The organism is Paenibacillus sp. J22FR83 (assembly GCF_059691955.1).
Window position 1 is genome coordinate 1 of sequence record NZ_JCAUAM010000021.1, and the last position, 57,671, is coordinate 57,671.

43 protein-coding genes are annotated in these 57,671 nt (G+C 45.6%); 6 read left to right on the forward strand and 37 right to left on the reverse strand.

The genetic code is table 11. From position 1 onward, the window contains the following. The 12 genes from AC58PV_RS29250 to AC58PV_RS29305 form a co-directional block, all read right to left on the reverse strand. The coding region (locus tag AC58PV_RS29250) for a hypothetical protein (protein ID WP_497436317.1) at positions 1–184 on the reverse strand (184 nt) is incomplete at its 3' end. 206 nt (positions 185–390) lie between these two features. Further along, positions 391–2,112, reverse strand: a complete 1,722-nt coding sequence (gene cysI, locus AC58PV_RS29255) for an assimilatory sulfite reductase (NADPH) hemoprotein subunit (RefSeq protein ID WP_497436319.1) — start codon at positions 2,110–2,112, stop codon at positions 391–393. A gap of 38 nt (positions 2,113–2,150) precedes the next feature. Further along, on the reverse strand, positions 2,151–3,977 hold the full coding sequence (locus AC58PV_RS29260) for an assimilatory sulfite reductase (NADPH) flavoprotein subunit (protein WP_497436320.1): 1,827 nt from the start codon (positions 3,975–3,977) through the stop codon (positions 2,151–2,153). A gap of 208 nt (positions 3,978–4,185) precedes the next feature. After that, positions 4,186–5,028, reverse strand: a complete 843-nt coding sequence (locus AC58PV_RS29265; protein WP_068671015.1) for a carbohydrate ABC transporter permease — start codon at positions 5,026–5,028, stop codon at positions 4,186–4,188. A gap of 13 nt (positions 5,029–5,041) precedes the next feature. Further along, positions 5,042–5,920, reverse strand: a complete 879-nt coding sequence (locus tag AC58PV_RS29270) for a carbohydrate ABC transporter permease (RefSeq protein WP_497436322.1) — start codon at positions 5,918–5,920, stop codon at positions 5,042–5,044. A gap of 82 nt (positions 5,921–6,002) precedes the next feature. Further along, positions 6,003–7,340, reverse strand: coding sequence for an ABC transporter substrate-binding protein (locus AC58PV_RS29275; RefSeq protein WP_497436323.1), 1,338 nt, complete (start codon positions 7,338–7,340; stop codon positions 6,003–6,005). Between the two features lie 126 nt (positions 7,341–7,466). Next, positions 7,467–9,056, reverse strand: a complete 1,590-nt coding sequence (locus AC58PV_RS29280) for a response regulator (protein ID WP_497436324.1) — start codon at positions 9,054–9,056, stop codon at positions 7,467–7,469. Positions 9,057–9,059: 3 nt separating this feature from the next. Continuing rightward, positions 9,060–10,862 carry a sensor histidine kinase gene (locus AC58PV_RS29285; protein WP_497436326.1) on the reverse strand — a complete coding sequence of 601 codons (1,803 nt, stop codon included), beginning with the start codon at positions 10,860–10,862 and terminating at the stop codon, positions 9,060–9,062. A 118-nt stretch (positions 10,863–10,980) separates the two neighbouring features. Continuing rightward, positions 10,981–11,151 carry a sporulation histidine kinase inhibitor Sda gene (gene sda, locus AC58PV_RS29290; RefSeq protein ID WP_497436327.1) on the reverse strand — a complete coding sequence of 57 codons (171 nt, stop codon included), beginning with the start codon at positions 11,149–11,151 and terminating at the stop codon, positions 10,981–10,983. Beyond that, a complete protein-coding gene (locus AC58PV_RS29295; protein WP_497436328.1) occupies positions 11,144–11,311 on the reverse strand; it encodes a hypothetical protein in 168 nt (55 codons plus the stop codon). The genes sda and AC58PV_RS29295 overlap by 8 nt, the downstream gene beginning before the upstream one ends. 550 nt (positions 11,312–11,861) lie before the next feature. Continuing rightward, positions 11,862–12,131, reverse strand: coding sequence for a late competence development ComFB family protein (locus AC58PV_RS29300; RefSeq protein WP_497436329.1), 270 nt, complete (start codon positions 12,129–12,131; stop codon positions 11,862–11,864). 50 nt (positions 12,132–12,181) lie between these two features. Further along, positions 12,182–14,887, reverse strand: coding sequence for an alpha-L-rhamnosidase (locus AC58PV_RS29305; RefSeq protein ID WP_497436330.1), 2,706 nt, complete (start codon positions 14,885–14,887; stop codon positions 12,182–12,184). A 226-nt stretch (positions 14,888–15,113) separates the two neighbouring features. On the opposite strand from AC58PV_RS29305, the gene AC58PV_RS29310 reads away from it, so the two are divergent. Continuing rightward, positions 15,114–15,635 carry a metal-dependent hydrolase gene (locus tag AC58PV_RS29310; RefSeq protein WP_497436332.1) on the forward strand — a complete coding sequence of 174 codons (522 nt, stop codon included), beginning with the start codon at positions 15,114–15,116 and terminating at the stop codon, positions 15,633–15,635. Positions 15,636–15,685: 50 nt separating this feature from the next. Here the strand turns inward: AC58PV_RS29310 and AC58PV_RS29315 are convergent, their stop codons facing one another. Continuing rightward, positions 15,686–17,437, reverse strand: coding sequence for a sensor histidine kinase (locus AC58PV_RS29315; RefSeq protein ID WP_497436333.1), 1,752 nt, complete (start codon positions 17,435–17,437; stop codon positions 15,686–15,688). A 299-nt stretch (positions 17,438–17,736) separates the two neighbouring features. On the opposite strand from AC58PV_RS29315, the gene greA reads away from it, so the two are divergent. Beyond that, on the forward strand, positions 17,737–18,207 hold the full coding sequence (gene greA / locus AC58PV_RS29320; protein WP_497436334.1) for a transcription elongation factor GreA: 471 nt from the start codon (positions 17,737–17,739) through the stop codon (positions 18,205–18,207). Between the two features lie 61 nt (positions 18,208–18,268). On the opposite strand, the gene murI is transcribed toward greA, so the two are convergent. From murI to AC58PV_RS29385, 13 genes are all read right to left on the reverse strand, one after another. Beyond that, on the reverse strand, positions 18,269–19,039 hold the full coding sequence (murI, locus tag AC58PV_RS29325) for a glutamate racemase (protein WP_497436336.1): 771 nt from the start codon (positions 19,037–19,039) through the stop codon (positions 18,269–18,271). 30 nt (positions 19,040–19,069) lie between these two features. Beyond that, the gene (locus tag AC58PV_RS29330) at positions 19,070–19,840 is read right to left on the reverse strand and encodes a Cof-type HAD-IIB family hydrolase (protein ID WP_497436337.1); all 771 of its coding nucleotides are present in this window, start codon (positions 19,838–19,840) and stop codon (positions 19,070–19,072) included. Positions 19,841–19,966: 126 nt separating this feature from the next. After that, complete coding sequence (locus AC58PV_RS29335) at positions 19,967–20,497, reverse strand: ATP-dependent Clp protease proteolytic subunit (RefSeq protein WP_497436338.1); 531 nt, start codon at positions 20,495–20,497, stop codon at positions 19,967–19,969. A gap of 151 nt (positions 20,498–20,648) precedes the next feature. Beyond that, entirely contained in the window at positions 20,649–24,326 is a 3,678-nt protein-coding gene (locus AC58PV_RS29340; protein WP_497436339.1) for a 3-keto-alpha-glucoside-1,2-lyase-like domain-containing protein, read from the reverse strand. A 260-nt stretch (positions 24,327–24,586) separates the two neighbouring features. Further along, entirely contained in the window at positions 24,587–26,356 is a 1,770-nt protein-coding gene (locus AC58PV_RS29345) for an alginate lyase family protein (protein WP_497436341.1), read from the reverse strand. 23 nt (positions 26,357–26,379) lie between these two features. Continuing rightward, a complete protein-coding gene (locus tag AC58PV_RS29350) occupies positions 26,380–27,279 on the reverse strand; it encodes a carbohydrate ABC transporter permease (protein WP_497436342.1) in 900 nt (299 codons plus the stop codon). Positions 27,280–27,293: 14 nt separating this feature from the next. Continuing rightward, positions 27,294–28,193 carry a carbohydrate ABC transporter permease gene (locus AC58PV_RS29355; protein ID WP_436242525.1) on the reverse strand — a complete coding sequence of 300 codons (900 nt, stop codon included), beginning with the start codon at positions 28,191–28,193 and terminating at the stop codon, positions 27,294–27,296. A gap of 89 nt (positions 28,194–28,282) precedes the next feature. Beyond that, positions 28,283–29,707, reverse strand: a complete 1,425-nt coding sequence (locus AC58PV_RS29360; protein WP_497436343.1) for an ABC transporter substrate-binding protein — start codon at positions 29,705–29,707, stop codon at positions 28,283–28,285. Between the two features lie 112 nt (positions 29,708–29,819). Further along, complete coding sequence (locus tag AC58PV_RS29365) at positions 29,820–31,427, reverse strand: response regulator (protein ID WP_497436344.1); 1,608 nt, start codon at positions 31,425–31,427, stop codon at positions 29,820–29,822. A gap of 1 nt (position 31,428) precedes the next feature. After that, the gene (locus tag AC58PV_RS29370) at positions 31,429–33,180 is read right to left on the reverse strand and encodes a sensor histidine kinase (protein WP_497436346.1); all 1,752 of its coding nucleotides are present in this window, start codon (positions 33,178–33,180) and stop codon (positions 31,429–31,431) included. A gap of 278 nt (positions 33,181–33,458) precedes the next feature. Beyond that, positions 33,459–33,773, reverse strand: coding sequence for an MGMT family protein (locus tag AC58PV_RS29375; protein ID WP_497436444.1), 315 nt, complete (start codon positions 33,771–33,773; stop codon positions 33,459–33,461). Continuing rightward, positions 33,770–34,861 carry a lactonase family protein gene (locus AC58PV_RS29380; RefSeq protein WP_497436347.1) on the reverse strand — a complete coding sequence of 364 codons (1,092 nt, stop codon included), beginning with the start codon at positions 34,859–34,861 and terminating at the stop codon, positions 33,770–33,772. Before AC58PV_RS29380 ends, AC58PV_RS29375 begins: the two co-directional genes overlap by 4 nt. Before the next feature lie 255 nt (positions 34,862–35,116). Beyond that, positions 35,117–36,565, reverse strand: a complete 1,449-nt coding sequence (locus AC58PV_RS29385) for a collagen-like triple helix repeat-containing protein (RefSeq protein ID WP_497436348.1) — start codon at positions 36,563–36,565, stop codon at positions 35,117–35,119. Between the two features lie 154 nt (positions 36,566–36,719). On the opposite strand from AC58PV_RS29385, the gene AC58PV_RS29390 reads away from it, so the two are divergent. Next, positions 36,720–37,820 (forward strand): CotH kinase family protein, encoded by a 1,101-nt coding sequence (locus AC58PV_RS29390; RefSeq protein WP_497436349.1) that lies wholly within the window; start codon positions 36,720–36,722, stop codon positions 37,818–37,820. Between the two features lie 57 nt (positions 37,821–37,877). Here the strand turns inward: AC58PV_RS29390 and pruA are convergent, their stop codons facing one another. Both pruA and AC58PV_RS29400 read right to left on the reverse strand, forming a co-directional pair. Further along, the gene (pruA, locus tag AC58PV_RS29395; protein WP_497436351.1) at positions 37,878–39,449 is read right to left on the reverse strand and encodes an L-glutamate gamma-semialdehyde dehydrogenase; all 1,572 of its coding nucleotides are present in this window, start codon (positions 39,447–39,449) and stop codon (positions 37,878–37,880) included. A gap of 49 nt (positions 39,450–39,498) precedes the next feature. After that, positions 39,499–40,413, reverse strand: a complete 915-nt coding sequence (locus tag AC58PV_RS29400) for a proline dehydrogenase family protein (protein WP_497436352.1) — start codon at positions 40,411–40,413, stop codon at positions 39,499–39,501. 231 nt (positions 40,414–40,644) lie between these two features. Here AC58PV_RS29400 and AC58PV_RS29405 point away from each other — a divergent pair, with 231 nt between their 5' ends. Then, entirely contained in the window at positions 40,645–42,372 is a 1,728-nt protein-coding gene (locus tag AC58PV_RS29405; protein WP_497436354.1) for a sigma-54 interaction domain-containing protein, read from the forward strand. A gap of 55 nt (positions 42,373–42,427) precedes the next feature. On the opposite strand, the gene AC58PV_RS29410 is transcribed toward AC58PV_RS29405, so the two are convergent. From AC58PV_RS29410 to rfbH, 9 genes are all read right to left on the reverse strand, one after another. After that, positions 42,428–43,666, reverse strand: coding sequence for a glycosyltransferase family 2 protein (locus AC58PV_RS29410; RefSeq protein ID WP_497436355.1), 1,239 nt, complete (start codon positions 43,664–43,666; stop codon positions 42,428–42,430). A 267-nt stretch (positions 43,667–43,933) separates the two neighbouring features. Next, positions 43,934–45,349, reverse strand: coding sequence for an exosporium glycoprotein BclB-related protein (locus AC58PV_RS29415; protein WP_497436356.1), 1,416 nt, complete (start codon positions 45,347–45,349; stop codon positions 43,934–43,936). A gap of 313 nt (positions 45,350–45,662) precedes the next feature. Beyond that, positions 45,663–47,576: a collagen-like protein gene (locus tag AC58PV_RS29420; protein WP_497436358.1), complete on the reverse strand. Its 1,914-nt coding sequence runs from the start codon at positions 47,574–47,576 to the stop codon at positions 45,663–45,665. 205 nt (positions 47,577–47,781) lie between these two features. Continuing rightward, entirely contained in the window at positions 47,782–48,213 is a 432-nt protein-coding gene (locus AC58PV_RS29425) for a hypothetical protein (protein ID WP_497436359.1), read from the reverse strand. 247 nt (positions 48,214–48,460) lie between these two features. Next, positions 48,461–50,257, reverse strand: a complete 1,797-nt coding sequence (locus AC58PV_RS29430) for a thiamine pyrophosphate-binding protein (protein ID WP_497436360.1) — start codon at positions 50,255–50,257, stop codon at positions 48,461–48,463. A gap of 13 nt (positions 50,258–50,270) precedes the next feature. Then, positions 50,271–51,209 (reverse strand): NAD-dependent epimerase/dehydratase family protein, encoded by a 939-nt coding sequence (locus AC58PV_RS29435; RefSeq protein ID WP_497436362.1) that lies wholly within the window; start codon positions 51,207–51,209, stop codon positions 50,271–50,273. Between the two features lie 15 nt (positions 51,210–51,224). Then, positions 51,225–52,307 (reverse strand): CDP-glucose 4,6-dehydratase, encoded by a 1,083-nt coding sequence (gene rfbG, locus AC58PV_RS29440; RefSeq protein ID WP_497436363.1) that lies wholly within the window; start codon positions 52,305–52,307, stop codon positions 51,225–51,227. 24 nt (positions 52,308–52,331) lie between these two features. After that, entirely contained in the window at positions 52,332–53,102 is a 771-nt protein-coding gene (gene rfbF, locus AC58PV_RS29445; protein ID WP_497436364.1) for a glucose-1-phosphate cytidylyltransferase, read from the reverse strand. Positions 53,103–53,105: 3 nt separating this feature from the next. After that, on the reverse strand, positions 53,106–54,425 hold the full coding sequence (rfbH, locus tag AC58PV_RS29450) for a lipopolysaccharide biosynthesis protein RfbH (protein WP_497436366.1): 1,320 nt from the start codon (positions 54,423–54,425) through the stop codon (positions 53,106–53,108). A gap of 205 nt (positions 54,426–54,630) precedes the next feature. On the opposite strand from rfbH, the gene AC58PV_RS29455 reads away from it, so the two are divergent. Both AC58PV_RS29455 and AC58PV_RS29460 read left to right on the forward strand, forming a co-directional pair. Continuing rightward, a complete protein-coding gene (locus AC58PV_RS29455) occupies positions 54,631–56,094 on the forward strand; it encodes a glycosyltransferase (RefSeq protein ID WP_497436368.1) in 1,464 nt (487 codons plus the stop codon). A gap of 5 nt (positions 56,095–56,099) precedes the next feature. Continuing rightward, complete coding sequence (locus AC58PV_RS29460) at positions 56,100–57,584, forward strand: glycosyltransferase (RefSeq protein ID WP_497436370.1); 1,485 nt, start codon at positions 56,100–56,102, stop codon at positions 57,582–57,584. Positions 57,585–57,671 lie beyond the last annotated feature (87 nt).

The window sequence follows — 57,671 nt, forward strand, 5'->3', positions numbered from 1 at the left end:
CAAAGTATGCAAGCCTAGGAGCGATCTTTTTATCTACACCTACAAACATCGTGGAAGAGCAGAAATATGCTTCAATTCGTAATTGGAAGCGCTTTACTCGACAGCCTGATATTTTCCATCTATTTTTTTTGAGATAATCTTGAATAAAATTGGTGGTATCTCCGCCCACTCCCCACGAACCCATTAGCTACTCCACAACACGGCTCCCACATCATGCACTATTCACACAAACTAAGCATCAACGAGTTACCAAGAAGTGACTCGTGTTACGCTCAATACGAGTCGGTACGCCGAGCGCAACTACAGTTGATATCTCGCTACCATGTACCACTTTCCGCCGCAACAAAAAAAGCAGCTTAAGCCACTATCGACTTAAACTGCTTTTCTATACTATGCGTGGAAATCTTGACCTGAAAGAACTTCTTTCACGTAGCCAGCGCGGATAACGAAGTCACCGAAGTGCTCTTCGCCTTGACGCTCTCTTGCATAGTGCGGAATGATCGTTTGCAGGGAATCCAGAATTTCGGATTCACCAATGTTTTCTTTGTACAATTTATTCAAGCGGTTCCCAGCGAAGCCGCCGCCTAGGTACATGTTGTACTTGCCTGCTGCTTTACCGATGAATGCAAGTTCAGCTAGCATCGGACGTGCGCAACCATTGGGGCAGCCTGTCATCCGAATCGTAATTTCCTGCTCGCGAAGCCCTGCACCTTCCAGAATAGCTTCGACTTTGGTGATCAATGAAGGCAAGTAACGCTCGGATTCCGCCATTGCGAGACCGCAAGTTGGGAAAGCTACACATGCCATCGAATTTCTACGAAGCGCAGAATAGTGAAGACCATCCGTAATGCCGTGCTCTTTGATCAGATCCTCAATTTTCTTCTTCTTCTGAGCGCTCACGTTACCGATCATCAAATTCTGATTCGACGTAAGTCGGAAGTCGCCATTATGGATCTTCGCAATTTCGCGAAGCCCCGTCATCAAACGGTAGTCGCCGTCGTCCATCACGCGGCCATTTTGAATGAACATCGTGAAATTCCATTTCCCGTTGCTATTCTTTACCCAACCATAACGATCTCCGTTGGATTCGAAATGGAACGCTCGTGTTGGCTCAAGATTCCAACCAAGACGTGTTTGCAGTTCGTTAACGAACCACTCAATTCCGCGATCGTCAATTGTGTATTTGAAACGAGCATGTTTACGAACGGAACGATCCCCATAATCACGTTGGATCATAACCGTTTTCTCAGCTAGATCAACCGCTTGCTCTGGCTTGATGAAGCCGATTACTTTAGCAACCTGCGGGTATGTCTTAACATCCCCGTGGGACATCCCCATGCCGCCGCCAACGGATACGTTAAAGCCGACAAGCTTGCCGTCTTCCACTACCGCGATATAACCAAGATCCTGTGAGTAGACGTCTACATCGTTGGAAGGTGGAACTGCGATTCCGATTTTGAACTTACGCGGTAAGTACACGTGACCATAGATAGGTTCTTGCTCTTCCCCATCGCGGCTATCGATCAACTTCTCACCATCAAGCCAAATCTCATGATACGCTCTTGTACGTGGGTCCAAGTGGTTGGAAATGCGGCTCGCCCACTCATACACTTCTCCATGAACCTCGGATTGGTACGGATTTGGGTTACACATCACGTTACGATTCACGTCGCCGCAAGCGGCAAGCGTGCTTAGCATGGATGCGTTCACTTCTTGAATCGTTTTCTTCATGTTCCATTTGATAACACCATGCAATTGGAATGATTGACGTGTCGTTAGACGAATCGTCCCGTTCGCATACTTCTGTGCTACGCGATCCATCATCAACCACTGCTCAGGGGTCACGATTCCGCCCGCAGCACGCACACGCAACATGAACTGGTAAGCAGGCTCAAGCTTCTGCTTAGCACGTTCGTTACGCAAGTCACGGTCGTCTTGCATGTAGCTGCCGTGGAACTTCATCAAGCGGTTGTCATCCTCGGGAATGGAACCTGTGATGCGATCTTCAAGCGTTTCTTCTAAACTTCCGCGCAAATAATTACTGCGGATTTTAATTTGTTCAACATCACTATGCGGCGCACTATTCTTCGATAGCAAATTATTTTCTGACATCTTGAACTTTCTCCTCTCGCGATCGTGGGGACCCCGTATTAATAAACATCCCGTTGATAACGTTTTTGCTGTTGCATGTTAGCCAAGTATTGCACGGCTTCTTCATTATTTAATCCGCCCTCTTGCTCAAGAATCGTGAGCAGCGCAGCATTTACATCGTGTGCCATCTTCTTCTCGTCACCGCAAATATAGACAACAGCGCCTTCTTGCAGCCATTGATAAAGCTCACGGCTCTTCTCTAGCATACGGTTCTGTACGTATACTTTTTGATCTGTATCACGGGAGAAAGCTACGTCTAATTTCGTTAGAACGCCATCTTTCAACCAACGCTGCCATTCCACTTGGTACAAGAAGTCTGTAGCGAAGTGTTGATCACCGTAGAATAACCACGTTTTACCATCTGCACCCGTCTCTTCTCTCTCTGCAAGGAATGAACGGAACGGTGCTACACCTGTACCAGGTCCAATCATAATAATTGGCGTTTCAGGGTTCTCAGGCAGCTTGAAATTCGGGTTGCTCTGAATGTAAACCGGCAAAGCAGCGCCAGATAGTGCACGCTCAGCAAGGTGAACGGAACATACCCCATAACGGTTACGTCCATTCGCTTCGTAGCGAACCGAACGCACAGTGATGTGTACTTCATCCGGTGAAGCTTTGGATGAACTTGCAATCGAGTATAAGCGAGCAGGCAATTTACGAAGTACAGCAACGAATTGAGTAGCAGACACGCCTTGTAAGGAGAAGTCTTGCACCAAATCCAGAAGATCGCGACCTGCAATGTAGGCTTTCAACTCCGCTTCATTACCAGGGGTAACAAGGGCTTGAAGCTTATCGTTTGACGTCAGCTTTGCTACTTGCTCTAGCAGAGGCTTCGTCAAGACAGTAATTTCAAAGTTGCGAAGCAGCGCTTCTTGCAAAGGACGCTCTTCCCCATTTTTGTTTACAGCAACTGGCGTACTTGCATTCCAGTCCATCGCTTGAATCAATTCATTGACAAGACGCGGGTGATTCTCTGGGAATACACCTAAGCTATCGCCTGGCTCGTATTGCAGATTGGAACCTTCTAATGAGATCTCCACGTGGCGCGTTTCACGATCGGAGCCGCGGCCATTCAAGTTCAAGTTCTCAAGCACTTCGGCTTGGAACGGATTCGTTCTGGAGTATTCTGACTCCGCAGAAACCGCAGTTCCCACAGCAGCTGCTGTGCCACCACCAACAGCATTTGCCGAGGAAGCGTTCAACGCTCCAAGTACGCTTGTAACCCAAGCTGCTGCCGGCTCGTCAAAATCAACATCACAATCAACACGTTCAGTTAAGGATTTAGCACCAAGCTCTTGCAAACGCTTATCAAAATCTTTGCCCGTTTGGCAGAAGAACTCATATGACGTATCACCTAAGGAAAGAACGGAATAACGAAGTTCGTCTAACTGAGGTGCTCTTTTACTATGAAGAAACTCGTAGAAAGAGATCGCGTTATCAGGCGCATCGCCTTCACCATGTGTACTTACGATGATGAGCAGGTTTTGAACCTTTTTGAGATTATTCGGTTTAAAATCGCTCATGGAGGAGAGCGTTACTTGGAAGGATTGCTCTTCCAGTTTCTTAGCGAACTTTTTGGCTAACCCATGGGAATTCCCTGTTTGAGAACCAAAAAGCAAGGTAACTTCTTTGGAAATGACAGGTTGACTAGCTACAGCCGTAGGAACGGAAGCAACTGGCGCTGTCGCAGAAGTTGTCGAACCTTGTTGAGCAGTTAAATAACCACTCAGCCAAATGCGTTGTGTATCGGTTAACGTTGGTAGGACACGGTTGAGCAATTCAACTTGCTCTTGGTTAAAAGGACTGTTTAAGACTTGAAGTTCCAACAAAATCCACCTCATCAGCATGTATTGATAAGCTTTGCTATTTTTCGCACTATTTTTACTCTCCATTGAAAATTATCACAGTGCGCACCGTAGGTCAATTAGAATCATCTTATGAGATATATAAGGGGAACTGATATATGGTTTAATTGACACTTTTCATGCAAAAAATGACCCCAAAAAGGGATCATTTTACCATTTACATCCAATATTAACCTTTTACCGCTGACCCTACGGTCATGGCTTTCTCAACTTGTTCACTGAATAAAATATAAACGAGTACTGTTGGCAAACTGGCAATCGTCATCGCCGCCCCCATCGCGCCCCAGTTCGTTGTAAACTGGCCTTGGAAGAATAGTAACCCGAGAGGTAAAGTTTTCAGTGATTCTTTGGTAATTAAAATAAGTGCCATCGTGAATTCATTCCAAGAAGATAAGAAGACGAATATGACCATTGTTGCCATTGCCGGTTTAATGATGGGTAAAATAATGGTATAAAAGGTGCGATAAATGCTAGCCCCATCCATGCAAGCAGATTCTTCAAGCTCGACTGGGATGGAACGGAAGAACCCATAGAACACCATGCTGGAGAACGAAATATTAAAGGCAATATAGGGAACAATGAGTGCACCATACGTATTAGCTAGGTGGAAGTCACGCACCAGAATGGCCAGTGGAATCATGATCACTTGTACAGGAATGAACATCCCGATGACAACATAGATCCTTGCCACTTCCTTGAAGCGCCAATGCATGCGAGCTACCGCATAGGAAAACGTTACAGCGAGAACAATCGTCCCAACAACCGTGCAGGCTGCTACGAGCAAGCTATTGCTAAAGTACTGCGGTACATTAAATTTGGACCAAGCATCGATATAATTTTCAAAGCGAAAATGTGTCGGAATCCCGAAAGGATTCGTGACGAAAATTTCATTATTATTTTTGAGTGAATAGAAAATCATCCACAGTAACGGATACACCGACAACCCCGCATACACCCATAATAGGATGCCTAGAAGCGGATTCTTCTTGCGTAATTTAAGTAAGCCGTTCATTCAACATCCTCCTTTAAAAGGTCATACGTTCACGTGCAATAAGTTTATTAATCGCTAATGTTACAATCAAACATTCAATAACCAGGAACGCTGCTGCCGCGCTGCCATAACCGAATTCGCCAACACGGAACGCAGAACGGTACATCAAGTAGGTCAATGTGTAGGTTGAGTTACCAGGTCCGCCGCCCGTCATGATAAACATGTTAGCAAATGCGTTCAAACCACCTGTAATCGCGAGGACTAGGCAAAATTTATACGTCTCAGCCAGCATCGGGATTGTAATCTTCATATGTGCTTTGAATTTGGAAGCGCCGTCGATACGGGCAGCCTCTAAGTACTGTTCAGGGACAGATTTCACAGCTGCAAGAAGCAGTGCGAACTGGTATCCCATGTACTGCCAAGCATTGACGAACGCGATCGCGAAGATGGCTGTTTTGCTGTTCGTCAGCCAGTCTTGACGGTAAGAGATGCCAAGCGCTTCAAACACCTTGTTAATCAAGCCATACTCACTGTTATACATCGCCAACCACAGCTGACAGACGACAGTAATCGAAAGCACGACCGGAATGAAATATGAAATGCGTAGAATCTTACTCCCCTTGAAACCTTCTGCTACGGCAAAAGCGAGCACAGAACCGATCCCAATTTGCACAATGGCTAGGATGCCTGCAAACACGAGTCCATTGTAGAGGGATGTGTAAAAAATACTGTCTTGAAACAATTGTTTATAGTTATCTAGAAAGATAAACGTACCTTCACTCAGGCCATCCCATTCGAACGTACTGCGATAAAAGGTTTGTAGAATCGGATAAAACACGATCACTGTATACAAAAGGAGAGCCGGCAGCGTGAACAGTATAATCGCCGCTTTATTTCCCAAGAATTTGCGCATGTCATCACTTCCCTTGTAGAGTAGAAGACTCACGCTGGGGTGGAGCATTCCAGGGTGAGTCTCCTTGTCAAAAGAATCCCATTTATTTCGCTGTTACTGCTGCTTTTTCCAAATCTTTTACAAACATGTCAGACGTATAGTTACCCGTCATAAGGTTTTGTGTAGCATCTTCAAGCGCTGCTTTGAACTTCGGATTGGACAAGCCCCAGGAGAAAGCCGTCGTGCTTGTGATTTTCGGAATATCTTTGGAAAGCTGATCCATCATTGGCGGGAATTGCTTCACGATTGGCTTATCAACTTTCGTAGCTACAATCGGGTTGCTGCGGTTCGTGAACTTGTACTCTGCGTATTTCAAGGAGATGAAAGAAGCTACTTTGGCAGCAAGTTCTTTATCTTTCGTGTTAGCGGATACGGCATATCCACCAGGGCCGCCACTGCCGCTGAATGCTGTTTTACCTTTATCGTAGGCAGCTGCATCTGCTGCTGGCAAATACATGTAACCAGCTTTGTCGCCTAGCGCCTTCGTTGCTGCTTCAATTTCCCATTGACCGTTGATGAACATGGCTGCTTTACCTTCATGGTAAAGTGCTGCAGCTTGATCATAGTTCAAGTTCGTTGCACCTTTTGGCAGCATGCCCGCTTTGACAAGCTCGACAATTTTGTCTGCTGCTGTTTTGTACGCGGCATCGGATGCTTTCGCAGTACCTTTATCCAGTTTGTTGATACCAGCTGGTTCTGCGCGTGTTACGAACATGTCATACAGCGCTACGCACGGCCATTTCTCTTTGGCGAAAATGGAAAGCGGTGTAATACCTTTTGCGTTGAATGTTTTAACAGCTGTCATCATTTCATCATATGTTGTTGGCACTTTCACACCATTTTGTTGGAACAAATCTTTGTTGTAGTACAGGAGTGCTACTTCATTACCTGCATACGGGAATGCGTAAGTGTGACCATCATCCGTCACGAGTGTATTCATTGCGCTTGGCTGCATTTTGTCCTTGAAGCCAAACTTCGTTACATACTCATCCAACACCAGGATGTTATTGGATTTTTTGAACGTATCGATAATGTCTAAACCTGCTTGGAAAATATCTGGAAGATTCCCTGTCGCTGCATACGTCTTCAACTTCTGTCCATCATCTTGTGCTTGGATATCCAGCTCTAGCTCGACATTCGGCATTTCCTTTTTCAATTCGGCTACCGCATAGTCATAAGGTGTTTTCGTATCTTCATCTGCATATTGTGCATAAATTCTTAGTTTGACTGGTTTGGCATCCGTCTTAGCCGGTGCTGCTGTTGCTGCAGCCGTTGCCGCTGGTGCTGCGCTCGTTGTTTCCTTCGGTGTTTCTGTCGAACCGCAAGCTGCTAGGCTAGTCGCCGCGAGTAAGCTTACGAGAGTAACTGCCATCTTTTTCATGTGTAGACCTCCCAATAATTCTTGTGCGTTTCTCCTCTTTACATCCTCAGTATAGAGGCAAAAACCCACAGTGATAATGGAATAACTGAGGGCTTCTTGTAAAATCCGCACATTCGTGTGCAGTCGTTATATGCGATTATTTTCATACTCGCTTGGCGAGTAACCAAAGAATTTCTTGAAGCTTTTGCTAAAATAACTAGGGTCATTGACCCCAATCTGCTCAGCTATATCTGCCAGCCGAATGTTACCTTTACCTAATAATTCTTTCGCCTTGTGCATGCGAACATGGGTCACATAATCCGTGACAGTCATGCCGATTTCCTTTTTGAATATGGCCCGCAAGTAACTTGGGTTAATAAACACCTGTTGGGCAATCTGATCCAATTGCAGCTCCGAATTCATATATTGCCCCTCGATGTACTCTTTGGCGGATTGAGCAATCTTCGAAGATCTCGTCTTCCTATGTTTATTCGTATAGTGAATGGCTTTAGCGAAGAGCTCCTTAATCCATGAGGATGTACTCTCGATCGAACCCAACCGCTTAATTTCACTGTAGGGATAAAAAGCTTCGCCAAAACAGTCTTCAATGGGGTGCCCCATCTCTGTAACATAAGACAGGCAAACCGAGATTAACCCCATCGAAATCACATAGGTATACTCCAGTGACAGCCTTTGCTCACGAATGGATTGAAACACTTCTTCCAGCTTATCTTCTACTTTCTCCGTATTATGCATGCGCAAGAGCACAAGGAGCTCCTCGTTGACTTCAGTCGGGTAGAGCGCCTGCTTGCCAGATTCAAGCACGCTAGAGCCATATGCAATGACGCGATCATTCCCTAAAACGAATTTGTTCTGTAAAGCCTCCAGCGCTTCCAGGTACGAGGTGCGAATACCTCCGTAGCCAGACTGACTCCGACCGACACCAATGGTAATTGTAAATTTCAAATACTTTTTGATAAGGAAGATAAGCTTCTCATACCCCTCTAACGCGGGAACCTCGAGTTCCTTTCCTCCTTGGTGCTCGACCAAACAAATAATTCGTCCTTCCGGCCCGTTAAAAATGAGATGATGCCCTGTTTCCTCCAGCGCTTCGTTCAGAATGTTCGTCACGGCATACTTCCATAGTAAACGCTCACTCACTTGGTTCCATTTGACATCCAATTGATCGATCTCAATACAAGCTACGATGAACAAAGAGGAGGTAAATGATTCCCCGAGTTGTTGAAGCTTCTGCGTCGTTTCCTCTGGCGAATGATGATAGTCACTGGTAAGCAAATGGTTCAAATAACTTTCTTTCATCATTTGCTGATTTTCTTTGAGGGTGGATCTCTCTTCTCGCGCTCTTTCGTGCTCCTTCTGCAGCTTTACTAGGGTTAAAATGAGTTCATCCTTGGAAAACGGTTTGAGGATATAGTCCTCCACACCAAGCTTCAATGCCTTGCGCGCATAATCAAATTCGTTATGTCCTGTGATGAGGACAACGCTCGTAGCCGGGTAATGCTCCTTTAACTGTTCAGTCAGCGTCAAACCATCCATGAATGGCATGGTTATATCTACAAGCGCAATGTCAGGTCGATGCAACTGTACTTGCTCGAGGGCTTCAATCCCGTTCTTCGCTTCCGCACACAGTTCAAAGCCATAAGCCTCCCAGTCTAGCGCTGAACGCAAATATTCTCGAAAAATCGATTCATCATCCACAATTAAAATTTTCTGCATACGTCACTCTTCCTCACGTTGAAAAGGCAGCCAGAGCGTAACTTCTGTGCCCTGCCCCTGCTCACTAATAATTTGCAAACCATATTCTTCACCATAATACAATTGGATACGATCATTTACGTTCTTGAAACCATACCCCACAGCCTCTTGTGGCGATTCGGTCTTTTTTACAATAGCTTGGAGCCGGTCTGAATCCATACCCACACCATCATCGGCAACGATGATTTTTATTTTGGAATCAACAATTTCACCTGTTACCTTGAGAAGCCCTAGACTTCCTTTGGTTTTGAGTCCATGATAAATGGCGTTCTCGATAAGGGGCTGAATGGTTAGTTTCGGAATTTGACCGTGGAGCACATCGTTATGAATATCAAATTCATACGTAAACACATCGGAATAGCGGATTCGTTGGATGGCCAAATAGTCTTTCACGTTGCGAATTTCTTCTTCAATTGTGATGGTTTCGCGACCTTTGCTAAGCGCAGCGCGGTAGAAATCGGCAAGGGCTTTCGTAGTCCGCTGTACATCGCGGGTCCGTCCCATTTCGGACAGTGTATAGATGACATCCAACGTATTATAGAGAAAATGCGGCTTAATCTGCGCTTGAATGAGCGCGAGTTCGTATTCCCGCTTCTTCTTTTGCTCCCAATTAATATTGGTCAATAGCTCTTGAATACGCCGGATCATCGCATTAAAACCAGAGGACAACATCCCAATCTCGTCTTCTGAATTCACTTGGAATTCGATATCTAAGCTGCCTTCCTTGACTCGCTTCATATATTTCGTGAGCCCCATAATGGGCTTCGCGATCAGTTGGGAGAGCATTCCCGCGCCAAGTAGGGCGAAGAAGAGACACACAATACCGAGCAGTACGATAAGCAGTGTAATTTTGTGCGTATCTGCTGTCAAGGAAGCAAGCGGCGCCATCGAAATTAATTTCCAGCCAAAGCTAGGTACATCAGAGCTGACAACGAGCGTCTTCTCATATTCGAATGAAATCGGTTCAGACACATGCTTACTTGAAGTGATCCAACGCTTCATCTCGGGATTCGCCACTTCCTGGAGAACATCCTCTGGATGCTGAGATGAGGTAACGACGCCTTCATCGTCTACAATAAAGTAGCTGCCATCTTGGATTGAACCGATTTTCTGATAAATCGCAGATAAGGAACTTTCCTTAATATTGAGTACAAGCAGCCCAAGTTTCTGTCCGGTATAAATATTGACAATCCGCTTGCCAAGCGTCATCACCGTTTCTTGTGAACCATTGGTTAAATAATCCCTGCGTTGCATCGGGAACCAAATGTTATTCCCACTTGATGCATCAATTTGCTTCAACATAGGGCTAGAGGGCAGCCACTCCCGATTCCGCTCCATGAGCACATTCGAACCATAAACGCGATTATTCGTATCAATGAACGCTGCCGACTGCACATCAGGAAAGACGAGCAAAGCAAAGCTCAATTGATTCGTGATCTGCGTATACATCTGCAGGCTGGTTTCTGGTGCAGCCAAGGATTGCGTATCCTCGACAATGACCTTGTTCAGATTGATCGTAAGCATATTCGCGCAGCTCTCGACGTTCGTTAACATGCCTGTGATGCGGGTTATGATCAGGGAGGAGTTGTCCGACACGTTTTTGATCGTTTTCTTGACAATAGCGTTCGTGTACACTTGATTCGAAACGAATCCCAGCACAAACAAGGGTATGAAGATAAGTGGAAAATAAATGAGAATAATTTTATAACGAATACGTTGATTACGGAACCAATGTGCTGTAGGAATCAACTTCTGACGTATATGCATGCGTACCCTCCCTTTAACAAAAACAAAAAATCCCTTACCGTGCAACGTCAGGAATACCCTGTCCGTTACATTGTAAAGGATTCATACCTTTTTTTAAACTCACCAGTTAGCGTGGTCATTAGGTTGTGCTTTCTAAACTATTTTCACGGAATAAACTAATTTGCCTAGCTTGAATTTCTAAAAGTAAAAACACCAGAAACTCCTTGCTCAGCTTCATCCTGCTTGCATTTATATAGGCATCAACAAGCGTGTCATTGGAGATGGCTTTCAAATTATCGCGATCATTCATTGTGCAACAACCAATTCGGGCTTTCTTCTAACATCGACATCATCTTCTTCATCGATTGTTGAATTTGTTCGTCGGAGGGCAAGCAAATATTGCCATAAGATTGTTGTACAACATCCGTTAACACCGAATCAAACATGCCATTAAACTGCTCTGATTTCACAGGAACCCCTCCTAATTTTCATTTATTTGGAAATTCTTACTTCTATCTTAGCTCGAAGTGCGTGAAAAAACAGCGCATTTTTTTTTGCATCTCTTACATCTTTTTTTTCAATATTATGTAATTCCGTTTGCATTCAGGGGGCTGCTGTAAGTCCAAGGAACACATTTCGCTTACGTAACTCCAACGCCCATGTCGCGCATGTGAAGCAATCTTCTCTTCCGTTCCACTAGCTTAGGTCCGATTGCTCCCCCAATACAGGATAGTCCGAATTTGCCCAACTAATCTCACAGTCAGCATCAATTAAGCGTAATTAGTCCTAAAAAACCCAACTAATCCGACTCAAACAGCTCTCACACCAGGAAAATGTGAAAATAGTTCGGCAAAATCGGACTATTCGCCTATTTTCACTTGCCCTCTTCCTATTAATTGGGAAAAATCGGACTAAATGAGATTCAACTGGAATCAGCGACCACTCGCCGCACATCCCCCCTAATCAAAAACGCCGCCACCTCCGTCTGAACGGAGATAGCGGCGTATGGCTATCTTGCTTTTATTCACGATGATGCTGATGATGTTCAACAATGCTCGATGCTTCCATTAAATCTCGCATGACATCTGAGCGCAGCTGCTGATTCGTGAATTCACCTTTTACAAATAGATGCCCCTTCTCACTGGAAGTATAACGTGGCGGCAGCTTGTTCAGTGCGATGGCCAATATATCATCTTGGCACAATGTACAGTCACACTTCAATGCATAGTTCTTCCGGAATTCTTCGAATAACTGCTTAACCACGGTTTCCATAGCGTTGATGACAGCCATCTGTAACTCTCCCTCTTAGAACATCATTACGTCTATTATACTCAATAAACTTAGAATGACAAAGAAAGAGAGTTTGCATGCTGAACTTGGAATTCGTAGAGGCCAGAACCAAGCTCGATCCTTACATCACCATCCACTTCTCGAACACTTAGAATGCCTGGTGTGGCATCCAACTTATGACCATGACATGTCACTGCCGAAAGCGTCGTTCCAGCTAAAAAAGCCTCTCCGCTAGTGTTTGGCGGCAGCTGGAACGTATACTGAATACTCCCGCCATCTTCGATAACCCATTCACTGCGAACCTCACCATAGTTCGTAATGAGAGATGCTTTGGCATACGAGAGTCCAGAATCCGGGCGAGGTCGGAAGCTCATGCGTTTGTATCCAGGCTGCTCATCATCGGAATCCAAGCCTGCCACTTTGCGATATAACCAATCGCCAATTGACCCATACGCATAATGATTATAAGAATTCATTGCATCACTCCAGAACGATCCATCCGGTTTGATGCCATCCCAGTGCTCCCAAATGGTAGTAGCTCCTTGATGAATCGGGTACAGCCAAGAAGGATAGTCCTCTTGCATGACAAGCTTGACAGCCACATCATGATAACCATTCTCTGAAAGAACATGGCAGAGGTACGGTGTGCCGACAAACCCCGTTGTTAGATGGTAATTCTGCTCCTTGACATACTCAGCAAGGGTCGCTGCTAACCGTTCCCTAACACTTCCCTGCACCAGCCCGAACATCAATGGAAGTACGTGAGCAGTTTGCGTATGTCCCGCTAGTCTGCCACTTGGCGTCACGAATTCCGCGGTGAAAGCTTCAAGGATGCGCTCGTAGAGCGATGTGTATGCAACGACATCTGCTTCACGTCCTAGGACTTGGGCTGTTCGGACAAAAAGCGAAGTCGAATAAGCATAGAAGCACGTTGCGATTAAATCTTTGGGCGTTGCCCCGATGTAACTACCCTCTTTGGCGTCCAGTCCGAGCCAATCGCCGAAGTGGAAGCCCGTTTGCCACAAGTATTCATTATCTCCTTGTTGACGGATATAAGTAATCCAACCTTTCATACTGTCATACTGCTCTTCCAGCACACGTCTGTCCCCATAAACCTGATAGAGCGTCCATGGACAAATCACCGCCGCATCTCCCCAAGCAGCAGAAGAATGATCTTTGTCTTTCAGCACATGCGGGATCACGAACGGAACACCGCCATCTGCGCGTTGATCCGCTTTCAAATCTCGCAGCCATTTACTGAAAAAGAGTGCCACATCATAGTTAAAGGCTGCTGTGCGAATGAACACCTGCGCATCCCCTGTCCAGCCGAGTCGCTCATCACGCTGCGGGCAATCCGTTGGCACATCGAGGAAATTCCCCCTCTGCCCCCACACGATATTGCGCTGCAATTGATTCAGAAGTGCATGTGAACATTCGAACGTCCCTTTCGCTGCCATATCCGTGTGGATAACCTGACCTATGAAACACGATGCATCGAATGCCACCTCCTGTGGCCATCCCAATACTTTAACGTACCGGAAACCTTGGAAAGTGAAATGCGGTGCATATGTCTCTTCACCACGTCCACTACATACATAAGTAACCGACTGCTTCGCTGACCGCAAATTACCAATATAGAAATTTCCTTGTGCATCAAGCACTTCGGCATGCAGCAGTTCAATGCGTGTACCCGCAGGCAGTGTTACTTGCATCTGTACTTTTCCGACCATATTTTGACCAAAATCAATAACCGTTTCCCCTGACGGTGTTGCAATGACAGCAACAGGCTTCAGCTGTTCCGTTATCCGCGACGGTTCATTCTCTTGCATAACTAATGTTTCCTTGCCATAGCCCAGTTCAACACTTGAAATCCAATCTTGATCATCATAACTCGGCAGACTCCAACCCGTAAGTTCTAACTCCGCATCGTAGATTTCACCATGATAGATTTCTGACATGCGAACCGGTCCTAGTGAAGCTCGCCAGGAGGAATCACTGATGACGATCTCTTCCGTACCATCTTCATAGACAATATGCATTTGCAGGAGCAATGCCCTTACGCTTCCATACACATTCTGCTGATGACCCCAACCTAGGTTGCCTTTGTACCAACCATTCGCCAACACTGCACCAATGGTATGCTCAGCCCCTGTGTTCAAACTGCTCGTAACATCGTAAGCTTGAACCTGCAAACGCTGCTTGTAGCTGGTCCATCCTGGCGTTAACTCCCAATCCCCGACTCTGCTGCCATCAAGTACAAGCTCATAAACACCGTGACTTGTCGCATATATCGTCGCCTTACGGATTTGCCCGCTTACTTGGAAATTTTTCCGAAGATAGTAGGCTTCTACTGCATCTGGATCTATATGTTGAGGATCAGGTGTTATCCATTGCGCTTGCCAATCCGATGTTCGAAGCTGCCCCATTTCCCAGTAAGCGATTTCACTCCACGACGAGGCCAAACCAGATTGATTCCAAACCATTACGCGGTAGTAATATCGCGTCCGAGGCTGTAATTCTGGCCCAGCATAAGCAACAAGTACAGATTGATCCGAAGCGATACGAGTCGTATCCCAAACCAAGCTCCCTGCCTCAAATTGGCTAGGATGCAAGCTCACTTGAATCTGATAGGCGGATTGCAAAGAAGCGTTATCGTCTGCTTCGAGTTGCCAAGTAAAGCGAGGTTGAGCGGTGTCTAAGCCAACTGGGTTCTCTTGATTCTCACAAAATAAAGTTGAAATTCGAATGGTACTCATGAATTCTCCTCCTAGATACACGGTCAGTCGTGTGAGATGTGTTACCTAAATCTTGCATCTGTACGACTAATTGTAGAATATCCACCACCCCATTTATAAGGTGTATTCGGACATTTATATAGGTGGATTCAGACGATATTACTTTTGTATTGCGATCCCCTTAATTTCCATGTATAAATCGAATAGTATAAAGTTATATGAACTTACAGATAGGAAGGCGCTTATTATGCTACAAAAAACTCACAGTGTCGCTGGAATGATTGCAGCCGAAATCGTACTCATTCAAGGCGACATCTCCTTCTTCACATGGGAGGCCGCAGGTTCTCTCTTACTTGGATGCTTGGCAGGCACCCTAGCCGACGTTGACAAGCCAGGTTCGACCATGGCGAAGGTTCTCTTTCCTTTATCTGCTTTGCTTCACGTTTTGAAAATCAAACATCGAACATTGACGCACTCATTGCTATTCATGGCGCTGCTTGCGATGATTAGCTTACATCTGCCGCCCTTATATTTCTGGGTGTTCATCCTATCGTATGCTTCACATCCTATCATCGACCTTCTGAATGATCGTGGCGTCCAGCTTTTCTGGCCTGTTCCAATCCGAATCCGACTGCTTCCCAAATGGATTGCCATCGACACTGGCTCCGCAAGTGAAACCGTATTTCGTTGGATTTTGCTCGTTATCACTCTTATACTTCCGTTTTGGAATTATGTGTTGCCCTATCTGCCTTATTCACTAACATCATAAGAACGAAAAAAATCGCTAATTTGGGTGACCAAATAGCGATTTTTTCGTAACTACTGCATCGGAATTGATAGCTCAAAGCAAATAAAGCCTTCCTCCAGTTTAACTTCAATCGTTCCACGATAATACTCAACACGTTCCTTCACTACCGGTAGCCCAAGACCTTGATGACCACCTTCTAACTTGGTGCTATAACCGATTGCGAACAAATCCTTCTCATTTTCTAATTTAAAAGATGGATTCACTCGATTCTTCACGGAAATCTTCACATTGTTCGATTCCTTCCAGCCTTTCACAGAAACTTCTCGCTCGTCAACTGGGAATTTGTTCGCTTCATCGAAGGCATTATCAATGAGATTACCGATAATTTTTACGAGATCAACGGATTTCACGCCGAGGGATAACCCATCCAAACCAATAAATTCATAGGTAAAAGACACTTTGGTTCGCATCGCCAGCGTGATCTTCGATTGAATCAATGCAGCAATCGCGGGTTGACCAATTCGAATAATATCATTGACACTATTAATTTCCTCGATCAATTCTTCCATGTAGCGTAATTGGTCATCTTTTTCCCCGTTGGTCAATAATGCATACAAAGTTTGAACATGATTCAGAAAATCATGCCGTTGACTACGAATTGTTGCAAACATGAGGTCTACATTTTGAATATACATCTCTTGTGTGGACTGAACAGCTGTTTCACGCGATTTTGAAATGAACCGGAATACTAGCAAGACCAGAATACAACTGAATACGGTAAACAGGACAATGATTAGTGCGACCCGAATAAGTTGGTCATTCAATGTTTTCTGAATGGATTTGTAGTCCGAAACAATCGTGATCACATAGGGAATTTCTCGCTGAACTTCTGTTTTTCGCTCCTTAATCGGCACATACACAAATGTCTTTAAAATTGGACTGCCCTCGTAGCTTTCAACGGCACTTACGGGTTGCTTGTCCTGAATCGCCCTTTTGAAATTCGCATTATCATTCTCGTGGGTGATATTATGCGTACCGAATAATACAGGACGATCGTAAATGGAAATATACTTTATGCCATTTGGTCTCGTATATTCCTTCGGCTTCGTACCGAATGTGATCCCGTTTAATCCGGAAATTTCTAGAATATCGGGATTGGATGCCAGCGTTTTTTTGACAATCGTATCCGCACCTATAATATCCTTGAACTTCTGAATTTTATCTGCATTAACAAACACACAAATAATATAATTCGTTTCCCCATCATGATAATAGCCAAATTTACTAACATCGCTCGTGCCCGAAGCCGGCACTTCATAAATTCCCGCCCAAAAGTTAGGAAGTTTTTGCCCTTCGGGTATCGTAACATTGTGATTTTTCATCAGTTGGTCAAAAGCGGTAAACCAATACCCGAACGTAATTGTGCTTGTGAGCGTAAGTTCATTGGGATCAGAGGATTTACCAACCATGATATCATCGCCGATGCCACTTCGCTTCATGAGCGAAAATCCATCGACACCTGCTTCCACAGCAAGTGTGCTTAGCTGTGCATTCGTCACCTTCTCGATGTCTGGATCCAGTTTGCCTTTGGCAAATATCGCTGCAGATCGCAATTGTTCCCCAATCAGATCCTCAACAAAGAATGCTCCCGCTTCCGATTGCTCAATCGATGTTCGGATTTGATTCGCTGTCGTTGCCATCTGTTCAGACATAGCCTGTGTTAACAGGGATTTCGCATACCAATAATAGGAGCTATTGTTCGTAATCAATAACAGAATTACAATAATAAAAGTGATATAAATTACTCTTCTGTTTACCCTCATGAAGTTGTCACACTTTCCCATTTTGTATGCTGGACATTACAATCCTGTGCAAAAAAAATTTCCATTGCATGTACGACGAATTGCGCAGAAATCACTCCACGCTATGTTAGTATAGTAGCTGGAGAAATCATTGTCTATTAATTTAAAGGTATTCTCACCTTTATTTGGTAATATTATAAAAATGCGGGAGGAATCTTCAGCCGTCAATTCGTCATCACAAATTCCTGGAGCCGATTACTTTACTTGTCTCAAGGACTTTAGTAGTATAGCTATTATCGAATGAAACGAGGTGCTAGACTTTGTCCAATGATGAAATCATTTTGACCCCTGAGGGTTTACGCAGTTTAGAGCTAGAACTTGAAGATTTGAAAACTGTGAAGCGCAGAGAATTAGCAGAACGTATTAAATTAGCGATTTCATACGGCGATCTGAAGGAAAACAGTGAATATCATTCTGCCAAGAATGACCAGTCTTTTATGGAAACACGCGTTCTTACAATCGAACGAATGCTCAAGAAGGCCAAAGTAGTAACGAATACGAGCACATCCACAGTGCAAGTTGGTTCCACGGTTGTATTGAATGATGTTGAATTTGCTGAGAAAATCGAGTACAAAATCGTTGGTACGCAAGAAGCGGATGTCAACGAAAATAAAATTTCGTATGAAAGTCCACTCGGCATCTCCCTCATGAATAAGTCGGTAGGCGATGTCATTACGGTGAACGCACCTATGGGCATTATAAGCTACGAGTTGCTCGAGATCCGTATCTAATACACGACATGAAGAAAAGCAGTTCGTAACTAGTGACGCTAGTTATGAACTGCTTTCTTATTTAGATGGCTTGCAGGAAGGCAAGCGCCTTTGCCATCTTCTGTATGTAGGTGTCATCTAAGCTGGAGCACATCCATTTCACCTGTCCATTCCCCGTACCTTGCAGCTGATCGCTGTCCTGCAACACTTGCATCAAGTGATTGACAGTCCCTTTGCTTCCATCAACAATTTGAATATGGTCCGGTAAGATTTGAGTTAAAATCCCGCGATAAAAAGGATAATGTGTACAACCGAGGACTACCGTACCGAATGCGCTTAGATCAAATGGAGCTAATTTGGTCCTAAAATAATCGACAATTTGCGGACCATCCAACAGTAGATTTTCACAAAATTGGACCAACTCCGGAAGTGGTACAGAATCCACCATCCCCATATCATCAATACGGGATACGAGCTCTCTGTATTTCGCCTCTTGAAGTGTAAGCTGCGTGGCGAATACGAGCACTCTTTTGCCTGATGAACGATTCATCTCTACCGCTGGCTTCACCGCGGGTTCCATCCCAATAATGGGGATGGGATGAATTCTCCGCAACTCCGTAATCGCAATACTCGTTGCTGTATTACAGGCGATGACAAGCGCCTTAATATCTTCTTGTATAATGGTATCGACGGATTGCTTGACGAAGCCTAGAACCTCAGCTTTCGATTTCACCCCATAGGGAACATGTGCGGTATCTGCCAAATAGACAAAATCTTCCCGAGGCATGCGCTTCATGGCTTCGTTCAGAACTGTGATTCCACCTAGACCTGAATCAAAAAAAGCAATTTTCATCCTATTCACCCTATTTATTAGCGTTCTGTCTTAAAGTAGTCCTGCTGTAACAAGGCCGTTCCGTACGCCTTCTTCATCTACATGAGTCGTCACATGATCAGCGTATGGCAGTAAATCCTTATGCGAATTCCCCATTGCGATGCCGAAGCCGACATAAGAAAGCATTTCCATATCATTCAGACCGTCACCGAATGCTACCGCATCTTCAGGTTTCAATCCAATCAATTCTAGCATCGCGGCAATGCCTTGCGCCTTGGACCCGCCAGCTGGCAGGACATCCATCGCATGTTCGTGCCAACGGATCAGCTTAAACTCCGAATTCAGCCCTTCATACAAATGTTCATCTTGGGCTTCACAGTGCAGGAAAATTTGATAAATATCATTGGATTTCCAGAAATGCGGATCATAACTTGGCAAATCAACTTTCAAAGAGGATACAGAACTATGTACAAAAGGGTGATCTTGCGCATCTGTCGCAAATGTGTGCTGCCCCTCAAATACAAGCGAATGTTGGTGAGTAGCCGCTAGCTCTACTAAAGCCTCGATTGCGCTCTTGGCGATGACACGGTGATACAGAGGTTCTCCTTTGTAAACGGCATAGCCACCATTCAAGCATACATAAGAATCAATACCTAGCAGCTCAGCCAATGGTTTGATGAAATACGGTGCTCGTCCAGTTGCAATAACGGGTTCAATTCCGCTCTCTTTCAGTTGGTGAATCGCTTTAACGGTGCTTGCTGGCACCTGCTTGTCCTCATTAATTAATGTACCATCAATATCAAAAAATACAATTTTGTACACAGTAGGTTCTCCTTTACTTTCGGAAACAGCAGTTGCCGCCCCTTGTCTCTTTCTCTCAATTAAACACCAAATGCCCAGAAAAAACAAAGAAAAAAGAGAATCCCTTGGGCTTCTCTCCCACTTTTCCTATACGATACTATCAATGATGCCATAAGTTAATGCCTCTTCTGGACTCATGTACCAGTTCCGTTGATGCTCCTTCACACGATCCAGCTCATCTGCTTGCAGGTTCGTTCGGGACAACATACATTCATCATAGATGTTCTGCAACCGTTGCGTTTCATCCACGCGATTCTTTAAATGCTCCAAATGACCATCAATATGTGTAGAAACGGAGTGGTACATAAATGTACTTAATCTGCCTGCGTGCCTTTTATGCCCACTAACTGCGATCAGCAGACTCATACTTGCCGCTAGGCCGTATACATAGGTGTGAATGGGGGTTTTACTATTCTCCATCACATTAATTAGACCAAAACCATCGTATACACTGCCTCCGTTACTATTTATGATCAGGTCGATCGGCAGGCGTTTATAATCCTTTTCCTTCTTATCTTTGTCGTCATCCCATTGATTAAGTTTCATAATTTGCTCAACAATCAGTTTTACAGAGGTCTTATTGATGCCATCGAAGAGATAAAGGGTTCTGTCACTCATAACATGCCTCCTGTCCGTATGGCCTTGTATTACAGTAGTCTATTCTCGGTTTGGAAACTTTGTAACTCTTTGCGTGCTGTTTTCAGATTTTTGGGCGAAAAAAGAGCCCCTCCTACCCTATAAAGGTAGAAGAGGCCTCTCCTAGTTACGACTAGTACATATTCACATTATCAAATTTGCTGCTCGCCCGATGCGAATAAAGACCAATTTGCCCCGAGGTGAAACTCGTATCCGTCGTTGTCAGCAGTTTCGTTCCGTTCACCCAGAATTCTAGCGTGCTGCCATTCACTACAGCTTTGAAGTCATACCAGGTCCCCGTGGTGAATGTGAATGGCACGGTGACGAGGTCGGTAGGCGTACCGCCGACGACTTTGAGGATCTTCAGACTATTCGTGGACTTATAGTACATAAATATATAGTAATTGTTCGCATCCACACGTCGTGCGATAAGACCAAGTCCAGCTAGATTGCCGGCATCGAAGCTGTCAGCTTTGACTTTTGCGGCAACCGAATAATTCTGCCAAGTACTCAGTCCGGAATACGCATTGATACTAGCAGCCGCATTGTTCGACTGGTTAAATACCTTCGTACCATCCGTCACAACGCTCCATGTGCCTCCAGTTGTTGCCCAGCTTGAGGCTGATCCTGACTCATAATCATCACCGAAAATAGGCGCCACGCTCACATTATCAAACTTGGCATTTGCCCGATGAGCGTACATGCCGATTTTGCCTGAAGGAATCGTTGTATCCGTCCCCGTCAACTGCTTCGTCCCATTCACCCACAACTCCAGTGTGGACCCGTTAACAACAGCTTTGAAGTCATACCAAGTGCCTGTGCTAAGTGTATAAGGCATCGTCACAACATCACTTGCGACTCCGGCAGCCAGCTTCGTGATTTTCAGCGTATTCGTCAGCTTGTAGTACATGAATGCGTAATAATTACTACTATCCACATACCGTGCAACAACTCCAATCCCCGCGTAATTCCCTGCATCGAAGGCATCCGCTTTGAGCCTCGCTGAGACGCTGTAATGCTGCCACGTACTGTCACCAATAAAAGCAGTAGCTCCACCCACCGCGGTATTCGACTGGGTGTATACCTTCGTTCCATCTGTGATGACGCCCCACATTCCGCCCGTTGTCGACCACCCTGCTGCTGCGCCAGATTCGAAATCATCACTCAGAAGTGTGACCGAACTGGAGCTTGTCGTGCCCGGATTACTATCTGTTTGAAAACTAATCGTAACCGTATCCGATGTACCGCCTGCTTCACTGAACGTTAAAGTCTTCGAGTAACTTGAATTCGGCGCCAAACCGAACGTATTAATCGTAAAATAGATCTCCCGCTCCCCTCGCAAATTTCCAGAGGATTGGGAAAGTTCTAGCCAATCGCCTTGACCACTAACCGTCCAATTCGTGCTTAAACCGCCGCCTTTATTGACGATCTTCAATTTGTGCTTTTGTGAACTGTTCGTCACATTCTTAACACCAACGTTGATGCTAGCTGGTACATCCATCTTCGCAGCTGGGATGCTCCCCAATGCGCCAAGCCGATTCGTTTCTTGGAACTTCGTGATCGTGCCCTTCTTCGCCGTTAATTTCAATTGCAGCCATTGCGCTGAAACACCTGTAGGCGGCGTAAACGAAATCGCTTGCTCCACTTTGTTGCCATACGGCACCGAGACATTCAATGTACCCGTTTGGAAACTCGTGTAAGTGCCATTCACGGGATTCAAATATCCCGCTTCCCAAATCACATCCACGCTCGTTCCGTCCCGCTGTTCATCGTTATAGACAATAATGGTCCGATTCGTTGCCGTACCGCCCGTAAATACGATAGGTGCAACACCTATTAAATTATTCTTATCTCCATCCTTGTCAAAAGCAGCAACCGGCGAATACGTATCTTGTGTGTACTCATACGAGTCTGATTTGATAAAGGCTGGTTTCGCTGGATCATACGCGTTAAAAACAGGTCGACTTATCGCTACCGGTTTCAAACCGGGTTCCGTCATATCTGACCACGTCGGATACAAGGTATCCTCCGTCACTTCATAAGCATAGATCCAATTCGCATAATAGCGAATATCCGCAAAGCCTGCATACCGCATTGCTCTGGTCATCCGATCTGCCGCACGATGCCAAACCGCCTGTGAAACGAGATTATCGTTCAACATATCCTTGGCCAACGTTGAATTATATGTACCATTGGCATTGAGTGTCGGCCATCCACCCGAAGGTGTATAGGCTTCCCCCTCGCCTTTCGGCTTCGTACTATTGTTCGTGTACAGTCCATACATCGTGCTATTGTTCAACCAGCCTATTTGGTAACCGCCCGTATAGTGATGATTCTCTTGATCAGTCGTTGTAAAATCATCCTGAATAATTGGTTTTGTAGTATCAATTGATTTAATCGCTGCTTCAATGGTTGGATGCAAAATTGTCGTATTGTTGCTCGTTGAACTCCAATTTTCATTACCTCCGCTCCAGATCACAATACTTGCATGATTCTTCCTCGCATTCACCCATTGTTTAACCCATTTCGTAATGTGATCCATTGCATCAGTTGTATAACTATGCACACTGTGATACTGCCAGTAAGGCGTCTCATCAATGAGAAGTAAGCCGATTTCATCCGCATAGTCGTATACTTGCTTGATCCCTCCGTGAATGTGCGTTCGCGCAACATTGTAGGTGGTTTTCCATTCATCCATGGTTAGTTTAACCTCGGCAATGCTCGCATTCGCATATGATTGCGATGAGCTATATGCTGCGCCATGCCCACTACCCGTTGCCCAGTTGAACTGCAGCGCATCTCCGCGGAGATTCGTTTTGATACCATTGAGCTGATAGTAATTCGTGTTTACGGCAAATTGTCTAAAACCAAATCGCGTTGCCAAGCTGTCGATCGTGATCGCACTTTGAGTAAGACTCGTGTTCAAATTGTACAGCTTAGGGTCGTGCGTCCACCAATATTTCGCATTCGTCCAAGGTACAGAGGTCCATGTCACCGTTTGGGAACTATTGGCTGCCACCGTCACCGTTTGGTCAGAGAACGTTTTCTCTGTACTACCGCCAACGAGCTGAGCGCTATTTGTGATTGTGACCGTTTGGCTGATCGCTGTCGCGTTCGTCACCGTCGTTTTCACCGTTATTTCGTCGTCGGAAGGTGACGTGTTATTCTTCAAATCGGTGATGACGAATGTATCTGAAACAAATACTTTGGGATACGCCACTAACGCTACGTCATCGTTGATCCCGCGACCTTGCCCCCAACTCTGATTGTCCACGCCAATGGGATATAGAGATTTTCCACCTGCATCCTTCGCATCGGCTGGCAGCGCATAGTAACCCCACACACGTACTTCTAATGTATTCGTCCCCCCAACAATAGCCAGAGGTGTAATATCCAACTTATACGGCAGTCTCGTCATCAAGTAACCGTCTGTTTCTGTCGCTAGTTGTGTGCCGTTAACGAATACTTTGGACAGCGGGCCGATATTCTCGAGGTCTAGGAAGATTTCCTTCCCTGTCATTGATGTGGGCACCGTGAAATTCCTTTTATACACCCCATAATTCAGTGTATTCCATGATGTTGGGTACCCAAAGCCAGCAGATGTATCCCAATAGGAAGGGACCGTAATATCGTAGCGGGTTGCTCCGCCATTCGGGTAAAAGTCCCACACCCCATTCAATGAAACCTGCTCCCGACTCGTATCCGCATGTGCGATGTTTGAAACTGCAAACAGTGTACTTATCACGAACGAAGTGAACAACAACAAGACGATCCTGACATTCATTTTGCTTAAACCCCACGGTATTCGCATCTAATATCCTCCTTCAAATGAGTACTCCAACAATATAGAAAGCGCTTACAATCATTATTCCTATTAATCCCCTCCTCTCATTTGCATCCGCTTAATACTCATCTCCTATCTATGGAAACACCTTGTTGATCCACCCTGATCGCCACCTGACCTTCGCCGGATTGAATGAACTGAATTTCCACACTACCTTCCACCTCTTTCACTTTCAAAAGCCCCAACCTCTTCGCCTTACGTTCATTCGTATCACCATCAGGCAAACATTACGTAGCGATAACCGCTCCTTGTGTAAAAGATTGATGGTACGCTAGCACGGGGATCGCTTGCTTCGTGCCATAATGATCAGATCTCCAACCTTCTGTCGTAGCAATAGACGCGTTAGCCCCTGCACTGCCCGCCCAATACATCCGTGAACCCGATGTCTTTCCAAGCTCCTCTTTGTATGAAATCTCAGCTTCTAAAACCTCATCGCCCCGATGACCGCAAACCATCACCCTAGCATCATCGGATAAATGGAACAACTGCTGAATATCATGCGTGCCTACACCATCCAATCCATCCACAATAAGGAGGAACGGCAACTCTTTCCCCATCAGTAGCCATCTCCGATGAATAACTGGCTCGCTCAATCGCGTATAGCCTTGATGCGAAGCATCAATGAAATCATACGTATCGCAAGACACCCAGCGATGAACCGTAACCGTCGCTTCCGGCTCTCCCCATTGCTGCGTCGAGATGTACGGCGTCTGATCGAGCCCATCAACCGTAATCGTGTTATGCGCCGAAGTTCCTTTGAAATACCGCCGCCACTCGCCTTCTTGGTACGTGTATCGGCCTGAATCTCCAAATATCAAACGCCCCCTATGCATCCATTCAACATGCAGCGCATCCGCATGACCATGTGCCCCGCCTAGTGGCGCTGCATCAAAGAACACATACTGCTGCGCATCTTGCAACACATAATAACCCGAATCTGGGAAGGCAGCGGTTGATGGAATTTCCTCCACCGCTCCTCCCATCCGCTCCAGCCAATAGGCAAACTTCTCGCATCCTAACAACCAGAGCATTTCCTCACTGATCTCGCCTTGCAGACAGATCGCTTCATCTTCGCAAATCGCGCCTATGATGCCGATTTTCTCTCTTACCTGATCTCCGCTATCCGAATCAGATAACGCAACTGCCTTGCCATCTGGCCGAATTGTCGCTACGCTAAAGGCCACCATCGATTTCAGCTTTTCTAAATAGCTGTTAGGAAAAGGTCGGCCCGTCTGTTTCGCCAGAAGAAACGGCGTTCCAAACATATCTAAGCTTGCCGTATGATAATGCGGTGTCAGCTCATTTTGAATCCCATCCGCACGAATCTGATCGTGCAGACAAAGCATAAGCCGCTCGCGCGCAAGCTGGCGCCAATACGGCGCCTCCGCACGATCGGCGAGAAACGTACCGACCATGAACAACCCTTGCATGTGCATGGTCGCATGATTGATCGAGGTTTCTCCAAGATACCTCGACAGGAACGTAGCCTGCTCAGCTAGGCTGTCGCGCCACCTCTTTTCAAAATCACCATCTAGCAATGCACTATGGCTCATCATCATATAACTCCAAACCCAGGATTGCACACGCAATCCCACTTCAAGCAACCTCCACGGACCAGGTCGCTGGAAATACACTATGTACTCGTAAGTGAGCGAGGTTGACATTGGATTTTGCTCGATCCAACCCGTGATATGCCGCTTATACGTTTCCACATACCGCTCATCATTTGTGAGCAAGTAAGCAATCCCCAAGTCGCGCAGATGCCAGTGCCGATTGAGAATCCATGTATATTCCAAGTCTTCTGTAGGATTATACAGCCAATCAGGCTGAACACCATGATCGATCCACGCCTCGGCCGCCATGGTATAAGGAAGCTTAAACTCACCCTCACAGGCATGCTCAGCTTTCTCCACAATGGGTTCCACACGTAGAGGAAAAAATGATATAAACGTCCCAGCCGCTTCACGCAGCTCCGCATTGGTCACATAAAATTTCATCACGTTCTCCTTTTCCGCAAGAACTATCCTTTAACCGAACCTGCTGTGACGCTGATAAACGATTTGTTCGCAAGGATATACACGACGAGTATTGGCAAAATGGACATACACGCGCCAGCAAGCATAATGTGCGTCTCTGCAGCGGCCGAGGTGCCATAACGCAGGCTGGCTAACCCTACGGTCAGCGTTTGAAGTGCTGGCTTCGTCATCGTGAACACCAAAGGAAGTATATATTCGTTCCACGCATTGCGGAAAACGAATAACCCCGCAACGCCTAGCCCAGGCGCCAGTAGTGGCAGGATAATCCGCCAGTAAATGCCATAAACACTGCAGCCGTCAATCTTCGCTGCTTCATCTAGATCTCTCGGGATCCCTTTGAAGAAACCAATCAGCGTAAAGAAGGTAGCTGCATGACCACTGATCAGAATGATCACAACGCCCCATAAGGACTTGTGCAGATTCAAATGCACCATCAATTCGAATTGCGGGCGCAGGACAACTGCGCCGATCGAGATGAACATCGTGGACGCGAGCAGCGCTACGTAGACTTTTTTCCCCGTAAACTCCTGTCGATCCACGGCATAAGCAGCTAACGAAGCTACAAGTAGACTACCTATTGTGGTTGCAATACTAACGAATAAGCTATTCATCGTAAAATGAGCGAAATTCGCACCCTTCCAAGCTTTCATGTAATTGGAGAACTGCCAGACGGATGGCCAGAATGTGGCGCCTGTGGTTACTTCCGCATTCGTTTTGAAAGAACCGAGCACAGCCATGATGACCGGAAATAAGGTGAACACTACAATCAGAAGCAGGAATACCCATAGAATGAGCTTACCCGCCAGCTTCGCAATGAATAGCGAGACATAGGAGGCTACCGATGCTGTTGAGCTATTCGTTATACGAGATGGAACCGTCTGCATGACTACCTCTCCTCCTATTCGTTAATTTGATTCAAGCGTTTAGATAAGTAGAAGTAACCTAACGTTACAACGCCTACAATCAGCGCGGATACGAAACCAACTGCACTCCCGTAACCGATTTGCTGCTGAACAGCACCGCCGGCCGACGATACGGGGAAGAAGAGCTTATACACGTAAAGATACATGACTTCTGTTTTGCCAATGGGCCCGCCTTCGGTCAACACCATAATGCTCTCATAGCCTTTTAAGGCTGCTGTTATGGCGAGTAGTACGATCATTTGCAGCACGGGGCCTAACATAGGGACAGTGATGTAAATAAATTTCTTCCAACCATTTGCCCCGTCAATAGCGGCACTTTCGTAGACGTCCTGCGGTATATTTTGCAATCCGGCGAGGAACAGTAGCATATAATTCCCGATGGCACCCCAAACGGCGATGATAATCATCGTGAGCATGGCGAACTTCGTTCCCAGCCAATCGATATTCGAATGGATAATACCGTATTTCACAAGATATTGATTGAGAATCCCATTATACGAATTGAAAATAACGTAGAAGACGACAGACATGACAGCTGTACTAATGACCGTTGGTAGAAAATAAATTGCACGAAACAGATGTCGTCCACGCAAAGCCCCATTAAGTATCACGGCGAGCACTAAGGCGATGGGTAAGGTTAGAATGATTTTGCCCCCAGCATACACCAAGGTATTGATAACAGATTGCCAATAAGTCTCATCCTCATAGAGTCTTCTGAAATTATCTAAGCCATTGAATGTCTTAGCCCCATAGCCAGGATAGCTGTAAAACATATAGCGCATGGCCCACCCTAACGGGTAAATGCTAAGCACCAAGGTCAGAAAAAGACTCGGAAATGTAAGGATATAAGGGGCAAGCGCATGCTTACGTTTCATCAATGCAAGGCTCCTTTCTACTTGAGAAAAAGAGCTACCCGCTTCAAACACACGGTTTTAGGCGGATAGCTTCCTCTCCTAGCGTGATCTTATTTAACTAAACTGCCTTGCAGATTTTTGGCATCAAAGTCAGGCATGGGTTGATTCTTGGTCGTACCTGTTTGCCTAGCTTTATCCAAAGCGGCGTTATAGCGTGTAGACAAATCTGTCGTTATTTTATTCACATCACCGCCCTCTAGGATGTATCGCAAGGCTTCATCGCCCAAATTTTTACCTTCTGGCGTCACTGCTGGGACAACTGGGAACAAGGCGTCATATTTGTTAGGTAGGAACAAGTCCATATTCGCGAATCCTGGTTTCTTCGCAACAGCCAGCACATCTGGTACAGCGGAGATCCCTACACTATCCTCTTGGTATGTTTTCAACACTTCTGGACCGTACATCGTTTCGATGAATTTCCACGCCTTCGCTTTGTTCGCCGATTTCGCACTCATCGCGAGCCATACCGTCGCATTTGAGAATGGCGAAGCGCCATTGATTGTGCCATCTACCGTAGGAAGCGGGGCCGCACTCCATTTGATTTTGGCAGGGAATTGGTTCTTGTATACACCTGGCTCACTCGCATGGTTGATGTACATGCCGATTTTACCTTCCGCAAATTGTGCACGGAGCGGGTCGATATCAAGTAGTTCAAAACCAGGAATCATACTGCCATCCTGCTTCATTTTGCGCAGAGCCTCGAGCATTGGAATTTGACTGGCGAAGTCGAACTTGCCTGTTTTGAAGTTATAGCCATCCAGGATCCCTGTGCTCAGCGCGACAATCGGTGAAGCGGACCGGCCAAAGCCGCCGTTATTTTTGAAGTTACCTGCGAAGCCATACGCACCAATATCCTTCCCAGCAACGGTAAGCTTCTTGGCTGTCTCGACCAATTCATTGATCGTTTTCGGCGGTGCAGTAATACCCGCTTTTTGGAAAAGATCGACGTTATAGATAAGGCGCCAAGTGATACCATAGTTCGGTAAAGAGTAAATTTTATTATCCACACGGTTCCCGTCGTCGATGATGAGGTTCTTGAAACGGTTTTTGAATTCAGGGGTCATGTAGGTATCTAATGGTTCTAAGTAGCCTTTCTTGATGAACGGGGCAAAATTAGAGCCTGATGTCTTAATAATGTCCGGTGCTTGATTACTAGCGAAAGCAACATCCAAAGATTGCTCATAGTTGTCAGCCATGATCGTGACTTCTACTTCGATATTGTCCTTATTCTCGGCATTATACTTCGCGATCTCCGCTTTGATATGATCCGATGCACCACGGTCGTTCGTCCAGTAAGTTAGCTTTGTTTTGGGGCCGGCTGCTGCTGCTGCTGGCGCTGCGGAACTTGCCGCTGCTGTTGCTGCAGCTGTTGCTGCAGGGCTTGCAGATGTATCCGCTGTATGGCTGCTCCCGCAAGCAGATAAGGTGACTAGCAGAGCTGCGGATGCAGCGAGATGAAACGGTTTCTTACGCATAAATGGTTGGCCTCCCTTTTCTTTTCCCATGTGTTTACTTCTAAAGTGTAAGCGAATTCACTCTAGCTGTGAGGAGGGTAAAACCACTATTCACTAGGAAAATATGATTGTATTAGGACGGTTTATAGCCTTGCTTGAACTCCGTCGGTGTCATCCCGACATGTCGCTTGAACACGTCTGTGAAGTAGGAACGATCCTCGTATCCCAGATGAATCGCAACTTCTTGCACCTGCTTATCATCCAGGAGCATCTCCTTCGCCTTCTCGATTCGTAGTCCGTTCATGTAATTGATGAGCGTCGTCCCTGTCACCTTTTTGAACAGATTCGCAAAATAACTGCCGCTCAAATACACATGCTTCGCTAAATCAGTGACCGTTACATTCTTGTCCAAATTCTCTCTCATATAGTGAATCGCCTGGGCGATGACCGAATCCGCTTCCAGCTCACGCTGCTTCTGCAAAGCGTCGCAACCTGCTGAAACCAATTGATCGAGTAATTCATTTAACTCACGCAGCGTCAAGCGCTCTCCCTTTTTTAGAAGATCCAGCTTCGTTGTCAGCTCGTCCATCCCGCTTGGCATCGTAATCTTCTCAGCGAAAATGCGATGCATAAGCAGCCCTAGCTCATGGCACACATTCATCACATTGCTAGGTTGTACCCCCGAATAGCTATGTACAATGCTCTGAAGAAGAGGCAGTGCTCTCTCTTTATTGCCCATACGCAAGTAATTGAACAACTCTTTTTCTTGCTCGGCACTATGTCTAGAACGTGCAGCAGCATGATGTTGTATGTCTTCATAGAAGAAAACACTATTCCCGCCTGAATAGAAATTGTGGGACAAGGCTTCCGTTGCTTGCTGATAAGATTGGGGCAGCTCGTGAATCGTTCTGGCCTCAAGTCCGACACCGATCGAGATCGTGTAGCGTGAGTAGTTCAGCATATGCTCGCGACACTGTTCAGCCAGCGTAACGATTTCTAAATGAGTTGGTACATTTAGCAAACAAATAAAGCCGCTCAATTGCTCCCGGAATACAATGGATTTCGTGGCCGAAGCGAGTGTTTCTTCGAGGATGTTTTTGACTGCGAAACGGGCCAGTTCCACGTCATGAATGCCATGGGTATCCACTTGCTTCGCAAAGCCATCGATTTCAATGCACATAATGACGAGGCGCTCCCGATTTAGATCGAGCTTCAAATAGTCCCAACGCTCCTTCAGTCTGGCTTCATTGGCGTTGTAACGCAGCAACAGATGCAAATATTCTTGGCGCAGCAGCGGCATGCTTTCCTTAATTTGGCGTTCCATTTCGCTTTGTTTAGCAAAATGGACACGATCCAGCTCAATCTGTTCTTTCGCTTTCTGCACAACCGCTTCAATTGCCGTTTTCAGGAACGGCTTTGCAATAAAATCGAACGCACCCAGACGAAGCGCCTGTTGCGCATATTCGAAATCGGTATAACCGCTGAGCAGGATTACTTTGCAATTGGGCATCACTGCCGTAATCGCTTTGGTCATCTCCAAGCCGTCCATGCGCGGCATCCGAATATCGGTTAGTACGATGTCCGGCCTCAGCTCCAAAACCATTTGCAAGCCGTCCTCTCCGTTTCCTGCTGTCCCTACTACTTGCACACCATGAGTGTCGATTTGGATCAAATCAGCGATCCCTCGAACGACACTTCTTATATCATCAATGACACAAAGTGTTATATCAGCCCTACTCATGCTAGACATCCCCCTTAATCGGAATCGTTATATACACCTTTGTCACTTCAAAAGGCTCACTCGAGAGAACCATCGTTGCCTCGCCGCCATAATACAGCTGCAAGCGGTTGAAGACATTCCGAAGCGCATAACCGTTCTTCTCTGTGTTAGGTTGATTCAGGCTCAGTTGCAGCTTATCTGCATCCATGCCGGAACCGTTATCTTCAACAGCAATATGCAGCTGTTGATTATCGGATGTAAGTTCGATACGAATCTTACCACCAGATTCCATATGCTTAAACCCATGAAGCAAACTGTTCTCAACTAAGGGTTGCAGCATGATTTTCATAATGGGCAGCGCTAGGCTGGTATCACTGCTTACCACAATTTCAAAGTCAAAAAGCTCCTCATAGCACAGCTGTTGTATCGTCAAATACTGCCGCACATGACGTAGTTCTTTCTCGACCGTCGTCCATTCTTCCCCCTGATTGAGACCCAATTGGAAGAGTTGAGATAAGGCGATGACCATCGACTTGGAGTTGTCCAGTTCGCCGGTTTCCATTTTCCAAATGATCGTATTGAGTGTGTTATATAAAAAATGCGGTGAGATCTGTGCCTGCAACGCCTTGGCTTCGGACTTGCGTTTCTCTCGTTCAGCGTCCTTCACTTCGTCGATGAGTTCATTGATTTCCAGCAGCATGCTGTTAAATTTATGGCCTACCTGACTAACCTCATCTTGATAGTGGCTCTGGAATCGAACAGACAGATCATTGCGTCCTACCTTACTCATCAGCATTTGCAGATGATACAGCGGCTTCAACAAAATCGCCGAAAGCACATTCGACACCAGTACCGCCATAATGATGCAGACGAGCATAATGATGCCGGTCGCCCATTGAATCCAGCTCAAATCCTTGAGCAGATCAGATCTCGATTGGACGCTGAGCAACAGCCAGTCCGGATTGAATTGCAAAGCCGCGTAGTTAATTAGGTCGTATTCCTCCGTGATCCCTACCTCGAAATGACCCCTCAAGCTCGTCCCAATATGTTTCTCAAGGAAATCTTTGTCATAACTCTTGGGTAAATTCGGCTGATTCAATAGCACGCTTGCAGCATTCCGATTCACAAGGAACAAATTCTGATCTTCCTTCTCTGTATGCCGGTCGGACAGAATGCCTTGGATCGCCTTCTCGTTCAAATTCACAACGAAATACATGTTTGGACTATCACTAATCGATTTCATGACTAACGAAATAACGCGATCTTTCCCTTGAAAAAGAAGATCTTCATGCCCTTCGACCCAGAATGGCTCTTTGGTTAGTTGCGCCTTATCGTACAGAGGCGAATCGTAGAAAGAGTAGCCTTGATTCCGATAGTAACTGGCAGAATAGAACTCCCCAATCGGCGTCGCAATAAAAATCGATTCGATCGACGGCTCTGCCAGCTTCGCTTGCGTGAACGCCGAGTTCATCGCCGTCATGTGACCGTAGTAGCCATCTTTCTTGCCAGCGGCAGAGTCCTTCGACATCTGGACAAACGGCTGTGAAATCATAATATTCAACACCGATACGAGAATCTGCTTCGCCTTCTCATCCAGAACACGTGCAGAAGTGTTTAGATTATCCTGGCTGAGCTGGAACGTGTTCCGCTCAATGACGCGCGCACTTATATTATAAGAAAGACCCCCTGTCGCCGCGATCGAGATGGCAATCAGCAGAACGAACGACACCCACATGCGCTTCTTCAGCGTAAGTTTGTATAGCATGGTTTTCATGAACGTACACCTCCATGCTCACATTGTATCGCAAACGCTTTCAGGGAGGATATAGAATTTTCCAGCCAAGAGAGTGTCGATAGAACAACGCTGCGCATGCTTGTTCAAATTTCATTAGCCATCTCTCTTTAAGTGGACACAAAACAACACGCCGCTCTCATCACGATAACTGAAAGGACCCATTCCTCAGTAACCATGATAAAAACGGCGTGTGCTTCACGACCAATGTCATTTTATTTGTTTTAAAGTATACTAGACGAAGCCTAGATCATGCTCATTCATTCTGCTTCCGATTGAACTTGATATTCCGCAAGAGATACTGTCAACTCGTCCGTAACATGGATACCCTCAGATACTAGCAAAAACTGCTGCAACTGTGCACCTTCACCATCTTGAATCGCAATTTCTCCACGAACGTTGAGTACTCTATGCCAGGGGAGTCTGTGCTTCTTACTCATTGCATGCAAAATTCGCACAACTTGCCGTGCAGCTCTAGGACTTCCTGCTTGCCTAGCAACCTGACCATAGGTCATAACTTTGCCTTCAGGAATAGATCGAATAACTTGGAGAACTCGCTCGGTAAATGGAGTCATTGTACCGGAAGGAACTTGATGCATACTGGCTGTGACATCTCAAGTACGCTACCTGTCGGAACTAACTTACCGGTCGCTTCATCCCGTACAAAACTTACAATATTGTCGGAGTCTTTATTAGCTACCAGGACGAATCTTCCATCTGGGGAAATCCCAAAGTTTCGTGGGTGCTTCCCTAAAGTTGGTGCATGTTCTACGACAGATAGTTCTCCAGTTTGCTCATTAATCCCATAAACAACGATACTATCATGGCCACGATTGGATCCATATAGGAAACGTCCGTCTGGGGATATATGGATATCAGCGCAAGCATTTTCGCCATCGTAGGAACTTGGTAGAGTTGGAATCGTTTGGATTTCAGTTAGTTTACCGTGTTCTTCATCATAACGGAATGCTGTGACCGTGGAACCAAGCTCATTAATCACATACCCATACTTGTATGATGGGTGGAAGGCAAAATGGCGCGGCCCCGACCCAGGAGAGACAGACACTTCACCATGTGGAATCAGACATTTAGCGGCGAGATCGAGTCTGTACAGGATAATTTTATCAAGGCCTAAATCACATGCACCTATGTAACGATTTGCACGATCAACGAAAACGGAATGCGCTCGCGGCCGATCCTGTACGGGAAGTAGGCTCGCACCATGGTGCTGCTGAATATCAGCTGAATTCCCTAACTGACCATCGGCTAGAATTGGTGTTAATCCGACCATACCACCGTGATAACTCGTAACCATTACGACTTCATTCATGTTGTCTAGCTGGATGTGACATGTTGTCGCAGGCAACGTGTTTTTTTGATTAAGTAGTGTTAATTCACCCGTTACTGGCTGGATGGTGTAAGCACTGGCTGCTCCACATTTCTGCCCTTCTGAACCAACACCTTCACCTAGTGCGTATAATCGCAAATTTGTTGCATCGACCGCTAGAAAAGTTGGATTTTGAAGGCCCGTCACATTATGGGTAAGCGCCAAGCTGCCTGTTTCTGTATCAAATTGTGCCGTATATACCCCCGGATTACTTGCATCGGCGTAAGATCCAATAAAAACTAAAGTTTGTTTCGTTTGTTGCTGCTGCTTGTCCACGTCTCTCACTCCTATTCATCTAATTACACTATGAGCATTATCTCAAATCCGCACCATGTGGGCAACTGTTCGATTAACTGTGGGGCTCGACAGGTTAGTAATTCAAGTAATTCAAGTAATTTAAGTAATTTAAGTAATTTAAGTAATTTAAGTAGTTAACAACATAAAAAGGCAATCTACACAGATTACCTTATTAAGTTGTTAACCATAAGTTATTAAACCAGAAAAGGACCGCCTAAGACGGTCCTTTCTAATTTAAACAGCAGATGAAATATACACAGAGTAAACGGCATTTTGTGTAACGTTCATATTTAGGAATACTGAGATTGCATCGTTTCTTGTGACGGGGTTACCAGCTATATTACTGGTCCATGTTACTGTAGCACTTGGTGTGACTGCATATGCAGCACCATTCGATAGACGCACGGGCTGTGCTCCTACATCTGTAGGTCTAATTGAGAAAACTAAGGTTCCAGTAAGGGTAGCCGTAGTAGTAAGCGTAATTGTAGATATGATGTTAGCTGCTAACGGTGCCGCTGCATTATTAATAACATCAAAACATACTTGGAAAAGATATGTTCCAGCAGGTAAGTTATTTACATCTATTCCTCCTGAAAAAGCAACAACGCTTCCATTCGCAGCATCGACATAAGGTACCCTATTGGAAAGCGCTCCAGGCGACCCTGCTAAACGTTGAAACCCTGCATTATTTCCACCGAAATTAAGAACTTTCGTAAAATTAGTTGGAGTTGCTCCAGTTGCTCCAGTCGGTCCAGTTGCTCCTGTTGCTCCAGTCGGTCCAGTTGCTCCTGTTGCTCCAGTCGATCCGGTTGCCCCGGTTGCTCCAGTCGATCCGGTGGCTCCTGTCGATCCGGTTACTCCGGTTGCACCAGTCGATCCGGTTGGTCCGGTTGGTCCTGTTGCTCCGCTTGCTCCGGTTGCTCCTGTCGATCCGGTTGCTCCAGTTGCTCCGCTTGCTCCGGTCGATCCAGTTGCTCCGGTCGATCCGGTCGATCCGGTCGATCCAGTTGCTCCGGTCGATCCGGTCGATCCGGTCGATCCAGTTGCCCCGGTTGCTCCGGTTGCTCCAGTTGCACCAATCGATCCGGTCGATCCAGTTGCTCCGCTTGCTCCGGTTGCTCCGGTCAATCCGGTTGCTCCAGTTGCTCCAGTTGCACCAATCGATCCGGTTGCTCCAGTTGCTCCAGTTGCACCAGTCGATCCGGTTGCTCCGGTCGATCCGGTCGATCCTGTCGATCCGGTTGCCCCGGTTGCTCCGGTCGATCCTGTCGATCCGGTTGCCCCTGTCCCTCCAGCCTCGCCTGTTGCTCCGGTTGCTCCAGCTTCTCCTGTTACTCCTGTTGCTCCAGCTTCTCCTGTTACTCCTGTTGCTCCAGCTTCTCCTGTTGCACCTGTTGCTCCAGCTTCTCCTGTTGCACCTGTTGCTCCAGCTTCTCCTGCTGCTCCTGCTGCTCCAGTTGCTCCAGTTGCTCCAGTTGCTCCTCTCTTCCCTTTATGCCCTCTCTTCCCTCTAGGCCCTCTTTTACAACACTTTGATGTGGACGTTGTCGTACATGATGTCGTGGACGTTGTCGTAAAACCATGTGATTTCGATTTCCCGGGATTATTACTCATATAAATTTGAAGTTCAGACTCAATCGAATCCACGACATGCTTAAGTTCCTCTTTATTTAACCGCTCCAATTCTTCCACCTCTTCTCTTTATTTAATAGTTTATGAGTTGGAATTTGTATTGCGAGGGCTAAAAGAGAAAACAAACATCTCCCTAATAGAGTGACATTTTGCATGAAATCTTAATACTATATTATGTAAAAATACAACTTCAAGAGGTGGCAGAATGAACTTCCATGATAGACTTTCTATCCAACATTTACACATTACTTTAATCCCCAAACACCTCGAAAAATTAAACAAAAACATGCATGTAGAACTATGGATCCCAGCAGTACTTCGTATTGATCAAGATGAATATCAAATAAAGCTGGCATATCGTGGCTCACATACCCGTAAATTCCCCAAAAAATCATTTCAGGTCAAGTTCATTTCACCAATGGCTTACAAAGGAGAACGGGAATTTCATCTCAATGCCGAATATGCAGACCCCTCATTCATACGAAACAAGCTTTCCTTAGACTTTTTTTCCCGTATCGGCACCTTATCACCTCAAACCTACCATGTGCTGCTTTCTATTAATGAGCAATTTGCTGGTATATATTTGAAGCTTGAATCTGTAGATGATCGGTTTTTACAAACAAGAGAATTGTCGGACGGGCCCATTTATTATGCCATTAATTCGAATGCCAATTTCTCGTTTCTTGATCCTAGAACCTCTGATGTTAAAGACTCCCTTGAAGAAGGGTATATGAGAAAATGTGGCACCGATGCAGACGATGCTGATTTACGCGCGTTTATTTATAAAATCAACACAACCCCAGTTGCTCAATTCGAGGCTGAAATTGAAAAGTTGTTGGATGTCGAAAATTACCTTCTGTGGTTAGCGGGTGCCGTATGCACGCAAAACTTCGACGGCTTTATTCATAATTACGCTTTATACCGAAATAGAGAAACAAAACGGTTTACTATTATTCCATGGGATTACGATGCAACCTGGGGGAGAAATGTGAACGGACGCATACTCAAACATACGCATCTTCCGATAGAGGGGTTTAATACTCTCACTGCGCGTATCTTGGATGTGCCTTCGTTTCGCTCATCCTATTGCAGTCTTTTGCATGTCATTTTTCGCGAACATTTTACAGAGAAGGCAATGGAACCAGAAATTATTTCACTGCAGCAATTGCTTCATCCGTTTATCCATCTTGAGTCTAGTAAAAAAAACAACGAGGGAATATTTATAGATGAGCGAGAATTCATTCTTTCTTTTATTGAGAAACGAAGGGCATTTTTGATGGAGAGTATAGAGTCGTTTCAAAGATAAAAAACCCACTTCAGCCGAAGTGGGGCCATACTAACACGCTTTGTTGGGTTACTCTCCTTATACCTTACGCGAAGTCAACTTCGCTTGCGTCAAAAGCATCAGGTAGTCATAGCCGCCTGCCTTGGAGTCGGTACCCGACATGTTGAACCCACCGAAAGGGTGCACGCCGACAAGTGCTCCTGTACATTTGCGGTTGATGTACAAGTTGCCGCAATGAACGGTCTCCAACGCTTCTGCGATGCGATCTTCGTCCGTGGAGAAATACGACCCCGTCAATCCGAACTCTGTGTCGTTGTACATCGCAATCGCTTCTTGCCAATCCGCGGCTTTCGCAATCGCAAGAACAGGTCCGAAGATCTCTTCCTGCATCAAGCGAGCTTTGCCGCTTACATCACCAAACACGGTTGGCTGAATGTAATAGCCATTCCCTTCCGCTTTGCCGCCGCCAACCAACAGCGTACCTTCGCTCTTGCCAACTTCAATGTAGTCCAAAATCCGCTCATACGATGCTTTATCAATTACCGGACCTGCCGCGAAGTTTAACTCCGGCAGACCGCTTTGTAGCCTGTTCGTGTAAACGACTACCTTCTCAACCACTTCATCGTAGACCGATTCTACGATGATAGCGCGAGAACCTGCGGAACACTTCTGCCCTTGGAAGCCAAATGCAGAAGCCACAATGGCAGCTGCTGCCGCGTCAAGATCCGCCGTTTCGTCGACGACAATGCCGTCTTTGCCTCCCATTTCAGCGATGACTCGCTTAATCCATATTTGTCCGGGAGCTACATCAGCAGCCAAGCGGTTGATCCGTAAGCCAATTTCTTTCGATCCCGTGAAGGAAATGAACCGTGTTTTCGGATGTGTCGTCAAGTAGTCGCCAACCTCAGCGCCACTGCCGGGGATGAAATTAATGACACCCGCGGGCAGCCCCACTTCTTCCATCAAAGCGACGAATTTATGTGCGATAACAGGTGTCGTAGATGCTGGTTTCAACAGTACCGTATTCCCCGAAACAACAGCAGAAACCGTCATCCCCACGCAAATCGCCAACGGGAAATTCCAAGGAGGAATCACAACGCCAACACCAAGTGGGATATAGGAAATCTGGTTATTCTCGCCAGGAATGCGAACCAACGGTTGTGTCTCATTGATCTCGCTCAAACGGATCATTTCCCGCGCGTAGAACTCGATGAAATCGATCGCTTCTGCGGTATCGACATCAGCTTCTACGTAGTTTTTGCCAGACTCAAGAATCATCAGCGCAGAGAATTCATGCTTGCGCTCACGCATAAGCGCAGCTGCTTTGAACAAATACTCTGCCCGTTCGCAGGCAGGAACTTTTTTCCACGACTCGAACGTTGCGAGCGCGGTGTTCATCGCTTTTTCAGCCAATGCCTGATCCGCCTTACTGACGTAACCGATGACTTCATCCACATTACCAGGATTAATCGATGTAATCTTTGCTTCTGTCATGATCTTCTCAGAACCAATATATAGCGGATACTCGCGACCAAGCTCGCCTTTCACTTTCGCGATTGCCTCTTGCATCGCCTTCCTATTGTCCTCTTGTGCAAAATTCGTAAACGGTTCATTCGCGTATGGCATTACCTTCGTTGATTGTGTAGTCATGTATCATGGCTCCTCTCCGATTAGAAAGCAATTATTAATGATGCGAGGCTTATTTGAACATGTTTTTAAGAACAAACCAGACATTGGCCGGACGCTCCGCTAACCTTCTCATAAAGTAACCGAACCAATCCACCCCATACGGGACATAAATGCGAACGCGATAGCCCTCTTTCACTAATTGTTTTTGCAAATCTTCACAGATTCCGTAAAGCATTTGGAACTCGAACTGATCTCTTCCAATGTTATGCTCGCTCACGAACTGTTTCGTGAATTGAATAATCGCCGCATCATGACTAGCCACAGCTGTATAATGTCCGTTCAACAAATGTTTCTGAATAATGACTCTGTAATTCTCGTCGACATCACTTTTCTCGGGAAATGCTACCTCAGGAGACTCCTTATACGCGCCCTTCACCAATCGTAAATTCGCGCCTAGCTCATGTAAATCATCGATATCCTGACCAGTGCGGAACAAATAGGCTTGAATCACAATCCCAACATTGTCGTATTCTTGACGCAACTCACGGTAAATATCTAACGAAACCTGACAATGCGCATAATCTTCCATATCAATCCGGACAAAATTCCCATGCATCCGAGCACGATCTAGAATCCGTTTCATGCTGCTAATGCAAAGCTCCCGACTAATATCTAGCCCTAAGGAAGTCATTTTCAACGATAAATTGGAGCGAACACCCGACTCCGCAATCGCGTCGAGGGTTTGGATGCACATCGCAGCAGATTCCAACGCTTCCTCCACGCTATAAACAAACTCGCCCAAATGATCCAACGTTGCCACACGGCCATCTTGATTCAAACCTTGCACGGCATTGATCGATTGCTGAATGGTCTCACCTGCTACAAAACGTGCTGCACCAAAACGAAGTCCATACTTCTTCGCTAAGCGATTGGCTGTGCGACTTTTGCCTAAGGATTGAAACATATTGCGCATCATGAGTTCCATCTGTGGTTGCCTCCAAGAATAATTTGTACACTTATGTTTAATACATAAATTAAATATACAACATTATTTTATCTTTGAACACTATTTGTTTAATATTTAAATAGTTATTGTACAACCATTCCAATTCCATTCTATATATGTACAATATTCAGCTATAGGCCAAGATGTGTTGAATCGCCTACCTATTCATGGTAAATTAAAACCAAATATGGCGGATAAAAGAGGGTTAACATGTTCATTCCTGAACACTTTCCATTACACAAAACAATTCAAACACTCCCTTACGATACGAAACTTACTGACGTTATTGCGGTTTTGCACACAGGTGCGGCCGTACTCATTCATTACAATCAATTGTTCGCGCTATTTACACCTGAAGAGGTTGACCTATTACTTACCTTTACAGCTGGGGATGTAGGAGAGTTACTTCAACTAACATCTTTCTTTCATACACCGGTGCATAAAATCGGACAATTATTTGCACAGGATGCTGGGCAAGTATTACTACAAGATTTACAAAGATTCAACCTTTGCGGGGATGAAAATGGGGAAATTATCGGCTATTTCAGCTTACACGCATATGCGATTTACGCTATGAAAGAGCGGCAGAAGTGGCACGCCTACTTCACCGCACTGGCGGATACAGTGACCGATGCCGTCACCGTTGTTGATCGAGATGGTGCGGTGATTTGCTGGAATCCAGTGGCAGAGGAACTCTATGGTTTACCGCGGGCTGACATTATTGGCAAGCGAATTGGAGAACATTTTGACGTAGAAACCTTGATGGTTCTCAAAATGTTAGATGAAGGCCGGCTCATCCGTAATACGTATCACCGTCCGAGGCCTGAAACGCATGTCCTCATTAATGCTTCCCCGATCAAAGATGCCGCGGGAACGATCATTGGTGGACTTGCAACCGAACAAGATATCACGCAATTGGTGCGATTGAATGAACAATTAACAACTGTTGAGTCTGTAGGACTCCCTTTTGAAGCTTCGCAGGAAGATCCATTTGCCCTTATCAAAGGAAAGGGACCCGCGATTGGTAAGGTCATCCAATGGGCTAAGAAAGTAGCAGCCACCGAAACACCTGTTCTCCTCATTGGTGAATCTGGTGTCGGGAAAGAACAGTTGGCACAAATCATACACCAGTCCAGCTCGCGTTCTGCGCAGCCTTTTGTAACTGTACATTGCGGCGTTGTACCTGGGGGGATACTGGAGACCGAACTATTCGGTTATCAGGGGGGAGCTTTCAGTGGGAGTGAAGGCGGTCAGCCCGGCAAATTAGAAAGAGCCAAAGAGGGGACACTGTTTATTAACGATATTGAGAAAATGTCGTTGGAGCTCCAAGCGAAGCTTTATCGCTACATTTCCGAGCAAACACTTGTCCGCTCTGGCGGGAATCAGCCCATCAATGTTAGAACACGCATCATTATTGCAACGACACAAGATTTGGCCAGCAAGCTTGCATCACATGAGTTTCGAGCTGATTTATATTACGCACTGAATGTCGTTTCCATTCGAATCCCACCTCTGCGCGAACGTGTCGAAGATATACCGGCGATGGTTCATATGTATCTCAAACAGTTTTCTTTGCAATACCAGAAACCAGCTCCCACTTTAGCGCCAGAAGTTATTTTGGCTTTGTCACAATACAATTGGCCTGGCAATATTCAGGAATTGAAAAATGTGATTGAGCGCAGTATGATTCTAAACGAAGATGAGATCATTACGTTAGATCAGTTGCCTTCGGCACTTCAAGAGCAGCAACCGAGTTTATTTCAGGATACCGAAACTTCCCCTATGCTGTTCAAAGAATCCGTTAGCGAGCGTGATGAAATCACCTTGATCGAAGAGGCACTGGTCAAAACTGCAGGCAACAAAAGCGCAGCAGCTAAACTGCTCGGAATTTCGCGGGGAACCTTATATAATAAAATGAAAGAATTTGAGATGGCGTAACTATGCCTACACAATAAAGGGCTTACCTATGCAGGTTAGCCCTTTTCGTTTTGTATTAAGGCGTTTTATGAATTTCCACATCGCTGTGATACACTGTTCCTTCTACTGTGATTTCTTTCGTCTGTGCATGCACCGTGATTGGAACTGTTCGCCGCACCAATCGAATTAAGGGCTCAGCTCCCAACGCTTCGCTCACAATGTCGACTTCACGATAACTCTTCATCGTCACCGCATCTATCATAGGGTTTAGTGAATGTTTCAACCCTCTGAATTTGCGCTGATTTCTTTCCGTTAACATCTCATCGGAATCCATCCAATAGATATAATCCTTGGATGCCTGTCGGAAAGCCAAATTGCGTGCCTCCCACTCATCGATTTCATTCGTAATGATCCATTTATCTGTATAGGCATCTACGAGTTCTTGCGTAAGACCAGCCGAGCCGGCATCTACCAGAATAATTTCATCTGCTAAATCGTCAATCGACTTCATGCACGTCATAAATTGTTCATCCAAATTCCTTACCAGTATACAAAAGGAAATTGTTACTGGCGGTCTGTATAACAGACTAATAATTTCTGCTCCCCACTTCTCCGAGGCTTTATCGCGATTCGTCACCAACAACTGTGACAAGCTCAATCCATTCAATTGATTCATTGTCGCATGTCCAACGTGATGAATAAACGAATCTCGGACGATGTATAACTTATATCCAGCATAAAGTACACGAAGACATAGATCATCGTCCTCATAATTGCCTAAGCCAAACCTCTCATCGAACCCGCCGATTTCATCAAGAATGCGTTTCTTCGTCAACAAACAAAACCCTACCAACCGGCGAGCCTCCATGGTTAGTCCGGCATGCAACGCACGATGAGTTTGCGAAAAATTGTCCAATTGTGACAGATCCGTATAAGTCACGGGAATTTTTTGATATCCGCTTACATAGTTCGTTACTGGGCCTACCATCCCCGTCCTATGATCCTGCTCAAGAACTCGGATCATGTTAGTCAGCCAATTTTCGGTAACAACTGTATCATTATTGAGGAATAAGATATAATCGCCAGTTGCCGCTTCTAAACCTAGGTTACAACCTTTAGCGAATCCCAAATTCGCCTCATTACTAATTACCCTGATATCCGGAAACAAGCGCAGAAAAGGTACTGTATGGTCGGTAGAACCATTATCCACGACAATAATTTCATACGGTTCCGTCGTATGCTTTCGAATGCTTAACAAACAAGCATGTGTTAAAGGCAATTGGTTATACGTCAAGATTATAATACTGGTCTTCAAAGCTCTCACCTCAACTTTATAGTAAAGGAAATAATCCTGACATTCTCTTTTATCATATTGAGCAATCCTCACATTTGCCTCTGAGCTTTGCCCATGTATAAGACACAATTATTTCCTGATTTTTCGTCACTTCCGCATACGATAAGGAATAAATTGAAAGTGTACACTGGAAAAAAGCTCAACTTACCACCATTCATCCCTAGGTGTAGTCATAGGTAATGAATAGTAGTAATATTGAGCCCCGTTCTGATAACTTCAAGTTACCTATTAGTTAATTGTATATCCTGCACTTGCATAGCCCACAACCGTATTAACTAGGCTTAATCCACCAACTGCAGTAGCGGAATATACCATTAATAAACGAGTTGTTGCTGTTACAGGAATCGCAATTGGCGATGTAATACCACTACTAATATCACCAAGTGAGACGGTTCCACTAAGCACAGGCGATAAAGTAACTGCTGCTCCTGGAATCGGAGTAAAGGTGTTGCTTGTCGCTGGTGCACTATATAATTGGGCAGTGATTGAGATTTCAGTTGTAAGAACATTCAGTGCAATCGTGTTACTAAAGAAGGCAGATATCGAAGTGATCGTACCATCTCTAGGGACTGAGATAGCAAAATCAATAATCGGGCCAAGAACATCACCTGTTAAATCAATTGCTCCGCCTACAAGACTAATTCCATCTGCAGAACTACCAAATCCAATGACACCTACAGTACCAACTAGTCCGCCTAAAACAGTTGTCATAGCAATTGGACCACCGGATGATAATGGAATAATAGCCCCTGCTCCGGTAACACCTGTAATACCTGTTGCTCCTGTTGCTCCTGTTGCTCCCGTCGCTCCTGTTGCTCCTGTTGCTCCTGTTGCCCCTGTTGCTCCTGTTGCTCCTGTCGCTCCTGTTGCTCCTGTCGCTCCTGTTGCTCCTGTTGCTCCTGTTGCCCCTGTTGCTCCTGTTGCTCCTGTTGCTCCTGTTGCTCCTGTTGCTCCTGTTGCTGCTGTTGCTCCTGTTGCTCCTGTTGCTCCTGTTGCTCCTGTTGCTCCTGTTGCTCCAGCCAATCCAGCTGCTCCTGGCTCTCCGGTTGCTCCCGTTGCTCCCGTTGCTCCTGTCGCTCCTGTTTCTCCAACCCCAGGACCAGTTGGACCTGTAGGTCCAATTAAGCCTGGTGCTCCAGTGGCACCTGTTGCTCCTGTTCCACCTTCTCCGTAGGGTCCTGTTGCACCAGTCGCTCCTGTTCGACCTCTGCGACCGCGGTCACCATCGTCACCTTTCTTACCTCTTGCTCCTGTTGCACCTGTTGCTCCTGTTGCACCTGTTGCTCCTGTAGCTCCTGTTGCTCCTGTAGCTCCTGTCGCACCAACTCCAGTTGCTCCAGTGGCACCAGTCGTACCAACTCCTGCTGCTCCGGTCGCTCCTGTTGCGCCTGCAACTCCTGCTGCCCCAGTCGCTCCAACAGCACCACGGAATCCTCTAAAGCCGCGAGGACCACGTTTTCCTTTTGGACCTCTTTTACAACATTTGCGCCCAACTTTAACAACAACAATTTTGTGACATCTTTTTTTCTTTCTTTTGTGACAGCTGCAACCACTTACTTTGTGGAGCTTAACGCCACTTTTTTTAATTGTTAATCGCTTTTTCGAAGATAACGAACTTTTCTTTTTGCCAACTAAGAGACTCAATTACAACACCTCCTGTGATAGTTCATCATACGAATTACGGAGGGGGTTTGTCTGTGCTTTTTGGCAATAGATGGTTGTCCACCCTAAAATATGCACATGACTAGATGTCAATTAAATATGTTTCTTCAATAATGCTAACGTAAAAAAAGTGACATCCCAACAACTGAGTTCCTTATAAAAAGATGCGAAACTTTACATAATCCCATACCAACTACTGTTTTTATGCAATTTTATGTATAAAACAAGAGCTGACTATTAAGCCAACTCTTTCATAAACTAAGGTTATTCTAGTAGTTAGATAAGATAGCTATCCTTAAAGAATTCGGAACGCTGACCAAACAATACCTGATGAGTCGGCTCCCCCTAAATCAAGCGCAAGCGTTAGACCGTTAGCTTCATAGAAGAGACCAACTGTGTCCCCTGCTAACAATTCTACCGTACCTGCCAACGTAACCGTTCCATCTCCCAAAATACCTCTCAATGTTAGAACAAGCGCGACGTTGATGTTCAAAACTGGGAACAATCCCGTTATCAAATCTGTTACAATCGGTGTTATTCTGCGGATTACAAATGCAGGTGTTACTCCCGCGCCTAGCGTAACGGATATTGCTGCAGTTGTAGAGTAGTTGATCGTGGCTTCGAACGCATATCTGCCTGTTGCTGGAGCTGTAAAGACACCTGTAGTAGGGTTAAATGTAGTGCCATTGTAATACGGAGTTGTTACGGTCCAACCTGTGAGTTGAGATGATGCAGATGTCGCTAGTGCAGGTAAGAAAGCTGAGAATGACTGGGCAAGAACATCTGGACCAGTAGCTCCTGTTGTACCTGTTGCTCCTGTTGCTCCCGTTGCTCCTGTTGCTCCCGTTGCTCCTGTTGCTCCCGTTGCTCCCGTTGCTCCCGTTGCTCCTGTTGCTCCTGTTGCTCCTGTTGCTCCTGTTGCACCCGTTGCTCCTGTTGCTCCTGTCGCTCCTGCAAGCCCGGCTGTTCCAGCTGCTCCAGTTTCACCTGTCGCACCCGTTGCTCCTGTTGCACCTGCAAGTCCGGCTGATCCAGCTGCTCCAGTTTCACCTGTCGCACCCGTTGCTCCTGTCGCACCTGCAAGTCCGGCTGTTCCAGCTGCTCCAGTTTCACCTGTCGCACCCGTTGCTCCTGTTGCACCTGCAAGTCCGGCTGTTCCAGCTGCTCCAGTTTCACCTGTCGCACCCGTTGCACCTGTCGCACCTGCAAGTCCGGCTGTTCCAGCTGCTCCAGTTTCACCTGTCGCACCCGTTGCTCCTGTTGCTCCTGTTGCTCCCGTTGCTCCCGTTGCTCCTGTCGCTCCTGCAAGCCCGGCTGTTCCAGCTGCTCCAGTTTCACCTGTCGCACCCGTTGCTCCTGTTGCACCTGCAAGCCCTGGTGTTCCGGCTGCTCCTGTTGCTCCTGTCGTACCTGCTCCAGTTGCTCCTGTCGGTCCAATTGCACCAGTTTCGCCTGTTGCCCCTGTCGCACCAGTGGCTCCTGTTGCTCCCGTTGCTCCTGTCACACCTGCTCCTGTTGCTCCTGTCGGTCCAATTGCACCAGTTTCGCCTGTTGCTCCTGTCAAACCAGTCGCTCCTGTTGCTCCTCCTGCAGGTCCCGCTGGCCCCATCTCACCTGTTGCTCCAGTGGCTCCTGTTGCTCCTGCTCCTGTTGCTCCTGTCGCCCCTGTTTCACCCGTCGCTCCTGTTGCTCCAGTTCCTCCCGTTGCTCCAGTCGCACCTGTTCCTCCAGTTGCACCCGTTGCTCCTGTCGCTCCTGTTCCTCCAGTTGCTCCTGTTCCTCCTGTTTCCCCTGTTGCTCCTGTTGCTCCTGTTGCCCCTGTTGCCCCTGCCGCTCCTGTTGCTCCTGTTGCTCCTGTTGCTCCTGTTCCACCTTCTCCATATGGTCCTGTTGCACCTGTAGCCCCTGTTGCTCCTGTTGCTCCTGTTGCTCCAGTTGCTCCAGTTGGACCTATCGGATCTATCGGACCTTCAGGAAATTTAATTTCAAACTCTTCTCCATTGTAAAGTTCAACTTCAATCTCTTTGACCTGAATCCAGTCGATAAGTGCTAAAAAATTCGCGAGAGCAGACTCTCTAACAATTAAACTCTCATCATCATCAAATTTTAATTCGAGTTTAATACCATTAAAATACTTGATTTCAATTTCCTCAATATTCATCATACCTACGACACCAATTAGACTCATTAACTGAGCAAGTTTACTCAAAAGCCTTACACCTCCTATGAATTTAAAAACTATTTATTACAATAGGAAACTATTTCTTTTTTTAACATTACCTCCCTTACTAAAATAAAAATACTCTAGCATCCTCTTATATAGTATGTTTACAAACTTAATGCGCATGGACGAATGAGAGAGGACAATGATGGAATAAAACATATTTTGGAAAATATTAATCCCTCTATCAACACTAACCTGTCACTCCCATTGAACCTATCTCACTAATGGCTCCGACATCACCAATAGGTCCTGTTGTTCCTAACTTTCCTATCTCTCCCGATGATGTTGCTCCTGTTGCTCCTGTTGCTCCTGTTGCTCCCATCCCACCTATTTCACCCGCCTCACCCGCAACCCACATCGCCCCCTTCAAACCTACCAACTCATCAGGAAATTCAATTTCTGATGCTTGTCCATTGTAAAGTTCAATCTCAATTCCCTCGACTTGCTGCCAATCTATGGTTGCCAAATAACGCTGGAATTCTGATAATCTTTGTAGTTCACTATCACCTATATTGAATTTTATTTTGTATGCCAGTTCGTTAAAGTACTCGATTTCAATCTTTTTAATGTTCATGATAACGACGTATTCAACTAGATCCATTAACCGAGCAAGTTTACTCAAAGCCTCACACCTCCTTTGGAATAGAATTCAACCTATCAATCATTGATAGACAATCTCTAAGATTAAATACATCAGCCCCCTCTTTAAAAATGAAACTATTCTAGTTCCTCGTATATGATATGAATAGCGCCTTGAACTGCATGGACGAATGAGTGAGCACACGAATGAAAAAAAATAAAAACGTCCGATTCCCATTCACTAGAATGGAAACGGGACGCTTACTCCTACTAAACGATGTTACTCATACTTATTCAGACTCCTCTTTCTCTTCCTTACTTGATTCCAACACATCTATCACCATTACTTGTCGTAACTCTTCCCGATCTAGTAAAGGCGACATATCTTCAATCGGACGGTTGACGACTAGTTTGGGATTCACCATCGTTCCCTGATGCAATTTCACCTCAATTAACGCAGCCCCTTCTTCGGCCAATACCTGTTTCATAACCTCATCTGCACCAACAGATTTATCGATTACGTAAGCTGGAATTCCATAAGCCTCGGCGATTCGGACAAAGTCTGGACAACTGTAACCCATTACCGTAGATTGCCTACGACCGTTAAAATATAAATCTTGGAACTGTCTAACCATACCTAGTGCATGATTGTTCATCACAATGATTTTGATGGGCAGATTCAGATGGTAAATCGTTTCCAATTCTTGCATATTCACTTGTATACCACCGTCTCCTGCAATCACAATCACTTTCTTATTCGGTTCAACGATAGATGCACCAATTGCTGCAGGAAGCCCAAAGCCCATAGCCCCCATACCACCCGCATTCAACAAGCGCTGATCTTTCTTTAATCGAAACGATTGACTTGCCCACATTTGATGCTGACCTACATCCAGACAAATGATATCTCCTTCAGAGCACAGATCAGACAATCTTTCCATGAACAAATTCGGATCAATTCCCCCTTCTTCAGCAGGAGGACTCAAAGTTGGATAGCGTTCTTGATACGCTTCAAGCATGTGTACCCATGCAGAGATGTCTTTTTTGCCCCAACCGTCCAAGCGTTTATTCATTTCAATTAGAAAAGGTTTCACACCGCACGAAAACGCAATATCCGCATTAACCTTATGATTTAATTCGACTGACTCGATATCCACATGCACTTTGCGTGCAGCACGAGCGAATGTATCTGGACGCGTGCCCGTCTGGCGTGTATCGAGACGAGATCCCAAGATCAGTACGAGATCACAGTTGGCAAGTGCCAAGTTGCTGTATCGATTTCCATAAGAGCCGATTAAACCGAAACTTGCAGGATGGACAGCAGGAAGAGCATCGAGACCCATGAGCGAGTGAACAACAGGAATGCCTGTATGTTCAACAAAAGCAAGCAATTCCTCTGTGGCTCTTCCTGCCCTTACTCCACCGCCTACTAGAATAAGCGGTCGTGTTGACTCCGCTATTAACGCCATTACCTCGTCCAACTTGTTTAAGTCGCAAGTCACTTCTTCCTGAGCTTGTAATTTGCGAAATTCCTCGCTGTCCATAAAGCTCTCTAACCCTTCCGGATCAATATCTGCCCGTTGAACATTCATCGGAATATCCAGTAGAACAGGGCCTGGTCTGCCCGACTGAGCCAAATACATGGCCTTCTCCAGGCAATATCTCATCTTGTCGGGATTCGTAACCATTTCTGCATATTTAACGATTGGCTTCACGATACTAACGATATCTGTTTCCTGAAATCCGATCTGCCTGACCGGTTTATCAAACTTAAATTCATACGTATTTACTTGACCGGTAATGAACAAGCAGGGAACTGAATCGAAATAGCAACTACCGATCCCTGTCAGCATGTTCAATGCACCAGGACCGCTCGTTGCCATGGAGACTCCGATCACACCATTAATTCGAGCGTAACCTTCCGCAGCAAATGCCGCTGCCTGTTCGTGATGCATAGAGACACAATGCACGTCGTCGCGCGAATGTACGGAATCTAGTAGATGTGCAATTGCACCCCCAATCATCTCAAAAACGTGTGAAGCTCCCTGCTTGTGGATAAAATCAATCACATAATCCGAACACTTCATCACTGTTCCCCCTTTAGTTGCCGGAATTCCCACTCAGTTGTTCCCTATGCCAATCTACCGTCTGGGAAAGCCCGTCTTGCATTGTTATCTTTGGTTCCCAGTGTAATAACCTTTTGGCTTTCCCAATATCTGCTCTCCAAACCGTCGGTTCCAGCTTCTTACGTAATGACATTCCCCACTGAGGCTCGATGCCATTAGCAATTTGTTCCGTCAGCAGATCCGCGACCTTGCCGATCGACACTTGCTTACCTGAACCGATGTTGATAATCTGCCCATAGCACGCTGTTTGACGCATTGCACAAATACAAGCTTCTATCACATCATCTATATAAATGTAATCACGAACAGAATGAGGAACCGTCAATTGCGGTTGCTGACCAGCAAGCAGCGTGCGTACAACATAAGGGATATAGCGTTTAGGGTCATCCCAGGGTCCATAGGGAGAAAATAGTCGCAGCGTTACGATCGGGAGCTGTCTTTCTACCGCCCTCGAACGACAATATAGCGTTGCTGCTGCCTTCGAAACAGCATAATCGCCAATAGGTTCAAGTAGATTATCCTCTTGCATCGGAGTAGATTTCATTCCATATTCAGACGAGGAGCTCAGATTGATGAAAGCTGAGAATCCCACTTGTTCACACGCTGATAACAGATGAACGGTCCCTTGGAAATTCAAGGCATAGATGAATTCGGCATCATTTTGAAAAGAAAATCCTCCGTAGACCGCAGCATGATAAATAACTTCTGGCCGAATGAGAGCTATCCGCTCGCGAATCCTTTCTGAATTCCGCAAATCCACGTCATGCTCAGTGACATGTGGAAGCAGGTCTCGAATCCGCCATTTGTCCGATGACGATCTAGTAAAGATGTGTACGTCGTATCCTTCCGCTACTAACCGCTTTGCCAGACACGCCCCAACAAAACCAGTAGCTCCGGTCACCAGTATACGCAATCCGAACTACCTCCTTTAAGCCATGTATGCCTCAATCTGCTCCAAACAGATGGTGCGGATATCACGCTGTTCCTGGTATGCGATTAGCCATTCTGCAATTCGATCCAGTGCCGTATCAAGCGACCACCTCGGATGCCAGTTCAAATAACTGCTTGATTTGGAACAATCCAGCTTAAGCAAATTAGCTTCATGTGGATGCTTGCCCTGATTGGATCCTGGCTCGATTTCATAGAAGTCGTGGTTTCCTAATTTCGTACCAAGCCGCTGCACCACCCACTCCACACTCTGAACATCAGCGTCTTGAGGTCCGAAATTCCAACTCCCCCCATATTTCTCCGTATTCTGCACCATGTGTTCAGCGAGTAACAAATAGCCGCCTAGCGGCTCCAATACATGTTGCCAAGGCCTAGTTGCAGCGGGATTGCGTATGCTCATTACGTTCTTTGATAAGTATGCACGCACACAATCGGGAATTAATCGATCTTCCGCCCAATCCCCGCCTCCAATTACATTGCCTGCGCGAGCAGTAGCAATACTGATCCCCTTCTCAGGGTGAAAAAAAGAATTGCGATAAGCCGAAGTGACGAGTTCCGAACAAGCTTTGCTGTTCGAATAGGGATCGTATCCACCTAACCTGTCGTTCTCTCGGTATCCCCACGCCCATTCCCGGTTCTCATAGCATTTGTCTGTTGTTACATTAATTACGGCCTGAATCGAGCTCTTCCCACCAGCTGCAGACATTCGAACAGCCTCTAGCATATTCACGGTTCCCATCACATTAACCTCATACGTATCTACTGGGTGCTTATAGGAATTCCTTACGAGCGGTTGGGCGGCCATATGAAAGATGATTGTCGGGTCCGTGTCAGCCACCACTTGCTGTAATCGCTCTAAATCTCGAATATCCGCAAAGGTCGATTGCATATCCTTATCCAATCCAGATAAATGAAACAAACTAGGCGTAGTCGGAGGTTGCAGCGCGTATCCGATAACGTCGGCACCAAGTGATTGCAGCCACATACATAGCCAAGCTCCTTTAAAGCCTGAATGTCCAGTAATGAAGACTCTCTTTCCACGCCAAAAAGCTGAATTGACCATAGGTCTACACCTTTCTCCCAGTCTTTATTTTTTCCAAGGAGCTTTCTGTGATCTCCATAAGTCTTCTAGATAATTTTTGTCACGCAGTGTATCCATGGGATGCCAGAAACCTTCGTGTTTAAAAGCCATTAATTGCCCATTCTGCGATAGATTCTCCAATGGTTCTTTTTCCAGTACCGTACTGTCACCGTCGATCTTGTCGAAAACCTCCGGCTCCATGACGAAAAATCCGGCATTAATCCAGCCTCCGTCACCTGCTGGTTTCTCCTGAAAGCCGAGTACTTGATCTTGCTTCGTCAGACGAAGCGATCCGAATCGGCCAGAAGGTTGAACCGCAGTTACAGTTGCAAGTTTCCCATGAGCTTTGTGGAAATCAATGAGTTTCCCCATATCTAGATCCGACAAACCATCCCCATAAGTAAGCAGAAAAGTCTCATCTCCGACATAGCTCCGGATACGTTTGACGCGACCTCCTGTCATCGTATCCTTACCGGTATCCACCAATGTGACCTTCCAAGGCGGTGCATTATGATGGTGAACAATCGTTTCGTTATGATTGCCGAAGTCAAATGTAATGTCCGCTTCATGTAAATAATAGTGAGCGAAATATTCTTTAATAAAGTATCCTTTATAGCCCAAACAAATAATAAATTCGTTAAAACCATGTGACGAATAGGTTTTCATGATATGCCAAAGAATCGGTTTGTCACCGATTTCGATCATTGGCTTCGGCTTAACATGTGTTTCTTCGCTAATTCGCGTACCGAATCCCCCGGCAAGAATAACGACCTTCATTGGCTAACCCCTTTTCTTCAAGGTATCACTAAGCGTTTGCACTGTGTAATCAAGCATCTCTTGCGTTAGACCAGGATGGACGCCGATCCAGAACGTTCGATTCATAATCACATCCGTATTCGTCAGGTTCCCAACAATACGATGAGTAATATGTTTGTACGCAGGCTGACGCAACAAATTCCCTGCAAATAGCAATCTAGTGCCGATACGATTCCGCTCAAGTGCTGCTGTCAGCTGTTCGCGAGAAACGGGTGATTCGTCCTTAACTGTAATCGGGAATCCGAACCAACTCGGAACACTATTTGGGGTCGGTTCTGGCAGAAGAAGGTATTCATCCAACGGTTGGAGTGCCTCCTTGAGTCGATTGAAATTGGCTTTTCGCTTCGCGATAAAATCTGGCAGCTTCTGCATTTGAGCCACACCGACCGCTGCTTGCATATCCGTTACTTTCAGGTTGTATCCGATATGACTATACGTATATTTATGATCGTAGCCAAATGGCAGATCACCAAGCTGCCAGCCAAATCTTCGGCAGCATGTATTGTCTTTGCCAGGCTCACACCAGCAGTCCCGTCCCCAATCGCGGAAAGACTCGACTATTTTTTTGAGCAGAGGAGAATTCATTAGAACCGCGCCGCCTTCACCCATCGTAATATGGTGTGCAGGATAGAAACTGACAGTCGCCAGATCTCCGAAAGTCCCCGCTTTACGTCCCCCATATTCCGATCCGACAGCATCACAGCAATCCTCAATCAGCCACAACCCATATTTATCCGCTACTCGCTTCACTTCACCTAGATCGAACAAGTTGCCTAGCGTATGAGCGATCATAATTGCTTTTGTACGATTGCTAACTGCCGCTTCTAATAATGTTGTATCGATATTGTAAGTCGGAAGTTTGACATCCAGAAAAACCGGCACAAGCCCATTTTGAATAATCGGATTAACCGTTGTCGGGAACCCCGCAGCTACCGTAATGACTTCGTCTCCCGGCTGCAGCCGACGATCTTTTAATAGAGGTGACGTCAAGGCAGATAGGGCAAGTAGATTAGCACTTGAACCTGAGTTTGTTAGCAACGCATAACGTGTACCAATAAATGAAGCAAATTTCTGCTCAAATTCACTTGCATAACGGCCCGTTGTTAGCCAAAAATCCAGCGATGCGTCAATTAAATGGCTCAACTCTTCCTCATCAAACGTTTTACCGCTTACTGGGACATTGGAAACTCCCGGTTTGAACACCGTTTTGGGCCAATTCGCTTCATAATATTGTTTAGTTAAAGCAACAATTTGTTGCCTAAGTTCGCTGCTAGACTGTTCCATACGGAAATTGCCTCCGTTTCAATTAAAATTCAACCAATATTATCCTATGAGTCTAACGTTTCATTGGATTGAGACAAACGCCGATAGGCAATGGAATTAAGTTTAAATAAACCCATTAATACCCAATGGAACTATTGGAGTAAGTTGAATATGTTGAATACTAGTGGACAAAATTGATGGAATTTGTACTTTGGAGGAGAGAAATTTGACAACATATATTAGTCCAGAGCTCGCTTCACGATTTCATAAATTCGGAAGGAATACTTTCATTCAGAAGGGGGGACATTTTGAACGTCCGGGACAAATATCCCTAGGAAACAATGTTTTTATGCGCGCTCCTTATGTATTTAATGAGGTCTCTTCTTGTGCAGGGAAATCTCCCAAAGTTGTAGTTGGTGACGGCTGCCAATTCAATTTGGGTGTCAATGTTACCGCCCATAACCATATTGAGTTAGAACGAAATGTGCTCATTGGGCCGAATGTTACCCTTACAGATACCTCTTACAATAACCAGGTCATTGGTGAGCACATGCGAATTGGTGAAGGCTCTTGGATCGGAGCAAATGCTATCGTGAAAGGACCTGTAACCATTGGCAAAGGTGCTGTCGTTAAGCCCAACAGTGTAGTAACAAGCAACGTGCCAGACTACTGTGTCGTAGCAGGAGATCCAGCCCAAATCATACAAATCTACCTGCCTGACATAGGCAACTGGGTCGATATTCCACCTCATTCAGACGCTGCACATTTTGTAAACTATCGAAAACAACACCCGCTCCTATCGATATGCATCCCAACCTACAATCGAGCCTCTCATCTTGAACATTGTTTAACTAGCATATTCTCACAAATTGGAACGTGCGATTTGGTTGAAGTCATTGTCTCTGACAATGCTTCTACGGATTCGACTTCAGCTCTTATGAATAGATATCTCGAACTGTATCCGAACTTGAAATATAGCTGTAACGAAGAAAATATTGGAGCAGACCGGAATATTTACCAGGTAATGAATCAATCGAATGGGAAGTTCGTGAAGCTTCAAGGTGACGACGACTTCTATGTTGACGGAACGCTTATGCCTCTTATTCATGTTCTGCATATGCATGGCGATTGCGGTGTCGTTCACATTAATGTAAGAAATGGCAATGGACGCGTTCAAGTTCATGAAGGCATGAGTACTTTCCTCGAATTGACTTCAATTTACGCTACTTTCATTACCTCAACCATTTTTCGGCGTGAAGAATTGAAAAGAATAAAGGATCCTGCTCGTTTTGTCGATTCCTCTTTTAATCAAGTGTATCTGCAATATGCCATTTTAATGGAAAATCCAAAATTCTGTATCATGAACTCAAATATGTTTACCTACGCAGGTATTTCCTCCGATAAATACAATTTTGGCGAAATCATTTTCCGCAGCTATCAATCGATTCTATCTTTCTTTATTGGCAAAGGATTAACGATTGATCAGCTTCGTAGCGAGAAAAAACGCACCTTGTATGAATATGCACTCCCCTGGTACAGACGTATTATTGAAACGCGTATGATTGCGGACGTAGAACGGTTTGAAGAAATCTATACCGAGCATTATCACGATGAACCTTACTATCAAGAGGCTTTGGCCATTATTCGAAGCATCCAATCGCCAACATCGAATTTAATTGACGGAGAGTGAATCGAATGTCAACACCTTATTTACATGCGGATTTTACAGCAAGGTTTCACCATTTCGGCGAAAATTCTAAGATTCAGGAAGGCGGACAAATCTTTTGCCCAGAAGGCGTATCCATTGGTCGTAACGTATCCATCCAAGCCCATTACTGGTTCAACATCATCAGTCAGGATCCACAGAAATACCCAAGAATTATTCTCGGGGACGGCTGCAAATCCAGTCCAGGTTTAATAATATCGGCAGCGAATCGGGTTGAATTAGGACCCCATGTTGAGATAGGTTCGAACGTATTCATCTCCGATACGGATCATCATTATCGTCATGTTGGCATTCCAGTTTTGTCGCAAGGCTTAACTACACAATCTGACCATGTCTATATTGGAGAAGGAGTTTGTTTGGGTGACAGCTCAGTCATTATCGGTAATCTTCATATCGGCAAAGGCAGTGTGGTTCGGCCCAACTCTCTCGTTGAACATGATGTTCCTGATTATTGTGTTGTGGAGGGATCCCCTGCTCGTATCATTCAAGTCTATGATCCTGGAAGCGCGATCTGGGAAAATGTAAGCAGCGAGGAAGAAGCGGAGCAGCGCTTGTTGGCTCGTCGTCATCAAAAACTTCTGTCAATCTGCCTGCCAACCTACAACCGTGCAGCGAACTTGGATCTTTGTCTCCAAGCGATCTTGTCGCAGGTCGGAAACAACGATAAGGTTGAGGTTATTGTGTCGGACAACGCTTCAACCGATGGAACTCCGCAAGTGGTCGACAAGTACCGTGCACGGTACCAGAATCTGAAATATAACCGTAACGATGAGAATATCGGAGCAGACCGGAACATTTTTCGTGTGATGTTCCAAGGAACAGGAAAATTCATTAAGTTGCAAGGAGACGATGATTTTCAAGTAGACGGAACTCTTCTGCCACTTTTGGACACGATTGAGCGTCACCTTGACTGTGGCGTATTGCACATTAATGTGCATAATAATGACGGACGTATCTATGAGAAAGAGGGACTCTCTGCCTTTTTAGCGGAAACGTCCATTATGTCAACCTTTATTACGGGCACCGTCTTACGCCGGGAAGATTTAATCAAGGTGGATACTCCCGATCGTTTTTTGGATTCTTCCTTTAACCAAATGTATATCCAAATGTCTATCTTGCAGCAAAACCCTCGCTTCTGCATCATAAACCGAAGTATGTATCAATTCGCAGCCAATGAACCGAGTGGTTATAATTTCGGAAACGTCGTTTTCCGTAGCTATCAAACCATTCTGAGCTATTTTCTGGACAAAGGGCTAACCATGCAAGATATTCGATATGATAAGCGCCAAGCCTTATTCAACAAGATCATTCCTTGGTACCACGGAATCATCTCTTACCGAATGACGACGAACACCGAGGGTTTTGAAGACTTATTCATTCAATATTACCAGGATGAACCTTACTTCGAATCCACCCTGCAGTTAATTCGTTCGATTCGTGCACGTTCAGGCTAAGAACTCGAAGAAATGACCCTTGAACACTTCGTGTGAATACACATAAAAGGCGCGTCCCCATTAGGCGCGCCTACTTTTATACAACTC

Excerpts from the sequence above, each read along its gene's own strand:
- cysI (WP_497436319.1), bottom strand. The coding sequence starts at position 2,112 with ATGTCAGAAAATAATTTGCTATCGAAGAATAGTGCGCCGCATAGTGAT.
- AC58PV_RS29265 (WP_068671015.1), bottom strand. The coding sequence starts at position 5,028 with ATGAACGGCTTACTTAAATTACGCAAGAAGAATCCGCTTCTAGGCATC.
- AC58PV_RS29270 (WP_497436322.1), bottom strand. The coding sequence starts at position 5,920 with ATGCGCAAATTCTTGGGAAATAAAGCGGCGATTATACTGTTCACGCTG.
- AC58PV_RS29275 (WP_497436323.1), bottom strand. The coding sequence starts at position 7,340 with ATGAAAAAGATGGCAGTTACTCTCGTAAGCTTACTCGCGGCGACTAGC.
- AC58PV_RS29280 (WP_497436324.1), bottom strand. The coding sequence starts at position 9,056 with ATGCAGAAAATTTTAATTGTGGATGATGAATCGATTTTTCGAGAATAT.
- AC58PV_RS29285 (WP_497436326.1), bottom strand. The coding sequence starts at position 10,862 with ATGCATATACGTCAGAAGTTGATTCCTACAGCACATTGGTTCCGTAAT.
- sda (WP_497436327.1), bottom strand. The coding sequence starts at position 11,151 with ATGAATGATCGCGATAATTTGAAAGCCATCTCCAATGACACGCTTGTT.
- AC58PV_RS29300 (WP_497436329.1), bottom strand. The coding sequence starts at position 12,131 with ATGGCTGTCATCAACGCTATGGAAACCGTGGTTAAGCAGTTATTCGAA.
- AC58PV_RS29305 (WP_497436330.1), bottom strand. The coding sequence starts at position 14,887 with ATGAGTACCATTCGAATTTCAACTTTATTTTGTGAGAATCAAGAGAAC.
- AC58PV_RS29310 (WP_497436332.1), top strand. The coding sequence starts at position 15,114 with ATGCTACAAAAAACTCACAGTGTCGCTGGAATGATTGCAGCCGAAATC.
- AC58PV_RS29315 (WP_497436333.1), bottom strand. The coding sequence starts at position 17,437 with ATGAGGGTAAACAGAAGAGTAATTTATATCACTTTTATTATTGTAATT.
- murI (WP_497436336.1), bottom strand. The coding sequence starts at position 19,039 with ATGAAAATTGCTTTTTTTGATTCAGGTCTAGGTGGAATCACAGTTCTG.
- AC58PV_RS29335 (WP_497436338.1), bottom strand. The coding sequence starts at position 20,497 with ATGAGTGACAGAACCCTTTATCTCTTCGATGGCATCAATAAGACCTCT.
- AC58PV_RS29340 (WP_497436339.1), bottom strand. The coding sequence starts at position 24,326 with ATGCGAATACCGTGGGGTTTAAGCAAAATGAATGTCAGGATCGTCTTG.
- AC58PV_RS29345 (WP_497436341.1), bottom strand. The coding sequence starts at position 26,356 with ATGAAATTTTATGTGACCAATGCGGAGCTGCGTGAAGCGGCTGGGACG.
- AC58PV_RS29350 (WP_497436342.1), bottom strand. The coding sequence starts at position 27,279 with ATGCAGACGGTTCCATCTCGTATAACGAATAGCTCAACAGCATCGGTA.
- AC58PV_RS29355 (WP_436242525.1), bottom strand. The coding sequence starts at position 28,193 with ATGAAACGTAAGCATGCGCTTGCCCCTTATATCCTTACATTTCCGAGT.
- AC58PV_RS29360 (WP_497436343.1), bottom strand. The coding sequence starts at position 29,707 with ATGCGTAAGAAACCGTTTCATCTCGCTGCATCCGCAGCTCTGCTAGTC.
- AC58PV_RS29365 (WP_497436344.1), bottom strand. The coding sequence starts at position 31,427 with ATGAGTAGGGCTGATATAACACTTTGTGTCATTGATGATATAAGAAGT.
- AC58PV_RS29370 (WP_497436346.1), bottom strand. The coding sequence starts at position 33,180 with ATGAAAACCATGCTATACAAACTTACGCTGAAGAAGCGCATGTGGGTG.
- AC58PV_RS29375 (WP_497436444.1), bottom strand. The coding sequence starts at position 33,773 with ATGACTCCATTTACCGAGCGAGTTCTCCAAGTTATTCGATCTATTCCT.
- AC58PV_RS29390 (WP_497436349.1), top strand. The coding sequence starts at position 36,720 with ATGAACTTCCATGATAGACTTTCTATCCAACATTTACACATTACTTTA.
- pruA (WP_497436351.1), bottom strand. The coding sequence starts at position 39,449 with ATGACTACACAATCAACGAAGGTAATGCCATACGCGAATGAACCGTTT.
- AC58PV_RS29400 (WP_497436352.1), bottom strand. The coding sequence starts at position 40,413 with ATGGAACTCATGATGCGCAATATGTTTCAATCCTTAGGCAAAAGTCGC.
- AC58PV_RS29405 (WP_497436354.1), top strand. The coding sequence starts at position 40,645 with ATGTTCATTCCTGAACACTTTCCATTACACAAAACAATTCAAACACTC.
- AC58PV_RS29430 (WP_497436360.1), bottom strand. The coding sequence starts at position 50,257 with ATGAAGTGTTCGGATTATGTGATTGATTTTATCCACAAGCAGGGAGCT.
- rfbG (WP_497436363.1), bottom strand. The coding sequence starts at position 52,307 with ATGGTCAATTCAGCTTTTTGGCGTGGAAAGAGAGTCTTCATTACTGGA.
- rfbF (WP_497436364.1), bottom strand. The coding sequence starts at position 53,102 with ATGAAGGTCGTTATTCTTGCCGGGGGATTCGGTACGCGAATTAGCGAA.
- rfbH (WP_497436366.1), bottom strand. The coding sequence starts at position 54,425 with ATGGAACAGTCTAGCAGCGAACTTAGGCAACAAATTGTTGCTTTAACT.
- AC58PV_RS29460 (WP_497436370.1), top strand. The coding sequence starts at position 56,100 with ATGTCAACACCTTATTTACATGCGGATTTTACAGCAAGGTTTCACCAT.